41 protein-coding genes, 1 tRNA gene and 1 pseudogene (1 of these 43 only partly in view) are annotated in these 50,296 nt (G+C 65.2%); 21 read left to right on the top strand and 22 right to left on the bottom strand.

Annotated elements, in window-relative coordinates; genetic code table 11:
* Nucleotides 1-328: 328 nt before the first annotated feature.
* The 7 genes from DFR48_RS03875 to DFR48_RS03845 form a co-directional block, all read right to left on the bottom strand.
* Nucleotides 329-1,156 (bottom strand): MBL fold metallo-hydrolase, encoded by an 828-nt coding sequence (locus DFR48_RS03875; RefSeq protein ID WP_114361777.1) that lies wholly within the window; start codon nt 1,154-1,156, stop codon nt 329-331.
* 3 nt (nt 1,157-1,159) lie between these two features.
* Nucleotides 1,160-1,939 (bottom strand): TatD family hydrolase, encoded by a 780-nt coding sequence (locus DFR48_RS03870; protein ID WP_114361776.1) that lies wholly within the window; start codon nt 1,937-1,939, stop codon nt 1,160-1,162.
* Between the two features lie 4 nt (nt 1,940-1,943).
* On the bottom strand, nt 1,944-3,500 hold the full coding sequence (gene metG / locus DFR48_RS03865; protein ID WP_114361775.1) for a methionine--tRNA ligase: 1,557 nt from the start codon (nt 3,498-3,500) through the stop codon (nt 1,944-1,946).
* A gap of 106 nt (nt 3,501-3,606) precedes the next feature.
* Entirely contained in the window at nt 3,607-4,632 is a 1,026-nt protein-coding gene (locus DFR48_RS03860; RefSeq protein WP_114361774.1) for a DNA polymerase III subunit delta', read from the bottom strand.
* Nucleotides 4,629-5,312: a dTMP kinase gene (tmk, locus tag DFR48_RS03855; protein ID WP_170141786.1), complete on the bottom strand. Its 684-nt coding sequence runs from the start codon at nt 5,310-5,312 to the stop codon at nt 4,629-4,631. The genes DFR48_RS03860 and tmk overlap by 4 nt, the downstream gene beginning before the upstream one ends.
* A 104-nt stretch (nt 5,313-5,416) precedes the next feature.
* Nucleotides 5,417-6,565 (bottom strand): D-alanyl-D-alanine carboxypeptidase family protein, encoded by a 1,149-nt coding sequence (locus DFR48_RS03850; RefSeq protein WP_114361854.1) that lies wholly within the window; start codon nt 6,563-6,565, stop codon nt 5,417-5,419.
* 145 nt (nt 6,566-6,710) lie between these two features.
* On the bottom strand, nt 6,711-7,778 hold the full coding sequence (locus tag DFR48_RS03845; protein WP_114361772.1) for a septal ring lytic transglycosylase RlpA family protein: 1,068 nt from the start codon (nt 7,776-7,778) through the stop codon (nt 6,711-6,713).
* 340 nt (nt 7,779-8,118) lie between these two features.
* Here DFR48_RS03845 and DFR48_RS03840 point away from each other — a divergent pair.
* Together DFR48_RS03840 and DFR48_RS03835 are read left to right on the top strand one after the other, a co-directional pair.
* Nucleotides 8,119-8,208: transfer RNA gene (locus DFR48_RS03840), tRNA-Ser, on the top strand.
* A 249-nt stretch (nt 8,209-8,457) separates the two neighbouring features.
* Nucleotides 8,458-9,435: a prenyltransferase/squalene oxidase repeat-containing protein gene (locus DFR48_RS03835; protein WP_210205953.1), complete on the top strand. Its 978-nt coding sequence runs from the start codon at nt 8,458-8,460 to the stop codon at nt 9,433-9,435.
* A 171-nt stretch (nt 9,436-9,606) separates the two neighbouring features.
* Here the strand turns inward: DFR48_RS03835 and DFR48_RS03830 are convergent, their stop codons facing one another.
* Nucleotides 9,607-9,831, bottom strand: coding sequence for a DUF378 domain-containing protein (locus DFR48_RS03830; protein ID WP_114361771.1), 225 nt, complete (start codon nt 9,829-9,831; stop codon nt 9,607-9,609).
* Nucleotides 9,832-9,856: 25 nt separating this feature from the next.
* The gene (locus tag DFR48_RS03825) at nt 9,857-10,342 is read right to left on the bottom strand and encodes a fasciclin domain-containing protein (RefSeq protein ID WP_114361770.1); all 486 of its coding nucleotides are present in this window, start codon (nt 10,340-10,342) and stop codon (nt 9,857-9,859) included.
* Nucleotides 10,343-10,507: 165 nt separating this feature from the next.
* On the opposite strand from DFR48_RS03825, the gene DFR48_RS03820 reads away from it, so the two are divergent.
* Nucleotides 10,508-11,092, top strand: coding sequence for a helix-turn-helix domain-containing protein (locus DFR48_RS03820; protein ID WP_114361769.1), 585 nt, complete (start codon nt 10,508-10,510; stop codon nt 11,090-11,092).
* A 34-nt stretch (nt 11,093-11,126) separates the two neighbouring features.
* On the opposite strand, the gene DFR48_RS03815 is transcribed toward DFR48_RS03820, so the two are convergent.
* Nucleotides 11,127-11,570 carry a helix-turn-helix domain-containing protein gene (locus tag DFR48_RS03815; RefSeq protein ID WP_114361768.1) on the bottom strand — a complete coding sequence of 148 codons (444 nt, stop codon included), beginning with the start codon at nt 11,568-11,570 and terminating at the stop codon, nt 11,127-11,129.
* A 68-nt stretch (nt 11,571-11,638) separates the two neighbouring features.
* On the opposite strand from DFR48_RS03815, the pseudogene DFR48_RS03810 reads away from it, so the two are divergent.
* Nucleotides 11,639-12,746, top strand: a pseudogene (locus tag DFR48_RS03810) (MFS transporter).
* Between the two features lie 24 nt (nt 12,747-12,770).
* Here DFR48_RS03810 and DFR48_RS03805 read toward each other — a convergent pair.
* The gene (locus tag DFR48_RS03805; RefSeq protein ID WP_114361767.1) at nt 12,771-15,389 is read right to left on the bottom strand and encodes a DUF3131 domain-containing protein; all 2,619 of its coding nucleotides are present in this window, start codon (nt 15,387-15,389) and stop codon (nt 12,771-12,773) included.
* A gap of 150 nt (nt 15,390-15,539) precedes the next feature.
* On the opposite strand from DFR48_RS03805, the gene DFR48_RS03800 reads away from it, so the two are divergent.
* Together DFR48_RS03800 and DFR48_RS03795 are read left to right on the top strand one after the other, a co-directional pair.
* Complete coding sequence (locus DFR48_RS03800; protein WP_147273505.1) at nt 15,540-19,010, top strand: glycosyltransferase; 3,471 nt, start codon at nt 15,540-15,542, stop codon at nt 19,008-19,010.
* A gap of 378 nt (nt 19,011-19,388) precedes the next feature.
* On the top strand, nt 19,389-22,874 hold the full coding sequence (locus DFR48_RS03795; protein ID WP_147273504.1) for a glycosyltransferase: 3,486 nt from the start codon (nt 19,389-19,391) through the stop codon (nt 22,872-22,874).
* Here DFR48_RS03795 and DFR48_RS03790 read toward each other — a convergent pair.
* The 3 genes from DFR48_RS03790 to DFR48_RS03780 form a co-directional block, all read right to left on the bottom strand.
* Entirely contained in the window at nt 22,804-23,298 is a 495-nt protein-coding gene (locus DFR48_RS03790; protein WP_210205952.1) for a hypothetical protein, read from the bottom strand. The genes DFR48_RS03795 and DFR48_RS03790 overlap by 71 nt on opposite strands.
* 286 nt (nt 23,299-23,584) lie before the next feature.
* The gene (locus DFR48_RS03785; protein WP_170141785.1) at nt 23,585-25,627 is read right to left on the bottom strand and encodes an acyltransferase family protein; all 2,043 of its coding nucleotides are present in this window, start codon (nt 25,625-25,627) and stop codon (nt 23,585-23,587) included.
* A 248-nt stretch (nt 25,628-25,875) separates the two neighbouring features.
* A complete protein-coding gene (locus tag DFR48_RS03780) occupies nt 25,876-27,330 on the bottom strand; it encodes a cobyric acid synthase (protein ID WP_114361763.1) in 1,455 nt (484 codons plus the stop codon).
* 669 nt (nt 27,331-27,999) lie between these two features.
* Here DFR48_RS03780 and DFR48_RS03775 point away from each other — a divergent pair.
* The 5 genes from DFR48_RS03775 (at nt 28,000) to DFR48_RS03755 (ending at nt 32,633) form a co-directional block, all read left to right on the top strand.
* Nucleotides 28,000-28,998: an ABC transporter substrate-binding protein gene (locus tag DFR48_RS03775; protein WP_114361762.1), complete on the top strand. Its 999-nt coding sequence runs from the start codon at nt 28,000-28,002 to the stop codon at nt 28,996-28,998.
* Between the two features lie 105 nt (nt 28,999-29,103).
* Nucleotides 29,104-30,018: an ABC transporter permease gene (locus DFR48_RS03770; protein WP_114361761.1), complete on the top strand. Its 915-nt coding sequence runs from the start codon at nt 29,104-29,106 to the stop codon at nt 30,016-30,018.
* Complete coding sequence (locus tag DFR48_RS03765) at nt 30,011-31,054, top strand: quaternary amine ABC transporter ATP-binding protein (RefSeq protein WP_114361760.1); 1,044 nt, start codon at nt 30,011-30,013, stop codon at nt 31,052-31,054. Before DFR48_RS03770 ends, DFR48_RS03765 begins: the two co-directional genes overlap by 8 nt.
* 90 nt (nt 31,055-31,144) lie before the next feature.
* Nucleotides 31,145-32,164, top strand: coding sequence for a betaine--homocysteine S-methyltransferase (gene bmt / locus DFR48_RS03760; RefSeq protein ID WP_114361759.1), 1,020 nt, complete (start codon nt 31,145-31,147; stop codon nt 32,162-32,164).
* Between the two features lie 115 nt (nt 32,165-32,279).
* Nucleotides 32,280-32,633 (top strand): hypothetical protein, encoded by a 354-nt coding sequence (locus tag DFR48_RS03755; RefSeq protein ID WP_114361758.1) that lies wholly within the window; start codon nt 32,280-32,282, stop codon nt 32,631-32,633.
* A 12-nt stretch (nt 32,634-32,645) separates the two neighbouring features.
* On the opposite strand, the gene DFR48_RS03750 is transcribed toward DFR48_RS03755, so the two are convergent.
* From DFR48_RS03750 to DFR48_RS03740, 3 genes are all read right to left on the bottom strand, one after another.
* On the bottom strand, nt 32,646-33,440 hold the full coding sequence (locus DFR48_RS03750) for a phosphodiester glycosidase family protein (RefSeq protein ID WP_114361757.1): 795 nt from the start codon (nt 33,438-33,440) through the stop codon (nt 32,646-32,648).
* A gap of 84 nt (nt 33,441-33,524) precedes the next feature.
* Nucleotides 33,525-34,166 carry a 4Fe-4S dicluster domain-containing protein gene (locus DFR48_RS03745; protein WP_170141789.1) on the bottom strand — a complete coding sequence of 214 codons (642 nt, stop codon included), beginning with the start codon at nt 34,164-34,166 and terminating at the stop codon, nt 33,525-33,527.
* 146 nt (nt 34,167-34,312) lie between these two features.
* Complete coding sequence (locus DFR48_RS03740) at nt 34,313-35,884, bottom strand: trimethylamine methyltransferase family protein (RefSeq protein WP_114361755.1); 1,572 nt, start codon at nt 35,882-35,884, stop codon at nt 34,313-34,315.
* Between the two features lie 285 nt (nt 35,885-36,169).
* Here DFR48_RS03740 and DFR48_RS03735 point away from each other — a divergent pair, with 285 nt between their 5' ends.
* Complete coding sequence (locus tag DFR48_RS03735) at nt 36,170-36,871, top strand: corrinoid protein (protein WP_114361754.1); 702 nt, start codon at nt 36,170-36,172, stop codon at nt 36,869-36,871.
* Between the two features lie 49 nt (nt 36,872-36,920).
* Here the strand turns inward: DFR48_RS03735 and DFR48_RS21750 are convergent, their stop codons facing one another.
* On the bottom strand, nt 36,921-37,100 hold the full coding sequence (locus tag DFR48_RS21750) for a hypothetical protein (RefSeq protein WP_147273503.1): 180 nt from the start codon (nt 37,098-37,100) through the stop codon (nt 36,921-36,923).
* A 100-nt stretch (nt 37,101-37,200) separates the two neighbouring features.
* Between DFR48_RS21750 and DFR48_RS03730 the strand changes: the two genes are divergently transcribed.
* Nucleotides 37,201-37,872: a DUF1638 domain-containing protein gene (locus tag DFR48_RS03730; protein WP_425359233.1), complete on the top strand. Its 672-nt coding sequence runs from the start codon at nt 37,201-37,203 to the stop codon at nt 37,870-37,872.
* Between the two features lie 32 nt (nt 37,873-37,904).
* On the opposite strand, the gene DFR48_RS03725 is transcribed toward DFR48_RS03730, so the two are convergent.
* Nucleotides 37,905-38,048, bottom strand: a complete 144-nt coding sequence (locus DFR48_RS03725; RefSeq protein ID WP_483458454.1) for an entericidin domain-containing protein — start codon at nt 38,046-38,048, stop codon at nt 37,905-37,907.
* 178 nt (nt 38,049-38,226) lie between these two features.
* On the bottom strand, nt 38,227-39,597 hold the full coding sequence (locus tag DFR48_RS03720) for a TIGR03808 family TAT-translocated repetitive protein (RefSeq protein ID WP_114361752.1): 1,371 nt from the start codon (nt 39,595-39,597) through the stop codon (nt 38,227-38,229).
* Between the two features lie 229 nt (nt 39,598-39,826).
* On the opposite strand from DFR48_RS03720, the gene DFR48_RS03715 reads away from it, so the two are divergent.
* The 8 genes from DFR48_RS03715 to DFR48_RS03680 all read left to right on the top strand — a co-directional run bounded on the left by DFR48_RS03715 (nt 39,827) and on the right by DFR48_RS03680 (nt 47,334).
* Nucleotides 39,827-40,495: an exopolysaccharide biosynthesis protein gene (locus DFR48_RS03715; protein ID WP_245415511.1), complete on the top strand. Its 669-nt coding sequence runs from the start codon at nt 39,827-39,829 to the stop codon at nt 40,493-40,495.
* 34 nt (nt 40,496-40,529) lie between these two features.
* On the top strand, nt 40,530-41,321 hold the full coding sequence (locus tag DFR48_RS03710) for a formyl transferase (RefSeq protein ID WP_245415510.1): 792 nt from the start codon (nt 40,530-40,532) through the stop codon (nt 41,319-41,321).
* 132 nt (nt 41,322-41,453) lie between these two features.
* Nucleotides 41,454-41,756 carry a virulence factor gene (locus DFR48_RS03705; RefSeq protein ID WP_114361750.1) on the top strand — a complete coding sequence of 101 codons (303 nt, stop codon included), beginning with the start codon at nt 41,454-41,456 and terminating at the stop codon, nt 41,754-41,756.
* Nucleotides 41,749-42,333, top strand: a complete 585-nt coding sequence (locus tag DFR48_RS03700; RefSeq protein ID WP_112689398.1) for a methylenetetrahydrofolate reductase C-terminal domain-containing protein — start codon at nt 41,749-41,751, stop codon at nt 42,331-42,333. The genes DFR48_RS03705 and DFR48_RS03700 overlap by 8 nt, the downstream gene beginning before the upstream one ends.
* Nucleotides 42,330-43,421 carry a methylenetetrahydrofolate reductase gene (locus DFR48_RS03695; protein WP_114361749.1) on the top strand — a complete coding sequence of 364 codons (1,092 nt, stop codon included), beginning with the start codon at nt 42,330-42,332 and terminating at the stop codon, nt 43,419-43,421. Before DFR48_RS03700 ends, DFR48_RS03695 begins: the two co-directional genes overlap by 4 nt.
* Before the next feature lie 101 nt (nt 43,422-43,522).
* Nucleotides 43,523-44,491 (top strand): methyltetrahydrofolate cobalamin methyltransferase, encoded by a 969-nt coding sequence (locus DFR48_RS03690; protein ID WP_114361748.1) that lies wholly within the window; start codon nt 43,523-43,525, stop codon nt 44,489-44,491.
* 200 nt (nt 44,492-44,691) lie between these two features.
* Nucleotides 44,692-45,117, top strand: a complete 426-nt coding sequence (locus DFR48_RS03685) for a hypothetical protein (RefSeq protein ID WP_114361747.1) — start codon at nt 44,692-44,694, stop codon at nt 45,115-45,117.
* Between the two features lie 177 nt (nt 45,118-45,294).
* Nucleotides 45,295-47,334, top strand: coding sequence for an ASKHA domain-containing protein (locus DFR48_RS03680; protein ID WP_114361746.1), 2,040 nt, complete (start codon nt 45,295-45,297; stop codon nt 47,332-47,334).
* Between the two features lie 67 nt (nt 47,335-47,401).
* Here DFR48_RS03680 and DFR48_RS03675 read toward each other — a convergent pair whose 3' ends face one another.
* Together DFR48_RS03675 and pdxR are read right to left on the bottom strand one after the other, a co-directional pair.
* The gene (locus tag DFR48_RS03675; RefSeq protein ID WP_114361745.1) at nt 47,402-49,903 is read right to left on the bottom strand and encodes an autotransporter family protein; all 2,502 of its coding nucleotides are present in this window, start codon (nt 49,901-49,903) and stop codon (nt 47,402-47,404) included.
* Nucleotides 49,904-50,058: 155 nt separating this feature from the next.
* Nucleotides 50,059-50,296, bottom strand: the final stretch of a protein-coding gene (gene pdxR, locus DFR48_RS03670; protein WP_114361744.1) for a MocR-like pyridoxine biosynthesis transcription factor PdxR. It continues 1,172 nt past the right edge of the window; only the last 238 of its 1,410 coding nucleotides appear in the window; its start codon lies beyond the right edge, outside the window — the gene reads right to left on this strand; it ends in the stop codon at nt 50,059-50,061.

Below are 50,296 nucleotides of genomic sequence, written 5' to 3'. Positions count from 1 at the left end.
TCCATACTCAACTGCACAAAAGAGCGGGCCATTCCATCCTCCTGAAACTACGACCATTATTCTCTTCGTTGCATTTGAAAATGGAATCTGCCCCAACGCTGTTCGAAAATCGCATAAGGTAGATTATGGAACTACGAGATATGCCGGATAGCCGCGAAAGGCCTGAACGTCGAGACTTCATCGGCACCAGCCCTGCGATGATCAATGGCTACGAGTATGACCCGGGTCATTCGAGTTTCCGTCGGCGAACAATGATGCCTGCGTCAGAGAAAACGTCGAATATTCAATGCTATATGCAAGACGTTTCACACGGTGTGAAAACAAATCCTCACACCGCGTCCGCGGCGATCTCCGCCTCGAAAACCATCTGGTCGTAGGCCGGCTCGACATGCGGCGGCGTTTCGCCCATCACGTTTTCGTAATCGAGCGGCACATGCATATGGGTCAGGATCGAGCGCTTCGGCTTAAGCCGCTCGATCCAGCCGAGCGCCTGTTCGAGCGACAGATGGCTCGGATGATGGCGGTATTGCAGCGCGTCGATCACCAGCACGTCGAGCCCCTGGAGCTTCGCGACCGTCTCCTCGGGAAAGTCGCTGACGTCGCAGCAATAGGCAATGTCGCCGATCCTGAGACCCAGCGAAGGAATGTCGCCGTGGCGCTGCACGAGCGGCTGAAAGCGGATCGTGCCACCCTTGCCGGTGATCTCGACCGGTCTTTCGATATCCTCGATCAGCCGCGGCTCGACGATCGGCGGATAGTTGCTGCCGACCGGCGTTTCGAGGCAATAGCCGAAACCCTGGCGGATGCGCGCCATCGTCTCGGGGTCGGCATAGATCGGGATGCGCCGACTGCGGTCGATGAAGTAGCCACGCAGGTCGTCGATGCCATGCAGATGGTCGGCATGGCCGTGGGTGTAGATGACACCGTCGATGTGCTGGACGCCGGCGGCAATCATCTGCGCGCGAAAATCAGGACCGGTGTCGACGACCACCGTCGTCATTCCGCCGTCCGGCGCGATCTGCTGCACCATGAAGGCCGCACGGGTCCGCCGGTTGCGCGGGTTCGCCGGGTCGCAGGCCCCCCAGTCGCCGTTGATCCGCGGCACGCCCGGCGAGGACGCGCAGCCCAAGATGGTGAAGCGCCGGAGGAACGTCATCGGTCAGAGCCCCGGCATCTTCGAGAAGACGCGCAGTGCGTTCTCGGTGGTGATGCGGGCAATCTCCTCGAAGCTCACGCCCTTGGTTTCGGCGAGCACCTCCGCCGTGTTGACCACGTAGGACGGCTCGTTGCGCTTGCCCCGCCAGGGCTTCGGCGCGAGATACGGCGCGTCGGTCTCGACCAGCAGCCGGTCGAGCGGCACATCTTTCGCAATCTCGCGCAGTTCCGTCGACTTCGGGAAGGTCAGGATGCCGGAGAACGAGACATAGCCGCCGAGCTCGACGCCGGTCCGCGCCAGCGCTTCGCCGGAGGAAAAGCAGTGGAGGATGAAGGGGAAGGCCCCCTTCCCCGTTTCCTGCGTCAGGATCGCCGCCATGTCCTCGTCGGCGCTGCGGCTATGGATGATGAGCGGCAATTGCGTGCGCCGCGCCGCCTCGATGTGACACAGGAAACCGGTCTTCTGGTCTTCCGGCGTCTGCGTGTCGTAGAAATAGTCGAGCCCGCATTCGCCGATCGCGACGACCTTCGGATGCTCGGCAAGCCGCACGAGGTCATCGGCCGTCACGTCGAGTTCCTCGTTCGCATTGTTCGGATGCGTGCCGACCGAACAGAAGACGGAAGGATGACGGTCGGTGATCGCAAGCAGGGTGTCGAGCTTGCGCACCCTGGTCGAGATCGTCACCATCCGGCCGACGCCTGCGGCGTGCGCGCGCGCGACGAGCGCGTCGCGCTCCTCGTCGAAATCGGGGAAGTCGAGATGGCAATGGGTGTCGATCAGCATTCCGTCAGGCCTTTGCTGTCTCTTCCGGCGCGACATAACGCGGGAAGACCGGCTTCGGTGCCTCGAGCGGCGTGCCGGCGGCAAGCCGGCCGGCCGCGCCGAGGCGGGCGAAATCGCGCGCATCCTGCGGAACGGCGACGAGATCGAGCAGCTTTGCGGCCGAGTCCGGCACGATCGGCTGCAGGAGGATCGCGATCTGCCGGACGACTTCCGCCGTCACGTAGAGCACGGTCGCCATGCGCTTGGGATCGGTCTTCTTGAGCGCCCAGGGCTCCTGACCGGCGAAATAGCGGTCGGCCTCGGAGACGACGGCGATGATCGCCGTCACCGCCTTGTGGATCGCCTGGCGGTTCATCTCCTCGCGGCAGATCTCGATCAGCCCGTCGGCCGAAGCGAGCATTTCCCTGTCCGCATCGGTGAGTTCGCCGCATTCGGGGATCTTGCCATCGCAGTTCTTGACGATCATCGACAGCGAGCGGCTGGCGAGGTTGCCGATGCCGTTCGCCAGATCGGCATTGATGCGGGTCGCGATCGCCTCTTCTGAATAGCTGCCGTCGTGGCCGAAGGAGACTTCGCGCAGGAAGAAGTAGCGCACCTGATCAAGGCCGAAATGGTTCACCAGGTTGACCGGATCGACGACGTTGCCCAGCGACTTCGACATCTTCTCGCCCTTGTTGAGCAGGAAGCCGTGGGCATAGACCCGCTTCGGCAGCGGCAGCTTGGCCGACATCAGGAAAGCCGGCCAGTAGACGGCGTGGAAACGGATGATGTCCTTGCCGATGACATGGATGTCCGCCGGCCAGTATTTCGCCCGCGGCCCGTTCACGTCTTCGACATAGCCTGTGGCGGTGATGTAGTTGGTGAGCGCGTCGACCCAGACATACATCACGTGCTTCGGATCATCCGGCACCTTGATGCCCCAGTCGAAGGTCGTGCGCGAGATCGAGAGGTCCTTCAGGCCGGATTTTACGAAGGAAATCACCTCGTTGCGACGCTCCGCCGGGCCGATGAAGTCCGGGTTCTCCTCGTAGTGCCGGAGCAGCGGCTCGGCATAGGCGGAGAGGCGGAAGAAATAGCTCTCCTCCTCCACCCATTCGACCGGCGTGCCCTGCGGCCCGTAGCGCACGCCGTCGGCGCGCACTTCGGTCTCTTCTTCCTGGTAATAGGCCTCGTCCCGCACCGAGTACCAGCCGGCATAGCTGTCCTTGTAGATGTCGCCGTTCGCGGCCATGCGCCGCCAGACTTCCTGAACCGTCTCGTGGTGGCGCTTCTCGGTCGTGCGGATGAAGTCGTCGTTCGAGGCGTTGAGCAGCTTGCCCATGGCGCGGAATTCGTTCGAATTGCGCTCGGCGAGCGTTTCCGGGGTGATGCCTTCGGCGCGTGCCGTCTGCTGCATCTTCTGTCCGTGTTCGTCGGTGCCGGTCAGAAAGAACACGTCCCGCCCGTCGAGCCGCTGGAACCGCGCCATCGCGTCGGTGGCGATCAGTTCGTAGGCATGGCCGATATGCGGCTTGCCGTTCGGATAGGAAATGGCGGTAGTGATGTAGAATGTGTCTTTCATGATCGGCCCTGTTGCGGACTGCGTTCTTTTTGCCGTCCTGCTCTAGCGCATGTCATCGCCATGCGAAACAACAAGTTTCGCTCTTGCGAGATGTTGAACGGCGAACCTACCGGGTGATCTCGTCGAGGATGTCGAGGATGGTCTGCTTGCGGTCGAGATTGTAGGCGGCGCTGACGGCGAGCCGCTCCGTGACGGAGGAGGAAAGCCGCGCAAAATGGTCGGCCTCGCCGATCGCCCCGGAAAGGGCCGCCGCCCTCGCCTGTTCGTGAAGATGGTCGCCGAGGTGCTCGACGAAGAAGCCGAAGGCGACGTCGCTGTCCTTGGCGCTCAGCGCGTCGGCGATCCGGTGCATGATCTTGCGCGCCGCCGGCCCCTGTGCCGCCAGCAGTTCGTCGAAGGCGGCGATGATGTCGAGGCCGCCGTAATTGATGACCTTCAGCGCCCGCGCGACGCTGCCCTTGGCGAGCGCGAGCACCGTCTCCCGCTGCCCGCCGGCAAGCGTCACCCCGAGCTGTCCGAGCGCCCGTTCCATGTTCGCCGCGTCAAGCGGTTCGAGCTTCAGCGGCAGGCAGCGCGAGCGGATGGTGGGCAAAAGCTTGCCCGGCGCGTGGCTCAGCACCAGGAACATCGCCCGTTTCGGCGGCTCCTCGAGGATTTTCAGGATCGCGTTCGCGGCGTTGCGGTTGAGGTCGTCGGCCGGGTCGATGATGACGATCCGCCAGTTCCCCGTCCCCGATGTCTGCGAAAAGAAGTGGCCGGCCTTGCGCACCTCGTCGATGGTGATGGCGCTGCGCACCTTGCCGGTCTTTTCGTCGACGGGGCGGGTGAGATGGAGCAGGTTGTGGCTCGCACCCGAGGCAAGCTGGCGCACCAGCGCCGAGGCCGGATCGGGATCGGCAAGCACGGCCGGCGCCTGCGACGGCTCCGGATGCGAAAGCACATGCGCGGCGAAGCGGAAGGCGAGCGTCGCCTTGCCGATCCCTTCCGGTCCCTCGATCAGGATCGCATGGTGGCCCTTGCCGGAACGATAGCTTTCGGCGAGGAAGCGTTCCGCCGCCTCGTGGCCGAAAAGCTTGGCCGTGCCGAGCGGCGGTGCCGCGCCGTCGAGAAGTCCCTGGCGTTCGTCGCTCATTCGGCCGTCACCGGTCTTTCCGTCCTTCGCAGGTCGAGCGCCAGCGGCTCGACCAGTGCGAGTATCTCGGCGGCGATCGCCTCGACGGGCCGGCCGGCATCGACCACCCGACAGCGTTTCGGATCGGCGGCCGCGATGTCGAGAAAGCCCTGGCGCCGCTTCTCGTGCGTCTCCAGTTCCTCCTTTTCGAACCGGTCCGGCGCACCGTTCGCGCCCGGTTCGGCCCTGCCGCGCGCCCGTTCGAGCCCGCGCTCGGCCGGCAGGTCGAGGATGAGCGTGAGATCCGGCACCACGCCGTCCACCGCCACCCGCTCGAGCGTATCGATGAATTCCGATTCAAGATTGCCGGTGACACCCTGGTAGACGCGCGAGGAATCCATGAAGCGGTCGCAGAGCACCACCGCGCCCCTTTCGAGCGCCGGGCGGATCACCGTTTCGACATGGTCGTTGCGTGCGGCGGCGAAGAGCAGCGCCTCCATGCGCACACCGAAATCCTCCGCCGCGCCCGACAAGAGCACGTGCCGCAGCGCCTCGGCGCCCGGCGAACCGCCGGGCTCGCGGGTGACCAGCACTTCGAGGCCGCGGGCCTTCAACGCCTCGGCAAGCCGGCGAATCTGCGTCGATTTGCCGGCCCCCTCGCCGCCTTCGAAAGTTACGAACAATCCCCGTCCCGTCGCCAATCTCTGCTTCCCGTCATCCCGGCGCACGTGCCGGCCGCTTCCGTTTCTACCCCATATGCCCGTGCCGCGAAACCTCGGCAAGCCGTATCGGAGCCGGAAGCGCTCTACAGCCAGAAGAACAGGAGTTCGATCAGCGCGTCCGTCGCCTTTTGCCGCAGCGTACCCGGCCCGACCGCCGCCGCGGTCTTCAGCGGCACCTCGCGCAGCAGCCTGTCGCCGGCGGTGATTCTGAGCGTCCCCACATCCTGTCCCTGCGACACGGGTGCGTCGAGCGGCCAGCGATAGACGATCCGTGCCGAAAGCCGCTCCGGGTTCGTCACCGGAACGTAGATCTCGACCGGCGCTGCCGCGACGAGGTCGACCTTGCCGCGATCGCCGCCATAGACGCTCGCCTGCCCGATCGTTTCGCCTGCCTTGAAGAGCGTGCGCATCTCGAAATTCTCGAAACCCCATTTGAGGAGCCTGACCGCCTCCTCGCGCCGGTCCTTGTCGGTCGCAAGCCCGCCCATCACGAGGAAAAGCCGTCGGCCGTTCTGCTCCGCGGAGGTGAGGATCGAGAACCCCTCCCCCTCGGCAAAGCCGGTGGCGAGCCCGTCGGCGCCGATGCCGGCCGCCAGCATCGGATTGCGGTTGCGCTGGTAGATCTTGTTCCACTCGAAATCCGGCAGCGACAGCAGCCGGTAGTAATCCGGATAGGCCGTCTTGAGGTACCGCGCGAGCGTCACCATGTCCTTGACCGACGTGCGGTTGGCGGGATCGGGAAGCCCCGTCGGGTTGGCAAAATGCGTGTCGGTGAGCCCGATTGCGGCCGCGCGCGCATTCATGCGTTCGGCGAACTTTTCCTCGCTGCCGGCCATCCCCTCGGCGAGCACGATGCAGCCGTCGTTCGCCATCTGCACCGCGACGCCCTTCAGCAGGTCCTCGACCCGCACCAGCGAATTGAGCGCGGCGAACATCGTCGAGGTGCGCGACGGCGCCCCGCCGGTCCGCCAGGCATGCTCGGAAACCTTGTAGATCGTGTCGAGGCTCACCTCGCCGCGCTTCAGCGCGTCGAACACCACTTCGAGCGTCATCATCTTGGCGAGCGATGCGGGCGCGAGCGCCTTCGTCGGGTTCTTCGAAAGCAGGATGGTGCCGGTCGAGGCCTCGATCAGATAGGCTTGCGCCGCCTTGGTCTCGAAGGCGGGGGCAGCCTTCTGCTGCGCGGTCGCCGGCAGGCCGCTCACGAGGACGAGGAAAAGAACCGCGAACATGGCCGCGAGACGGCGAATGACGGGCGCATCGGCAAATTGCCGTGCCGGACGATGCCCGATGGGTCTTGCGAGGCTGTTTCCCGTCATCGTCTGCCTTCGGCCCGCTTTCCTCTTCCCGGGCGGACCGCCAGTCGCAGCCCGAACGTCACCGCGCCGGCTTGGCGCCGCCGGAAGAGGCCTTCCCTGCCGCCGCGCGCCGGGCCGAGGCCAGAATCGCGCCCTCGGTCAGGCCATCATTGCGCACCATAACCGCGTCGAAGGCAAGACGCACGGTGACGGTCGGCTCCTCGGCATAGGCCGATGCATAGCTCGCTCCGTCGCCGAGGCCGGGCTGCGGTCGGTCATAGGGCATAGGGCCGATGTCCGGCAGCAGCACGAAGCCGGTGAAGGAATCGAGCGCCGCCGGCATGATCTGCTGGCCGCCGAAGGCTTCCGAAGGTGTCGGCCCTGCAAGACTCGTCTGGATGGCCGGTGCCGGCGCCTCCGCTATCGCCACCGGAGAGGGGGCGGGCAACGGAACAGCCGCCGGATCGGCCGAGGCGACCATCACGCCGCTCGCGATCTGGCCGACGGGATCGACCAGCGGGAAGCGGTCGCCCTTCTTGATGTAGGAGGCCATCAGGTAGGGCATGTCGTGCCCGTCCATGCGGGCGGGGCCGACATACTGCACGCGCACCTTGCCGGTGCCGCTATGCGTCATGTCAAGGAGATCGGCCGTCTTGTTCGAAAGGTCGATGATGCGATTGGAATGGAACGGTCCGCGGTCGTTGACGCGCACGATCACCGAATTGCCGTTCTCGACATTCGTCACCCGCGCATAGCTCGGCAGCGGCAGCGTCGGATGGGCGGCGGAAAGATAGAACTGGTCGTAGACCTCGCCGTTGGCGGTCTTGCGGCCATGGAAGGCCGAGCCATACCAGGAGGCGATGCCCACCTTGTCGTAATTCGGGTTTTCCTTGGGTACGTAGACCTTGCCCTTGACGACGTAAGGGTTGCCGACGAGATAGCGTCCACCGCCCTTCGGGATATTGCCGCCATAGGCGACGCGCGGGCTCGCCTTCACACCGTATTCGGATTCGGAAAAGTATTCCTTGCCGTGGCGGGTCTTCTTCTTGCCCTCGGTGCTCGCGCACGATGCCACACCCACGCAAAGGACCGACAAGGCGAACCACCTTGCACCGCTCCTCACAGCTCCACCGCGATCGAAACCCATACGCCCCACTTGTTCGCTCACGCTGCGGTAAACAGCCCTGCCACGCGACCAGGAAACAAGGCCCCTCTTCCCGGTCACTTTGGCTATATCAGAAAGATAAACCTGTCGACAACATGGCAGAGGGGCGCAAACTGTCGCAAGTTTCCTTTATGATGCAAGAGTATTGGTTAACAGGCGGTAAATTATACCGACAAGGGTACCGCTTTCGCTTGTCGCATCCCCTTGCTGAAGGCATTTGACGTTACGCAACATTTGGCCCTGCCCGCCCGAGGTGAATTTCGCCCCGCCATCGGCGAACACTCTTGCCAAGTTTCGCGCCATTGCGCATAACGCACTCGCTGGATGGGTGGCCGAGCGGTTTAAGGCACCGGTCTTGAAAACCGGCGTAGGTGAGAGCCTACCGTGGGTTCGAATCCCACCCCATCCGCCATCATCCTTCTTGCGTACACGGACAGGCGCCCATTGCGGCGCGGAATTGTCGTGTTTCGAAGGGCTTTTCGAGACCCATCCGCCCCCCCTGAGACTGCGCGCGAGGCCCGTTCCGGGTTCTGGACGGCCCTCTGTCTCTATTCGGGCGAACCTCACCCGTTTCGGTTCGGTCGGATTTTTCCTCTTCTTTCCAATGGTCTGAGTTTCAACCCCGCCAAAGCTTCGCCCCCCTGCGTCCTGCAGCCGTTGGATGCGCTGGCCGATTGGCGCGTTCGGTGGTGGCGATTGTCGTGCGCAAGCGCCGGAAAGCATCTATGCAAGGCGACTGGCCGGCTTTACCCTCTGCAACATGGCAAGGCGACCGCGGACGGAGAACAGCAGCGATCAGAGTGCCGCGAACGACGGCGCGGCAGTGTCCGACGACGTGGCCAAGCTGCTCGCTCAGCGGCATGCCAACGGAGGTGATCTCTGGGCGACGGCGGATGGCCGCTGGAATGTCGGGACTCCCTTCTCGACGCTGGCTTGCGGCCTGATGCTGACCGAACTCGGACTCGATCCCTCGGACCCCGTCGCCCGGGGGATCGCGCAGACGCTTCTTGCTTGTCAGACCGAGGATGGCCGGATCCGGCCCGGGCCGCATCTCACCGTGCAGCCCTGTCATACAGCCGAAGCGGCGCGGCTGCTGTGCCGTCTGGGCTTGGCGGAGGATGCACGCCTCTCACCGACCGTCGAGCATCTTCTGTCCAACCAGGCGGCGGACGGGGGCTGGCGCTGCAAGGTGCTGAAGTTCGGGGCCGGCCCGGACACCGATGCCTCGAACCCCGGAACGACACTCGCGGCACTGGACGTCCTGCGGTTCCGGACGCCGCTGGTCACCTCCCCCGAAGCCGAACGGGCCGTAGACACCCTGCTCGACCACTGGTCGGTGCGCCGCCCCCTCGGGCCCTGCCGTTACGGGATCGGATCCCGGTTCATGAAGGTCGAGTTCCCGATGTTTCGCTACAACCTCTTCTTCTATGTCTATGTGCTGTCGTTCTATCCGCGCGCGCGCCGGCACGAGGCATTCCGCGCGGCTCTCGCCGCCCTGCAAGGAAAGCTGGTGGATGGGAAGGTGGTCGTCGAACACGGGAAACCGGCGCTGGACGTGCTGTCGCTCTGTCGGACAGGCATACCCAACTCCCGGGCGACGCACCGCTATGCCGAGATCGTCGCCAATCTCGAACGATAAGCGCCGTTCAGTCGCCCCCCACGCCGACCGCACCTAGCGCGGCAAGGACGCCACACCTGTGGTGTTCACCAGCGCCCTTCCCAGAAAGTGTACCCAAAGAGGACACCTCCATGAGCATGGAAAACGGAGGGAGCAGGCCGGCGGACCGGACCGGCCGCCCCCTCCAAAGGGCTAGCGCTTGCGCTCTGCGGCGAGTTCGCGAGAGCCCAGGGCAGACGTCAGCGGCATGATCTGCCAGGCGGCGGACAGTCCCACCAGCACGTAGACGGCTCTGGCAAGCAGCGAGCCCGCGCCGAAGATCGCGGCGACGAGATCGAAGCCGAAGAGGCCCACCAGCCCCCAGTTGAGCCCGCCCACGATGACGAGGGCGAGTGTCAGCACGTTCATGAAGGTCATGTCAGTTCTCCTCGTTTGGGTTGGATCAGCCTTCGGGCGGCATGATCACCTTGTCGATGACATGGATGACGCCGTTCGAGGCGGCGATGTCCGTCTTGATGACGCTGGCGTCGTTCACCTTGACCGACTGGCCGTCGACCGTGATGTCGATCGCCTTGCCGTTCACCGTCTTCGCCTCGTCGAGCCCCGCGACGTCCGCGGCCATCACCTTGCCGGGGACGACGTGGTAGGTCAGGATTTCGGTGAGCTTCTGCTTGTTCTCGGGTTTCAGGAGGCCCTCGACGGTGCCGGCCGGCAGCTTGGCGAATGCCTCGTCGGTCGGCGCAAAGACCGTGAAGGGACCGGCGCCCTTCAGGGTCGTCACAAGGCCGGCGGCGTCGAGCGCTGCGGCGAGCGTCTTGAACTGACCCGCTTCGACGGCCGTGTCGACGATGTCCTTTTCGGCGGCTGCGGCGCCCTGGAGACCCGCAAGACCGATCGTTGCGGCAAGAATGGCTGTCTTCAGTTTCATGGCATTGTTCCTCTCGATGACATGCCCGCTTGGCAGGGCACGAATTATCATCTGGTGACAATTCCTTTTCATGCCAATAACATATTCGTGATAATTAAGCAGAGTTTCATAAGCTGAAAAATTCGCTACAAAGGCATTCACGACACGAAAACAAGGTTTGCAGACGTGCTGTCCGAGACCCTGACCAACGAACTTCAGCGCTATGCGATCGGCCCCCGCATCAGGGCGCTGCGACTGAAAAAGAAGCTCGGCCTGGTGCAGCTCGGCGCCCATACGGGGCTGTCCCCCGCCATGCTGTCGAAGATCGAGCGTGGCCAGCTCTTCCCGACCCTGCCGACCCTGGTCCGCATCGCGATGGTCTTCGGCGTCGGCCTCGATCACTTCTTCGCGCCGGACAAGGACAGGCCTCTGGTCGCGGTGGTGCGCAAGGGAGAACGGATCAGGCTCCCGGTGCCGGCAAGCGACGGGCCGCCCGCCTGGCTGTTCGAAAGCCTGGACTATCCGGTCGCGGACCGACGGATGGAGGCGTTCTATGCAGAATTCCCCGCCGATGCGCCACCGTCGGAGCCGCACCGGCACGGCAGCGCGGAATTCATCTACGTGCTGAGCGGCCGCCTCGCGGTCGACGTCGACGGGGAGGAAAACGTGCTCCATGCCGGCGACGCGATGTATTTCGATTCCAGCGTGCCCCACAGCTACCGGCGCGAAGGCGCCGTCGCCTGCAAGGCCCTGGTGGTGACGGCCCCCTAGATCGGATCACATTCAGGGTAGATGCCTCGAGCCCTCACCCGCGTCCCGAACGCGCCTGTCCACCCTTCGACGCCGCCCGCCGCCGGCCGCGCTTTCCCGCCACATCCGCGAGCCGCCGGAAGGTCGGGCACTCCAGGTGCGAGGGTGCCGGGCAGTCGGCGACATGGCGCAACGTGTCGCGAAGCGCCGTCAGCTCCCGGATCTGCCGGTCGAGGTCGTCGGCCTTCTGATGAAGCACGTCGCGCGGCGCCTCCGGCAGGCCGTTGCGGCCGAACATTCCGGCGATCTCGTCGAGCGAGAATCCGGCGGAGCGTCCCATGGCAATCAGCTTCAGTTGCAGCAGCACCTCGGGCGGAAACTGCCGGCGCAGGCCGTGCCGTGACACCGATGTGATCAGCCCCACCTCCTCGTAGTAGCGCAGCGCCGAGGGCGCCATTCCGCTTGCTGCAGCGACCTCTCCGATATCCAGAAATTTCATGCTTGACCTCAAGTCGACTTGAAGTCGTAGCCTGCTCCTGAATGGCAAATCACACAAGGGGAAAGCCGATGAAACAGGAAGAAACAGGCCGATCTGAACGGACGGGGATGATCGCGACGACGCTTGCACTCGCAATGCTGCTCGCCTCGCTCGGCACCAGCATCGCCAACATCGCGCTGCCGGCGCTGGCCGGGGCGTTCTCCGCCTCCTTCGGCGCGGTTCAGGCGGTCGTCGTCGCCTATCTCGCGGGCCTGACGGCGGCGGTCGTCGTCGCCGGCCGCCTCGGCGACGTTCATGGTCTGAAGCGGATGCTCGTCGCCGGTCTCTGCCTCTTCGCCCTCGCCTCTCTGGTCTGCGGTCTCGCACCGGGTCTCCAGCTGCTGATCGCGGCGCGGGCCGTTCAGGGCATAGGCGCGGCATTCCTCATGACCCTTTCCATGGCGCTGATCCGCGAGACGGCGGGCGCGGCGCGCGTCGGCCGGGCTCGCGCTCATCCTCGCCATCGCCGTTCTGCCGGCCGACTCGGGTGGCAAGACGCCGGCGCCGAGCGCATGGATGACGTTCGACAGGAGCATCGTGCCCAATCTCCTCGTCAATCTCGCGGTCGCCGCCGTAATGATGACGACCCTGGTGGTCGGCCCCTTCTACCTGGGCGGCGGCCTCGGCCTGAAGGAAACCCTGATCGGTCTCGTGATGTCGGTCGGTCCGGTGATCTCGATCTTCAGCGGGGTTCCCTCCGGTCGACTGGTCGACACCTGGGGCACCAGCCGGGTGCTGGCGAGCGGCCTCCTCCTGCTGACGGCAGGCGCCTTCCTGCTGGCACTCCTGCCGGAGGCAATCGGCCTCGGCGGCTATGTGTTGGCCATCGTCGTCCTGACGCCGGGCTACCAGTTCTTCCAGGCCGCCAACAATGTCGCGACACTCTCCGGCGTGCCGAGTGATCGCCGCGGCACCGTCTCCGGGCTGCTTGGCCTGTCGCGCAATATCGGGCTCGTCGCCGGCGCGGCCGTCATGGGCGCTGTCTTCGCGCTCGGCACCGGGACGGAGGATCTCGCCCATGCCGCACCTTCGGCCATCGCCGCCGGGATGCGGCTCACCTTTCTCGCCGCCGGTGGCCTGATGATCGCGGCGATCGTCCTTGTGGGGCTCGCCCGACGGACCGCAGCCGCCGCCTGACGGCGCGCCGCCCGGCCGCCACCCTCACAACAGCGCCGTGCGCCCCTTCAGCGTATAGGCGATGGCTTCGAGGATGACGCCGTTGGTGTTGACGTCGCTGTAGTTCGTCGTCTGCCGGCCGGTCGCGGCATAGATGCCGGAGGCGAATCCGAGTCCGGGGACGCGGCCCCTTTCGCGCACATGTTCGACGAGGCGGGCCGAATAGGCGTGCGGACGCACCGCATTCCAGAGATAGGCGCCCTTGCAGTTCACCACGTCGAGCGCCCGGCGCATCTCCGGCGTTCCGTAGCGCGCCCGGTCGACCATGGTCTCCAGCGCCCACGGGTCTTCTTCCGCGTCGACCTCGAGCCCCTGGTAGACGAACCAGGGCGCGCGGTCGATCGAGCTTTCCGAGACGCAGACGAACCGGCCCGTCCTGCGATATTCGTCGACCTGGGCGGCAAAGAGGACGTCGGAGATCACCTGCGCGGCCTCGGAGGCGCCGAACTCCATCGCCTCCAGCGTGTGCGGCTCCGTCCCGACCGCGCCGATGTCGGCGACCTTGCCGAGGATGCGCATGCGCCGGTCGGTCGCGACATCCTCCGGCTCCGGCGCGTAAGGTGTGTCGACCTCCATGCCCCAGAGCGCGAAGCCGCGGGCGGCGTAGTGGGCGTAATTGGAGCGGAAATAGGTCTTCCACCTGCCGTCGTCGATGTCGTGCATCCGGCGCTGCGAGATCGTGGCCGCAAGGTCCCAGCGGGCCAGCACGGCGGCGACGTCCTTGTCCAATCCCCGGCCTGCGAGCAGCTTCAGGGCCACCAGCAGCCGGCCGGTGTCGGAGGCGTTGTAACTGTTTTCCACCGCACCGCCACGCCTCGTCGACACGTTCGCCTGCGGCAGTCGGAGCTTGCCGATGCGCGTTGCCGGCAGGCTTTTCAGGATCTTTCCCGCCGCCTCGGCGAATTCATCGTCCGTCGCAAGCCCGAGCGCGTGGGCGGCGACCAGTCCGAATATCTGGCTCGCGATGTCCCACATGGTGACGAAGGGATAGGGAACGACGCTCGAGCCGGAGGCTTCGGCGCTCGCTGGCGCAAGGCCGGTCCACTTGTCCGAAAGGCGCGTGAAGTACCGCCACGCGAGTTCGGCATCCGCCTCGAGCCGCGCCTTCTCGGCAGCGTCGATCACCGCCTCGCCGGCGCTGGTCTCGGCAAAGCGCATCTGCTGCGACCGCTGAAGCCGCCCGAAGATCGGGTCGCGGCCGGTCACCGCCGCACCAAAGGCCCCGAGCCCCGTCACGCGGTTACCCTTGCGGACTGCAAGGCCGCCCAGGACGCCGGCGATCACCTCACCCGCCCCGCCCTCGGCGAGCGCCGCACCGCCGACCATCACCAGCGCATCGCGCTCGTGGCCGAGCCGGGTATTCAGCGTTTCCGCCAGTTCGCGGCCGTTGCCGATCCGCAGCCCACCGTCGATCCGGAAAGCGACCGGCACGTTGAGGAGCCCGTTCTCGTCCAGTCCTCCGTTCCCCTCGCCTCCGTCAAGCACGGCGGTCACCGTGATCCCGGCCGACGACAGCAGCGCCGCATCCGGCCCCTCCTTCGCCGTCACTGCACAGGTCACGGGTGCGGCCTCACCCTCAGGCTTGTCGAGATCGAAGGCGACGCCCGCCGCGGCCCGCACCGCCTGCCAGTCCGGCATCTGCGGGTCCGTGCCGAGCATCGGGCAACCCGCCCCGTCGGTCACATCCGCTCCGCCCGAGCGGGTAAACGCGATCCCGGCCGCCGTCAGCGCCTTGACGAAGGCCGTCTCGGCATCCGTCGGGGCAGCGCCGGAGCCCAGATCGAGATGAAGCGCGATGTCGCGCGAAAAGGCCTCCGAACGCAGGTAGAATTCCGAGGGCAGGATCGTCGCGATCTTTCCCTCGTCCTCCGCCTCCGCGATGAAATCGGCGAGTGCGGCCGCCAGCGCGGCGAGGCGATCGTCGTCGAAGCGGGTGATGTCGGCGAGCGAGACGTAGAGCACGGCCGGCTCGTCGCTTGCCATGCGCTGGGTGATCTTTCCCCGCCGCTCATCGAGTTCGGCGAGTGAGCCGAGGCGCAGTCCGCCCGCCACATGCATGATGCCGTTCTCGGTCTCGGAATAGCTGGTCGGCGCATCCTCCTTCGGCATCACCAGAACGGTACGGAAACCGCCGGCCCTGACGCCGGAAAGCGTCGGCACCTCCGTCTCGCCCTGCCGGCAGAGCATTGTGACGCAGGCAGCGTGCTGCAGCGCGCCGTCCTCCGACCTTGTCGCGAGCGCCGCCAGCCGCGCCTGCGCGATGCCGGCGCGGCGCATCTGGAAGTAGACCCGCTCCGTCTCCATGCCGGGCAGGAAGACGACAGGCTCGAACATCCCCCCATAGGCCGCCCGTAGCGCGAGCGCCGCGCTGAACGCCTCGTCTCCGGCGTCCGCCGGCAGCGCAAGACCGAGCGGCACGTTGCGACGGATAATCGCCTCGGAAAGGAGGCGCATCTTGTCCCGCGCCGGCGCACCGTCAGTTCCATCGAGGACCAGCATGAAAGGCGTATAGGCCTGCGCGCGGGCCATCCCGCCGGCAAGAAAAGGCGCCCCGACGACACCTATGCACAACGATTGTAGGACTTCACGGCGGGTCAGACGCATGGATTGCCTCTTTCGGGTTCACATTGGAGACGGCCGACATGGCCAGTTTTGGTCACAAATCACGGATGTCTTTGACGCAGATCAGTTTCATAACATTCGAATATCAGGTAAGAATAATGGAAAGGTTTACGGCAGGAACGGGTGCTGACCTTGTCATTGAAACCAAGCCCGCCAGAACCCGGCTCGAAGAACGGACGCCGGAAGAAGAAGCAAAGTCCGATATTTTACGATCCTACAGCCAGAAGGGGCATCGCCCTCGAGGTCGTCGGCTCTCTTTTGGTGCTCGGCGCCATCGCGTGGTTCGTCAGCTTCGGTCTCGGGATCTATCTGCTTGGTAAGCTGCCCGCGCCCGAAATCGCCGGCGGCGGGATGGCGTTTGCCGACCAGAGAACGCCGCCGGCTCCAAGATCCCGTCCCGCGGCCGTTGGCGTGCCGCAGCCCTCCCCGGACGCAGGCCCCGCTGCCCCGAGGAAGGCGCCCGTCCCGGAGGAGGTTTACGGCTATCTGCCCTACTGGTCGGAATGGGGCGACCAGGCTCTCGAAGAGCACCTCGCCACCCTCGATGGCCTGATGCCCGAATGGTATCAGATCGCCTTGCCTGCGGGTGAACTCATGCCGCTCGGGTTTTCCGCCACCCACCAGGTGCGTATTGCCGATGTCGTCGCACCCCGCCGCTGGGCACTCACCTTGCTGCCGGTCGTCGATCTTTTCGATCCCGCCGAGATCGCACGCGCGCTCGCCTCCCCGGAGAAGGTGGAGCAGATCCGCTCGGCGCTTGTACGCGAGGTCGCGGCGAGGGCCTATGACGGGATATGCCTCAACATCGCAAGCGTGCCCGATACCTCCTACGAGGATCTCGGACGGCTGCTCGCAGGGCTCCGGCAGTCCTTTGCCGCGATCGATCGCCAGACCTGCGTCGTCGTCGCAAGCTATCAGACGCCATGGACGGACGCGACCATTGCAGCGTCGGTCGATCGCTATGTCGTGCTCGCCTTCGACGAGCCCGCCAACAGCGCCCGTCCGGTGCCGCTCGCGCCCCAGGCATGGTTCACCGACCTGGCCGCCTCGGTCGCCGCGCAGGTTCCGCCGGAAAAGCTCGTCATCGCCCTCGGCAATCTCAGCTACGACTGGGTGAGCGGCGACAATGTTCCGCGAGAGATGAGCTTTCCCGAGGCTTCCCGGCTTGCCGGCCTTTACAGGAGCGGCATCCGGGTGGATCCGGTTTCGCTCAATTCCACGACCCGCTTCATCGACCGCGACGGCAACCGGCACCGCATCTGGCTGCTCGACGCCATCTCGTTCCACAATCAGTTGGTCGCACTCTCGGCCTCCGGGCAGATGCCCGCCGTCGCCATCTGGCCGTTGACCGATGCCGACCCGGGCGTCTGGCGCCTGCTCGACGGCCCGTCGGCTCGAAAGCCGGTTCAGTCGCTTCTGAAGAACGTGCCGCTCGCCGGCTACATCGGCTACGACGGCAAGGGCGCTTTCCACAAACTGGTCCGGGCGCCGGAAACCGGCCTCCGTGACGTCGTGCTCGATCCAGTCACGGGCCTCATCACCGAAGAGAACTACGAACGCGCGGCAGAACCCTTCAGCGTGCTGCGTTACGGCGCCGGCAAGCCGGGAATGGTGGCGCTCAGCTTCGACGACGGACCGGACCCGCGCTTTACCGATGCGATCCTGAACGAGCTGTCCGCCCTCGATGCGCCGGGCGCGTTCTTCGTCATCGGCCGGCAGGCGCTGGAAAACACCGACATCGTCCGCCGGATCGTCGAAAGGGGCTATGAGATCGGCGTCCACACCTACTCCCATCCGATGCTCGAGCAATCGTCCGAATGGCGCTCACGCTTCGAGCTCAACATCACCGAGCGGTTGATCGCGAGCCTCACCGGGCGCCAGACGCTGCTCTTCCGTTCGCCCTACGGCCGCAGCGAAGGCCCTCTGACGGGCGCCGAGGCGGAACCGATGCGCCTCCTCGACCAGCAGGGCTACATCGTCACCGGTGCCGACATCGTGCCGCCCGACTGGCAGCGGATCTCCCCGGACGAGATCGTCGCTTCGGTTCTGCGGCAACTGAAGACCGGACGCGGCAATGTCATCGTCTTGCACGACGGCGGAGGCGACAGGGAAGCGACCATAAAGGCGATCCCGATCCTTGTCAGCACGCTCCGCCGGGAAGGTTACCGCTTCGTCTCGCTCGCCGACATGCTCGGCCTGCCCGAGGAGGTGATCATGCCGCAGGACCGACGTGCCGACGCCATGTTCGACGCAATCTCCTTCGACATCATCCGTTACCAGTCCCGGGCGTTCTATTGGCTCTTCTGGATATCCATCGTCGCTGGCATCACACGTGCGGTCTTCGTCATTGTCGCCTCCCAGCTTCGCACCCCCCATCCGTTGCGCGTCGCGGACTATGCCCCGCCGGTCACCGTGCTCATACCCGCCTATTGCGAGGAGGAAACCGTCCTCGACACCATCGCCGCCGTTCTCGCATCGGACTATCCCGACCTGAAGGTCGTCGTCATCGACGACGGGTCGACCGATGACACCTGCGTCCGGCTTCTGGAAACCTACAGCCGCAATTCACGCGTCCTGATCACGCGGCAAGCCAATCATGGCAAATACGCCGCCCTCAACCATGCCTACACGCATGTCGACACCGATATCGTCGTGGCGATCGATGCCGACACCCAGATCGCGCCGGATGCGATACGCAAGATCGTCCGTCACTTCCGCGACCCCTCTATCGGGGCGGTGGCCGGTAACGTCAAGGTTCGCAACCGCGACCATTTGCTGACACGCATGCAGGCGCTCGAATACCTGACGAGCCAGAACGTCGACCGGCGGGCTTCCGAGGTCATCAACGGGATGCTGGTCGTTCCCGGCGCCCTCGGCGCCTGGCGTCGCAAGGCCGTAGAGGATGCCGGCTACTATTCCTCGGAAACCTTCGCAGAGGATGCCGATCTGACGGTTTCCGTCATCCGGGCCGGCTACAGGGTCGTCTACGAGGAGGACGCGATCGCCCGCACCGCAGCGCCGACCAGCCTCGACCGCTTCCTGCACCAGCGCCTGCGCTGGCTGTTCGGCATGATGCAGACCGGCTGGAAGCATCGTGGTGCCGTCTTCGAGATGAAGGGCATCGGGCTGATCTCGATTACCGATCTCCTGCTGTTCGGCGTGCTGACGACCACCATGGCACCGCTCATCGATGCCGGACTCGTCTGGGTCGTCGCCGACCGCGTCGTGACCCTCTATTTCGACCCTTCGGCACCCTGGTCGGAAGCATCACTCTATGTGATCGCGGCATATACCATTTTCGCGATGTCCGACCTCATGGTCGGGCTCATGCCCTTCTATTTCGAAGCGAAGGAAGACAAGCGCCTCATCCTGCTGCTTCCCCTGCAGCGTGTGTTCTACCGGCAACTGCTCTACTTCTCGACATACCGGGCGATCGCGCTGGCGCTGACGGGCCGCCTCATGCGCTGGCGCAAGGCGACCGACACGGCCACCGCTGGCTCCGCGGCCAGGCGCAGACGCCTCGCGCCGCGCGTCGTCGCGGCCACGAAAGCCGGCGATCGACCGCCATCCGGCCGCCGCCGCACGCCGGACAATCGTGGTTGAAGGTCCGGCGCCGTCTGCCTGATCCGCGTGACGGCGCTCTCCACCCGCATGCCTGACGAGAAAGCCTTGTCACCTCCGCCGCCTCTTCGCCGGCGCCCCCCGGCGCGCGGGACGAGACGTTCGCCTCCCCTTCCATAGATACTAACCCATTGAGGTTATTTGCGATATCGCCCGTTTTTCACCCGAAAAGGCGAGGCGACGAAATGTACGGATGGGCGTAAGAAACTACAGAGGAAGACCGCGTCCACAGGGAGCGGCGGCGATAAATACCCTAAATTAGTCAGGAATAATGCATTCCTTTGATATTCGTCAATTTCACTATCTTCGCATATACACTAAATACCAGTAGATATTAATGGGTAATTGAGAGTACCTACCGTGCAGCCAGGATCCATGCTGCCGGCGGTCCGTCACGCGCGCGGACGCCGGGCCAGAAAAGATGCGCCCATTTTCTACGATCCCGGATCGAGACGCGGGACGATCGTCAAGATCGGTGCCGCAATTGTGCTTGTCTTCTTCGCCCTCTGGTTCGGAGCCTTCGGTGCCAGCCTCTATCTCCTCGGAAAACTGCCGTCACCCGGCATCGTCCACGACGGTGCCGGTGCACAACAGCCCATCGATGCTCCCTCTCCTCGCGCGCCCGCTCCGGCTGGGGCCTCAGACCCGACCACGCAGTCGCCAATGAGCCCCGCGATCCCGTCGCAGGTCTTCGGCTATCTCCCCTATTGGCCGGAATGGAGCGACCTTTCGCTGCAGAAGGACCTGCCGGCATTGGACGGCCTGATGCCGGAATGGTACCAGATCGCCCTGCCGGAGGGCGATCTCGTCCCCTTCGGCTTCTCCGCCCCCCACCAGCAACGAGTCGTCGAGATCATCGCACGCCGGCGTTCGACACTCACCCTGCTGCCGGTCGTGGACCTCTCCACCGCCAACGACCCCGCAAAGACGGCTGCGGCCCTCGCCTCCCCTACGACGTCGACGCGGATCGCCGAAGGTCTGGCACGCGAGGTTCGGGCAAAGGGCTATGACGGCATCTGCCTCGATGTCGCATCCGTGCCGGGGACGGCCTATCGCGACCTGGCGCGCCTGCTCGCGTCGCTGAAGCAATCCTTCGCCGCCGCCGGCAAGCAGACCTGCATCATCAATCCGATCACAGAGGCTCCCTGGAGCGAACCGACAGTTGACGCCGTGGTCGACCGCTACGTCGTTCTCGCCTTTCAGGATCCGGGCGAGAGCCCGCGGCCGACGCCGCTGGCGCCTCAGGACTGGCTGACGACCGCCCTGACCTCCGTCCTGGCCACGGTACCGGCCAACAAGCTGATCGTCGCGCTCGGCACCGGCGGCTACGACTGGGTCAGCAATGCCGGCGAGCCGCAGCCCATATCCTTCCCGGAAACCGCACGCCTTTCGGCGCTCCACGGCGGGAGTATCCGGCTTGACCCTGTATCGCTCAATCCGACGACACGGTTCGTCGACAGCGACGGCAACCGCCACCGCATCTGGATGCTCGATGCGGTCTCCTTCCACAACCAGCTGATCGCCCTCTCGCGCAGCGCAACGATGCCCGCCGTCGCCGTATGGCCGTCAACGGATGCCGACCCCGGCATCTGGCCCCTGCTCGACCGCAACGCGGCGCCCCGGTCCGTGCAGTCCCTGCTCGAGGAAGTCCCGATCGGCGATTACGTCGGCTACGACGGCAAGGGCGCCTTCCACAGGCTGGTCCGCGCACCGGAAACCGGCATCCGCAACGTCACCGTCGATCCCTCGACCGGCCTCATCGTCGCCGAAAACTACGCCCGCGCGGCCGAACCGTTCACGGTCCTGCGCTATGGCGCCGGCGAACCCAGAATGGTGGCGCTCACCTTCGATGACGGGCCGGACCGCGTCTACACCACTGCGATCCTGGACGAACTCGCCGCCCGCGGCGCGCCCGCAACCTTCTTCGTCATCGGCAAGGAGGCGCTCGACAATCCCGACATCATCCGCCGGATCGTCGACGATGGTCACGAGATCGGCGTCCACACCTTCACCCACCCGACGCTCGAGAATGCCTCAGGCTGGCGTGCGCGCATGGAGCTCAACACCACCGAGCGGCTGATCGGGAGCCTCACCGGCCGCCAGACCCTGCTGTTTCGCTCGCCCTACGGACGTAGCGAGGGGCCGTTGACCGGCGCCGAGGCCGGGCCGATGCAACTCCTGGACCAGCAGGGCTACATCGTCGCCGGTGCCGACATTGTGCCGCCGGACTGGCGGCGCATCTCCGCGGATGAAATCGTTGCTTCGGTCCTGCGCGACCTGAAGGCCGGCAGAGGCAACGTCATCGTGCTGCATGACGGCGGCGGCAATCGCGAGGCGACCGTCGAAGCGACGGCCCATCTCGTCGACACGCTGCGCACCGAGGGCTATCGCTTCGTGACGCTTGCCGACATGCTCGGCCTGCCCGCCGAAAAGGTCATGCCTCCGGCCGAAGGCCCCGGCACCACCTTCGATGCCGTTTCCTTCACCGCCCTGAGCCACTTTTCCGTAGCGATCAACGCGCTCTTCTGGGTTTCGGTGGTCGCCGGCGTGGCCCGCGTGCTCTTCGTCACGGTCGTCTCCCATCTCCGTCGCCGCCATCCCCTGCGGGATCCGGACTATGCCCCGCCGGTCACCGTGCTCATCCCCGCCTATTGCGAGGAGGACACCATCGTCGGCACCGTCGCCTCCGTGCTGGTGTCGGACTATCACGATCTCAGGGTGATCGTCATGGACGACGGGTCGACCGACAAGACCTGCAGCCGGCTCGTGCGGGAATACGGCGACGATCCCCGCGTCCGGATCATCCGGCAGAGCAACCACGGCAAATATGCCGCCCTCAATCATGCCTACACGCATGTCGACACCGACATCGTCGTGGCGATCGACGCCGACACCACGATCGCGTCCGACGCGATCGGCCGGCTCGTCCGCCATTTCCGCGACCCGGCCGTCGGTGCGGTCGCCGGCAACGTCAAGGTCAGCAACCGCGACCGTCTGCTGACGCGCATGCAGGCGCTCGAATACATCACGGCCCAGAACATGGACCGCCGTGCCGCAGAGAGAATAAACGGCATGCTCGTGGTCCCCGGCGCCATCGGCGCCTGGCGCCGCAAGGCCGTCGAGGATGCCGGCTACTATTCCGGCCAGACCTTCGCCGAGGATGCCGATCTCACCGTCTCGGTGATCCGCGCCGGCTACAGGGTCGTTTACGAGGAAGATGCGATCGCATTGACCAAGGCGCCGGCGGGCCTCGACCGCTTCCTGCACCAGCGCCTGCGCTGGCTGTTCGGCATGATGCAGACCGGCTGGAAGCACCGCGGGGCCGTGACCGAGATGAAGGGCCTCGGCCTCGTCTCGATCATTGACCTCCTGCTCGTCGGCGTGGTGATGACGGCGCTGGCGCCCCTCGTCGACATCATCTTCCTCTGGACGCTCGTCGACCACGCCATCGCGCTCTATTTCGACCCCTCGACGCCGTGGTCGCAGAGTTCGCCCTATATCGCGGCTGCCTACGGTGCCTTCATCCTGTCGGACCTCGCCTTCGGGCTGATGGCGTTCCGTTTCGAGAAGGGAGAAGACAAGCGCCTGCTTCTCCTGCTGCCGCTGCAACGGCTCTTCTATCGCCAGTTGCTCTGCATCTCGACCTACCGCGCGATCGCGCTTGCGCTCACCGGCCAGCTCATGCGTTGGCGCAAGACAGGCCGGGCCGGGCTGTCGACGACCGGGGAAGCGGTCCGCGTCGAGACCCACATCCCCCGGCCGACGTCAGGCCCGGTCAGAAGACCCGGCAACCGCTTTCCGTCAACGCACCGGCGACCACCGGCAGGTCCTTCCTTGGATGGATGATGACGGTCTGCAGGGCCGTGATCCTGTTCGCGCATGACTGCGCCTTGCTCGCGGTGCTGCTGCCGCCGCCGACATAGATGTCGAACCACGGATGGCCGCGGTGGCCGGTGTGGCAGGGCCCGTTCTGCGGGCGTGGACCGTCGCCGCAGACGTCCTCGACAATCGCATACTTCTTCAGCCGCTTGAGGTAGATCCGTGTCCCGGCAGGGATGTCGAGCGTCTGGCGGCCGTTGGCGATCGAGTGGCCGACGGCCAGCGTGATCGGATCGCTGTAGCTGCCCTTGCCGCCGGCGAGGCGATGGACGACTGGACGGGCGATTTCCGCCGAGCCCGGAGGTGTGTTGTCCCAGTAGCTGTAGCCGGTGATGTAGGCTGTCAGCTGGACCGTTTTGCTTTGGGCTACGGACAATTTGACATTTGTCAATTGCGCCGCCTCCTGAGCAAAGACGGGATTCGCAGATATACTTGCGCCCCCAAGAAACGCCGCGAGAGCGATTCCTGAAAACAACCTAAACGAGAAAGAAGGAGATTTTTGCCGCATGTTAGTTCCACCGTGAGAATTAGCAGGAGACCTGCCGGGGCAGGATGGATACTTCGGATTACGTCTTCATTGTGTTTGTAGATCAAATTTTAGGCATATAAAATTTTGGGTATTGCCGCAGCGTGCGAGCGTTCCTATCGGCGAGCATCCCGCTGGAATTGCAGGCGCATCAAGGTTCCGCAGCCGCCTTCGCGAACGCTCGATCCCCGTCCACACCTGGAATGAAGCGAGCGAATGCGGAAAGGGTCAGCGCGGCCCCCGGTAGAGACGGATGATTGCCATCGGTGAAAAGCGGAACGCCGCCCTGCATCACCAGGCACCGGACGGAATCGCAGAAGACCGGAGCCGGATCGACGAAATAGGCTCTGCCGGGAGCGCTCTCACCCGCACCGACCGCCTCGCGGAGCATGGAGCGCCCCTCCTCTGCCTGCTCCCCGAAGATGCCGACGGGATAGCCGACGTCTGCGGGCAGATTCTCTCCCCGCCATGCGCGATCCGCGATGTAGAACGGGATGTCGATGTCGGGCCGCGGCAGAGATCCCACCACGACGACGGTCTTGCCGGCGGACGTCAGGCTGCGGATCGCCTTCGCCAGCGCATCGACGATCGCCGCCTTCCTTTGCCGATCGCCTTGGGTGGGTTCGCCGTCGACCGGGTAGGAATAGAATTCGTCCGGGGCGAGCCGGTCCAGCATGTTGCGGGTCGGTCTGCGCTGGAAGTAGTTGTCCCAGGTCGCAAACAGGACCACCGTCTCGATGCCCGGCTTCCCCGACAGATAGGCCAGGACCTTTTCGTTGAATTCCGGACAGCGGACCGCCTTTTGCTGTCCCCGATTGAGAAGACCGGGAATCGGCTGACAGCTGGAAAGCGTCAATTGTTTGAGGGCGAGTCCGGACTTGCCGAGCAGGACACCGAGCGGCTCGGCAATCCGCCCAGCATGGCTGTCACCCCATATCGCGACCGTCGGCTCCACCCTCGCGCCGTGTATACAGGCGCGCTCCAGATCGATACCCTCGACATCGTCACGGCCGTAGAGGCACTTGCGGAAGCTCTGGCTGTAGGAACCGGAATAGGCAAGGATGTCGAGCACCTCCGCCGGCATGCGGAAGGGATAACCTTTGGTGAAGTGGCCTCCGATCGCCGTTGCGGCGATTACGGCTGTCGCGACACCGAACGCACGCAACTGTAGCCGCACGGGCACGGTTCGGTTCCTGAACGGCAGTTCGACGTACTTCCAGGAGAGGTGCGAAACGGCGAAGACCAGGGCTGTCAGAGCAAGCGCAGCGGCCAGGCTCTGTGGCTGATGGTTCGTCATCTTGGCGAAGCTGAAGATCGGCTGATGCCACAGATAGGCAGAGTACGAAATCAATCCGAGCCACGTGACTATCGGCAACGTCAGCACGCGCCGCGCAACCGAAGGCGCTTCACCGAATAGAAGCACCATTACGGTCCCGAGGACCGGCAGAAGCGTCCAGAAGCCCGGCCAGGCCGTATAGCTCGGGGTCAGGACGACGCCGGCCAGCAACAGCATTAGCCCGACATTGCCGATAAGAGCGCCGAAGGCATCCTTCCTTGCGACCCGGGCGTAGTAGAGAGCCGCCAGAACGCCGGCCAGAAGCTCCCACGCCCGCGTATGGATCAGGTAGAACGCCGCCATCGGGTGAGTTTCGTTGGTCGATACAGCAAGGGCGAAACTGGTGATGGCGACAACGGCCAGTACGATGGTCAGCCGTCTCCGCCCGAGCGGCCACAGGAGCGAAAAGAGCAGCGGGACGAAGAGGTAGAATTGTTCCTCGACCGCAAGGCTCCACGTATGGACCAGCGGATCGTGCGCGGCCTCCGGATTGAAATAGTCAATCCGCTTCCAGAACCACAGATTGGAGACGAAGAACACCGCGCTCACCGCGGCACCACCGAAGTAGCGCAGCGTGTGCGGCATCATCGTGAACCAGCCGACCACCAGCGAACAGAGGATAACGAAGAACAGCGCCGGCAGGATGCGACGCGCCCTTCTCCCATAGAAGTCCCGGTAGCTGAAGCTTCCCTCGGCCTTGGCGGATGCGATCTGGCCACCGATCAGGAAACCGGAGATGACGAAGAAGACGTCGACCCCGGCATAGCCGCCGCTGATCTGCGTTATGCCTGCATGATACAGTATGACGCTCGACACCGCGATGGCGCGAAGGCCGTCGATCTCTTTCCGGTAATTCATCTCTGTCCCGCCGCGCCCACACTCCCCCGCGCGGGCAACGGCAAAGTAACTATGGCAGCGCCTGCGGCCTGTCAACGCGTGCTGCCGACAACGGACGCGAACCGTATCCGGCAAGGAAGCGCCGTCGCGGGGATTTCGCACCGCATCCGTCGCAGGACATGAAGTCGAACTGCTGTCGCGCACGGCCACAGAGACTTGTCGCGGCGCCGGCCGCGACGAAGGGGCAGAAATTATGACGCTGCCGCCATTTACCCGAGCAGGCGGTCCAGCCATTCCCGCGAAAGCACGCGCTCGAGCTCGGCGGCGACCTCGTCGAGCGCCGTCTCGACGCCCGCCCGGTAGTTCTCGCCGCCGCCCTCGATCCCGAAGCTGGCGAGCAGCCGCTTGCGATAGGCGTCGCTGCCGAACAGCCCATGCAGGTAGGTGCCGATGACACGCCCGTCCGGCGAGCTTGCGCCGTCGGCGCGTCCGTCGATCGTGACCGGCGGGCGGGCGCAATCCGGCCCCTCGGTGCGGCCCATGTGAATTTCGTAGCCGGAGAGCGGGACGTCGTAGTCCACAGAATGCGCGGTGCTGTTGCGGACGGTCTTTTCCTGCGCCATCACCGTCTCGACGTCGAGGAGGCCGAGCCCGTTGATCCGCTCCTTTGCTCCCTCGATCCCCAAGGGATCGGCGACACTCGTCCCAAGCATCTGGTAGCCGCCGCAAATGCCGATCACGCGGCCGCCGCGGCGCACATGCGCGGCGATGTCGTTATCCCAGCCTTGGCGCCGCAGATCCTCGAGATCGCCGATCGTCGACTTCGATCCGGGCAGCACGACGAGACCGGCATCGACGGGAATGCGCTCGCCGGCACGCACGAAGACCAGTTCCACTTGCGGCTCGGCGGCAAGCGGGTCGAGATCGTCGAAATTGGCGATACGCGAGAGCATCGGCACCGCGACCTTGAGCGCCGCCCGGCTGCCGCCGGCGAGCCGCTCCAGAACAACAGAATCCTCGGCCGGTAGCCGCGAGGCCGCCTTGAGGAAAGGCACGACGCCGAAGCAGGGCCAGCCGGTAAAGCCTGCGACGGCTGTGATCCCGTCGGCAAACAGCGAAACGTCGCCGCGGAACTTGTTGATGATGTAGCCGGTGATCATCGCCCGGTCCTCGGGCGGCAGGATGGTGTGGGTGCCGACCAGCGAGGCGATGACGCCGCCGCGGTCGATGTCGCCGACGAGCACGACCGGGACGTTGGCCCGCGTCGCAAAGCCCATGTTGGCGATGTCGCCGGCGCGCAGGTTGATCTCCGCCGGCGAGCCCGCGCCCTCGACGATCACCAGGTCCGCACCGTCGCGCACCTTTTCATAGCTTTCGAGCACGGCCGAGAGCAGTTGCGGCTTCAGCCGCTGGTAGTCCCTGCCCTTCGCCTGCCCGAACACCCGCCCCTGCAGGATGATCTGGCTGCCGGTGTCGGATTGCGGCTTCAGCAGCACCGGGTTCATGTGCACCGAGGACGGCGTGCGCGCGGCGAGCGCCTGCAGCCATTGCGCCCGGCCGATCTCGCCACCGTCGTCGGCGACCGCCGCATTGTTCGACATGTTCTGCGGCTTGAAGGGCCGCACCTTGAGGCCGCGATTGGCGGCGAGCCGGCAGAGGCCTGCGACCAGCACGGTCTTGCCGACGTCGGAGCCGGTTCCCTGCAACATTACCGCCTTCGCCATTGCCCGTTCTCCCGACTTCGCACCCGCGCTGCAGCCCGCGGGCCGATCGCCGCTTCTCTCCTGCCGAAATCTCGCCTGCGCCGCAAGGCCTCTCGACCCGGACGGACGTTCGTCTTCGCTTTCGTTCGAAAAGAAGAGCCGCCCTGACGGCGGCAAGATTGGTGCGTCCCGTCGGATCACCTAGAAGTCCGCCCATGGGAGCCCGGGGCTTTCGGCGTCTCCGGTACGCAAAACACCTGAGCCGGAGACGCTGACGGCGAAAGACCGCGCCGACAGCCATAGCCGGACATTATTACCGGATGGTTTACCTGCGCCGGCTTGTCCACCTTTTTCGCGCCGGTGGTCCCTGCGGCGTAAACGCGAATTCAAACATAGTAAAAAGCTTTTACTTTCAGTCGCGTGAAATCATCTGTTAACGCAACCTGAAAGTTCGAAGGTTGATTTCTCCAGTGGACAGGATACCTTTTTCATCGAGGCCTCGGAGGGATAGGTCCCGCATCTGTGCCGATGCCGAGCGTCTCCTCGCATCGCGCGTCCCGTCGTCGGGCGCGCCCTCACCATGGCGCGGCAAATCTGTCGTATGGGCGAACGCGACTAAACGCATTGCAGGCGGCCGAAGCCGTCGAAAGAAGAAGACAAGGGAACCATAAGACCAGGAGGTCCGAAGACATGATGAAATTTCTCGCTGCCGCGCTCCTTGCCGGCGGGCTTTTGTCCGTCGCAGGGACCGCCGGCGCCGCCGAATGCGGCGATGTCTCGATTGCCGAAATGAATTGGGCCTCGGCCGGCGTCGCCGCTCATGTCGACGGGATCATCCTCGAGAAAGGCTACGGCTGCAACGTGACACTCGTCACCGGCGACACCGTTCCGACATTCGCCTCGATGAACGAGAAGGGCGAGCCGGACATGGCGCCGGAGCTCTGGGTGAACTCCGTGCGTGCCGCGCTCGACACCGCCGTCAAGGAGGGCCGCCTGATCCAGGCCGCTCCGATCCTCAGCGACGGCGGCGTCGAAGGCTGGTGGATCCCGAAATTCCTCGCCGACGCCAATCCCGACATCAAGACGGTCGAGGCGGCCCTCGCCCGTCCCGACCTCTTCCCCGCGCCGGAGGATCCGTCGAAGGGCGCGGTCTACAACTGCCCCTCGGGCTGGAGCTGCCAGATTTCCACCGCCAACCTCTTCAAGGCGGTCGGCGCCAAGGACAAGGGCTTCGAGCTCATCGACACCGGCTCGGCCGCGGGCCTCGACGGATCGATCGCCAACGCCTTCGAGAAGAAGACAGGCTGGCTCGGCTATTACTGGGCGCCGACGGCGATCCTCGGCAAATACGAGATGGTGAAGCTGAGCTTCGGCGTCGAGCACGACAAGGCGGAGTGGGACCGCTGCACCGGCGTCGCCGACTGCCCGGACCCGAAGGTCAACTCCTATCCCGTCGCCGGCGTCTTCACCGTCGTCACCAAGGCCTTCGCCGAAAAGGCGGGTGTGGCGATGGACTATGTGAAGGCCCGCACGTGGGACAACCAGACGGTCGGCGCCGTGCTCGCCTGGATGGACGAGAACCAGGCGGACAACGAAGAGGCGGCCGAGCACTTCCTCAAGGAATATCCCGACCTCTGGACCACCTGGGTTCCTGCCGACGTCGCGGCAAAGGTCAGGGAATCGCTCTGAGCCACCGCGAACGGCCGCGCCGTTCGACGCGCGGCCGGCCCCGCCGGCCTCCGTTCGCCCCCGGTGCAGAGCTTTCTCGCCGGCATCCCGAAAGGAACCCGAGACATGGCCTCTGGCATCTGCGCCTTCCTGCCCGAACTCGCCTGCCGTTTCCCCGCCCTCGACGAGGCCCTGTTGCGGGATGTCCGCAAGGCGGTCGACGCAGCCTTCAAGACCTTCGTGCGCACCTATGGCGACGCGATCGACCGGGCGACTGATCCCCTGCAATGGTTCCTGAACGGCCTGGAAAAGCTCTTCGTCGACGCACCGTGGCCGCTCGTGCTCCTCCTCGTCGCGGCGGTCGTGCAGGCCGTCGGCCGGGATCTGCGGATCACCCTCGGCACCCTTGCCGCGCTCATCGCGATCGGCCTCGTCGGGCTCTGGGAGGATACCATGGTGACGCTCGCCATGGTCACCGTCTGCACGGCCGTCTCGGTCGCCGTCGGCATTCCGCTCGGTATCGCGCTTTCCCGCTCCGACCGGCTGCAGGCGGCGGCGATCCCCGTCCTCGACGTCATGCAGACGCTGCCGAGCTTCGTCTATCTCATCCCCGTGGTGATGATCTTCGGCATCGGCAAGGTGCCGGGTCTGATCGCCGTCGTCGTCTACGCGGTGCCGCCGATGATCCGCCTCACCAATCTCGGCATCCGCCTCGTCGATCGCGAGGTCATCGAGGCGGCCGACGCCTTCGGCTCCTCCGCCCGCCACAAGCTCTTCGACGTCCAGCTGCCGCTTGCGCTCCCGACCATCATGGCGGGCATCAACCAGACGATCATGATGGCGCTCGCCATGGTCGTCGTCGCCTCGATGATCGGCGTCGGCGGGCTCGGCCGCAACGTGCTACAGGCGATCACCAACCAGTTCTTCACCATCGGTTTCCTGAACGGCTTCGCGCTGGTGGCGATCGCCGTCGTTTTCGACCGGGCGAGCCAGTCCTACGGCAAGCGCCTGCAGCGGCATCTGGAGGTCGTCCATGGCTGAGGGGCGGATCGAGATCCGCGGCCTTTACAAGATCTTCGGTCCGCATGGCGAGCGCTATGTCGACGAGGTGAAGGCCGGCCTCTCCAAAGTCGACCTCAACGCCCGCTACGGCCATGTCCTCGGCCTCAAGGATATCGACATGACGATTCCGGCCGGAAGGGTGACCGTCGTCATGGGCCTTTCCGGCTCGGGCAAGTCGACGCTGATCCGCCACATCAACCGGCTGATCGAACCGACCGCCGGCGAGGTCCTCTGCGACGGCGTCGACGTCTGCCGCATGAGCCCCGCCGAGCTTCGCCACTTCCGCCGCCACCGCACCGCAATGGTCTTCCAGAACTTTGCGCTGCTGCCCCACCGCACCGTCCTCGAAAACACGCTCTACGGCCTGAAGGTCCAGGGCGTTCCCCACCGGGAAGGCATACGGCGCGCCGCCCGCTGGATCGCCCGTGTCGGCCTTTCCGGATACGAGGACCACTACCCGAACCAGCTCTCCGGCGGCATGCAGCAGCGCGTCGGCATTGCCCGCGCGCTCGCCACCGACGCCGATATCCTGCTGATGGACGAGGCCTTCTCCGCCCTCGACCCGCTGATCCGCGTCGACATGCGCTCGATGCTCCTCGACCTGCAGGCAGAGCTGAAGAAGACCATCGTCTTCATCACCCACGACCTCGACGAGGCGCTGGCGCTCGGCGACCGGATCGTCATCCTCCGTGACGGCGAGATCGTGCAGCAGGGCAGCGGTCAGCAGATCGTGCTCGCCCCCGCGGACGACTATGTCGCCGCCTTCGTGCGGCAGGTGAACCGCGGACGGGTCATCGAACTCGGCGCTGTCATGCGGCCCGTGGACGGCACCGCACGGGATCTCGCCCTGCCCGCCTCGACCCGGCTCGAAGACGCCGCGCGTGCGATGACCGGCGCGGGACGATCCACGGCAGCAGTCGTCGATGCGAATGGCGCCATCGTCGGCTGCGTCGACATCGCAACGATCCTCGCCGCCATCGTGACGCCGGCCGCCGCACCGCCCGCCGCGGATTGAGCCGCGCGAGACGCAGGCGGCAAATCCCGTTGCGGCGCAGGCCGGCATTCTCTATGGGTTGACCGACAGATTTCTTAGAGGGGACGACCCATGGCCACCGCTTCCGATCCGCTTTCCAGACTGCTTGCCGAGAAGGGCGTCCTGCTCGCCGACGGCGCGACCGGCACGAACCTGTTCGCCATGGGGCTCGAAGCCGGCGAGGCGCCCGAGCTCTGGAACGAGAGCCACCCGGAGCGGATCGTCAAGCTCCACCAGGACTTCGTCGATGCCGGCGCCGACATCATCCTCACCAATTCGTTCGGCGGCACCCGTCACCGGCTGAAGCTCCACAAGGCGGACGATCGCGTCTTCGACCTCAACCGGAAGGCCGCCGAAATCGCCCGCTCCGTCGCCGACAAGGCGCCGCGCAAGGTCATCGTCGCCGGTTCCGTCGGCCCGACGGGTGAACTCCTGCAGCCGCTCGGCGCGCTCACCTACGAGGATGCCGTCGCTGCCTTCGTCGAGCAGATGGAGGGCCTGAAGGCCGGCGGCGTCGACATCGCCTGGATCGAGACCATGTCCTCGCCCGAGGAAATCCGTGCCGCGGCCGAAGCCGCCGTCAAGGTCGGCCTGCCCTACACCTATACCGGCTCCTTCGATACCGCCGGCAAGACGATGATGGGGCTTGCGCCGAAGGACATCCACGGCGTTGCGAAGGACATCGGCGCGGGCCCGGTCGCCGTCGGCGCCAATTGCGGCGTCGGCGCTTCGGACATCCTGGCGAGCCTGCTCGACATGACGTCGGCCGATCCCGCCGCCACCGTCATCGTCAAGGGCAATTGCGGCATTCCCGAATATCGCGGCGCCGAGATCCACTATTCCGGCACGCCGCCGCTGATGGCCGAATATGCCAAGCTCGCCCGCGACGCCGGTGCGAAGATCATCGGCGGATGCTGCGGCACCTCCTGCGGCCACCTCGCCGCCATGCGGCAGGCGCTCGACAACTATACGCCGGGCCCCCGCCCGACGATCGAGGCCATCGTCGAGCACATCGGCCCGCTGCGCAACAAGACCGCCGAGGAATCCTCGGGCGATGCCGGCCGCGAGCGTCGCGGCCGCCGCCGCGGCTGACCACATCGGCTGTCCGGTCATTCGCCGGGCAGCCGTCTCCCGCGCTTGCGTCACCGGCCCGGCTGTCCTATCCGGATGAAAAGACAGCCGAATCGAAAAGACGAGGGAACACGTCATGTCCGCGCAATCGCTCCCCTTCCCCGACCGCGAAACCGTCGCCGACAAGCTCGCGACGCTTGCCGATGCCGACCAGGCCTTCCTGAAGCTCCTCTTCGAAAACCCCGCCCAGGACGAAAACCTGCTCGAAGGCCTGCATCTCTATATCGATCGCGCCGCGGCCGCGCCCTTCCTCAATTCCCTGAAACTCGAACGCTGCGGCGAATGGCTCGGCAACACCGCACCCGCCCGGCTGCAGATCCGGCTTTCGGAAGCCGCGAAATCCGGCCAGCATCCCGCCTACAGGGCCTTCCGCACCGGCCTCGATCGCTCCGGCGGCCTCGAGCGCGCCTATCCGAAGTCGTCCGTCTGAGGGGGAAGGCTCTCAGGGCGTCCGCCCGCTGCTGGAGCTCAATTGCGGCACGGTGCCGATCACCGCGATGATGGGGCCGAGCGGAAACAGGCGGTCACGCCGCCCGCGCTCGGGGATGTAGGCGCTCGAAATCGTCCCGTCGAGATAGAGCGCGTTCGGGCAGCCGAGCGTGTCACGGAAGAGGCGGGCGAAATCGTAAAGGCGCACCGGCGTGTTCGAGATGACGAAATGGACCTTGCCGTCCCGGTCCACGCCGACGCCGTTGCGGATCTTGAAGCTGTCACTGTCGGGCAGGAATTTCGGGTGCATCGTGCCGCCGATCACCAGCATCGGCCCCGACTGGGTCGCATAGTCGGCGGCGCCGTGGCGGCGGGCATAGCACCGGCTTTCGGTGATCGCCGCCTTACCGTCCGTTAGCGAAAACACCCCGTTCGGCAGCAGGTGGAAATTGCCCCATCCGGCCTTCGTGCTGATCGGCCGGCGCTCGACGCCGTATTCGACGAACAGCCCGACCGGCGACAGGTCGGCGTGATACATGCCGCCATTGGTCGCGAAGACGAGATAGTGTCGCTCCTCCCAGAGCTGCCGCACCAGCGCATCGAAGCCGGAGAACGGCTTTCCTTCGGGATCGCTGTGATAGACGCGGATCTCTTCCGTCTTCGGATCGAAGCTGCACACCGTGTAGCCGGCACTCTGGACGACGAGGTCGCGGCAGGCGGCCGTGGCCGGGCCGGATAGGCACGCGGTCGCGATCACCAGCATGATTGCGGCGACGAGGCGCCTTGCGAAAACCCGCTGAATTCTCATCGATATCCTGTCTGCGCAAGCCGCCTGACGTGAACAGTCCGGTCTCGAGACTTATGCCGCACTTGCCCTCGCGTTGAAAGCCGCTCAGCCGACGGGAAGCGAAAGTGCCGCCATGTGGAAGCGGATTTCCTCCGCCGGATAGGTGTAGTCCCGCCCGACCGGGCAGGTTGCGCGGGCCCGGCAGCCCTCGTCGAGGCAGATCCGCCCCTCCTCCGAGGCGAGAAGGCGTCTGCAGGCGGCGACGTCGAAACGCGCCGCCGTCACAGCGTCCGCGGGACAGGCCGTCAGGCACGGCTTCTCGCAGCAGCTTTCACAGACCGGCACCCGTCCGCCCTCTTCCGTCTCGATGTCCGAGAAGTCCTCCGCGAAGCCGAGCGCGGCCCGATAGCCGTGCCAGAGGCCGTAGCGGGGATGGGCGAGGATGCCGAGCGGCGAGGCCGCAAGTCCTTCGGCGGCGATCGCCCAGCGCTGGAACGGCTGATACGGAGGATCGGAGGGATAGTAGGGAAAGGCGCCGAAGGCCGCGGCAATCGGGTCGATTACCGCCTTCGACCAAGTGTCGAGCGGGTCGGCAAGGTCGGCCGGCATTGTCGCCCGCCAGTCGCAGAAAGCCTGCCACATCGCGCCGCCGGCATGGCCGACGAGCACGACGGTTCTGGCGGTCCTACCACCGGGAAGGCGTGGTCCGCCCTCCCCCTCCGGAAAATGCACGCTGCCGCGTAGCATGAGCCCGTGCGGCCGGAGCGCCGCGCGCAAACTCTTAGGGCCGCTCACCGCGGCCCCTCGAACTTGTAATGCGGACGCCAGACCTCCTCCTGGATCATGTCGGCCACCGCGATTGCTCCGCCTTGCTCCCTGGCTTCGGGATGCCTTCAAGAGAAGGCGTCGGGCATCTCGTCCTTGCGCTTGGCGATATAGGCCAGGAGCGCCTCGTCGATCGCCGGATCGAGCGACGGCGCCTCGTAGGCGTCGAGCCACGAACGGCAGAGCGCGTTGGCGCGGTCCTCGATCCGCTTCTTGCCTTCGATCTCCCACTGCTCGAACGAGTTGTTGTCGGCGAGTGCAGAGCGATAGAAAGCCGTCTGGAAGTTCGCCTGGGTGTGGGCGCAGCCGAGATAGTGCGCGCCGGGGCCGACTTCGCGGATCGCGTCCATCGCTTGGCCGCTTTCGGAAAGATCGACGCCGGCGGCCATCTTCTGCATCATGCCGAGCTGGTCCTGGTCGATCATGAACTTCTCGTAGCAGGCGGCAAGCCCGCCTTCGAGCCAGCCGGCGGCGTGCAGCACGAAGTTGGTGCCGGCGAGCAGCGTCATGTTCAGCGTGTTGGCGCTTTCATGCGCGGCCTGGGCGTCCGGCACCTTGGAGGCGCAGAGCGAGCCGCCGGTCCGGAACGGCAGTCCGAGACGGCGGGCGAGCTGGGCGGCGCCATAGGAGACGAGCGCCGGTTCCGGCGTGCCGAAGGTGGGCGCGCCCGACTGCATCGAGATCGACGCGGCGAAGGTGCCGAAAAGCACCGGTGCGCCGGGACGCACGAGCTGGGTGAAGGAAGCGCCGGCGAGAACTTCCGCGAGGATCTGCGTCAGCGTGCCGGCAACGGTGACCGGGCTCATCGCGCCGGACAGGATGAACGGCGACAAGACGCAGGCCTGGTTGTGACGGGCATAGACCTTGGCGGCGCCGAGCATCGTCTCGTCGAAGACCATCGGCGAGTTGGCGTTGATGAGGTTCAGCATCACGCAGTTGTTCTCGACGAACTCGTCACCGAACACCAGCTTCGCCATGGCGACCGAATCTTCCGCGCGTTCCGGCGCGGTCACCGAGCCCATGAACGGCTTGTCGGAATATTTGATGTGGCTGTAGACCATGTCTAGGTGACGCTTGTTCACCGGAATGTCGACCGGCTCGCAGACCGTGCCGCCGGACGAATGGATCGACGGCGCCATATAGGCGAGCTTCACGAGATTGCGGAAGTCTTCGAGCGTCGCATAGCGGCGGTTGCCGTCGAGGTCGCGCACGAAGGGCGAGCCGTAGACGGGCGCGAAGACGGTCGCCTTGCCGCCGATCTGCACGCTGCGTTCCGGGTTGCGGGCGTGCCAGGTGAATTCCGAGGGCGCGGTCTTCAGGAGTTCGCGGCAGAGCCCCTTCGGGAAATGCACGCGCTCGCCCTTCACGTCGGCGCCGGCCTGTCGCCACATGTCGAGCGCCTCGGCGTCGTCGCGGAACTCGATGCCGATTTCCTCGAGCACCGTGTCGGCATTGCGCTCGATGATCGAGAGACCTTCCTCGTCCAGCACCTCGTAGACCGCGATCTTGCGGGTGATGTAGGGCATCTGCGGGCCGGCGCCCGCTCCGCCGCGCGATGCCCGGCGTGCAGCCGCCCCGCGGCCCTCACCCCGAGAACGCCGTCCGGCTGCGGCGCCCGTCTGCTCTGTCGTCTCGTCCATGGTCTTTTCCTCACTCACGCGCCCGAACGGCGCTCGTTATCGCGGCTATGCTATTCGTTTTGAGGCGTGAAACCTTTCTTAATGCGCCAACCACTTGCATGAGACAGACATCGGAGCACACGGGGCGGGCACCCGACCGGCGTCGACCTTGCCACCGCCGTCGCTTTTCGCGGCATGTGACGTCGCATTCGAAAGGGGGTTTCTGCTATATTGCGGTTTAACTGCATCACAGGCAGTCTCGAACTGCAATCGGAATCGCGTTTCAGGCAAGCGGGAACCAATACAATGTCAGATGACGAAATCATTCTTGAAGATCTGTCCGACGACGAGCTCGTGCAGCAGATGCACGACGACCTTTATGACGGCCTCAAGGAGGAAATCGAGGAAGCCACCCGCATCCTGCTCGATCGCGGCTGGGCTCCCTACGATGTCCTGACCAAGGCGCTGGTCGAAGGCATGCGCATCGTCGGCGTCGACTTCCGCGACGGCATCCTCTTCGTGCCGGAAGTGCTGCTCTCGGCGAACGCCATGAAGGCCGGCATGACCATTCTTCGCCCGCTGCTCGCCGCCACCGGCGCGCCGAAGCAGGGCAAGATGGTCATCGGCACGGTCAAGGGCGACATCCACGACATCGGCAAGAACCTCGTCGGCATGATGATGGAGGGTGCGGGCTTCGACGTCGTCGACCTCGGCATCAACAACCCGGTCGAGAACTATCTCGAAGCGCTGGAACGCGAAAAGCCCGACATCCTCGGCATGTCGGCGCTTCTGACCACCACCATGCCCTACATGAAGGTCGTCATCGACACGATGAAGGAAAAGGGCATCCGCGACGATTACGTCGTGCTCGTCGGCGGTGCGCCGCTCAACGAGGAGTTCGGCAAGGCGGTCGGTGCGGACGCCTATTGCCGCGACGCGGCGGTGGCGGTCGAAACCGCCAAGGAATTCGTCGCCCGTCGCCACAACAGCCTCGGTGCCCGCGCCTGATCGCGACGGCGGTCCGCGGACAGGCTCGAAAACCCGTGCGCCGGCCGCCTCAGCGGCCGGTGTCCATTTCTCCGGCGACCGTCCCGGCCGGCGGCCCCGTCCGCTGGCCGAGGTGCGGCCAGACGGACGACAGGCTTGCCGCCACGACAGCGGCAGCCATATGGTAGTGTTGAGCCTCGCGAACGTCTCGCATGCGACTGCGCGGCGACCCGAATTGCGTAGACGGCATTGGCCGTATCCTCGCCCATGTCCGTCTGGTGTTGCTGCAGCCGACGCGAGTGATGCCCGATGCGAGAAGAACCTTGGCGATTGCGAGTTTCCTGAAGATCATGACCGCAAACTCCGTGAACGACGGCGATCAAGTGTTCGGCTCCGCCTCCCTCCGACGCGGGGCGGCCGGAAAAGTTCATGTCATCGCCTGCGGCGCGATCGCGCGGGAGATCCTTGCGGTGAAGGCCCTGAACGGGCTCGATCATCTGACGCTCGAATGTCTGCCTGCGATCTGGCATGTCTGGCCGGACAGGATCGCGCCGTCCCTGCGCCAAAAAATTGCCGAGGCGCGTGCCGAAGGACATGAGAAAATCTTCATCGGTTACGCCGAATGCGGCACGCAAGGCGAGATCGACCGGATCTGTCGCGAGGAAGGTATCGAGCGGCTCTCCGGCCCGCATTGCTACGCCTTCTTCACCGGCACGGAAAAGTTCCTCGCCGAATGCGAGAGCGAATTCACAGCATTCTACCTGACGGACCTGATCACCCGCCAGTTCGAGGCCTTCGTCATCGAACCCCTGAAACTCGACCGCCACCCCGAAATCCGCGACATGGTCTTCGGCAACTACACGAAGATCGTCTACCTTGCCCAGACGGAAGACGCGGAGCTGCAGGCCAAGGCAAAGTGGGCGGCCGACTACCTGAAGCTCGCCTACGAATACCGCTTCACCGGCTATGGCGACCTGGAGCACGAGCTGAAGGCCGTCGCCGCCCCTAGGAACGGCGGCTGACGGCCTTTCTCCGGCGCGATCTCGAAGACGGATCAGTTGACCGAGTGGGCGACGCTGCGGCCGGCGTCCTGGGTCGCATCGACGGCATTGCCAACGTCGCGGCCGATGCCGCGGATGGTGTTGCCGCAGCCGGCGAGCGAAAGAAGTGCGAGGCCGATGAGGGCGGCCGCGGAAATGCGGGTGAAGGACACGGGGTAACCTCTCCTCTTGTTCCAAAGGGAATCTGCGACAGCGTCCATGGCACCGGCTTTGGGTAAAAACAAGGCGGAGCGCCACCTGAAAATTATGGGGCTTCATCCAGTCCGGAGGCGGGTTTCCCCGCCCCCGGAGGCCGATGATACGGGTATCTCGGCCTCAATAGCCGCGATTGTTCCCGACATAGACATTGCCGATCTGGCTGTCGGCGGTGTTGGCGACATCCGTCGACCCGACACGGTAGAAGCTCACGCCGTTGAACGCCGCCGGAACGATGGACCCGTTCGTCGCGCCGCTCACCACATTGCCGACGATCGAGATCCGGCCGGCCGAACCGTTGTTCGAATAGCCGATGCCGGTAACGGAGGCGTGGATGAGGTTGCCGGTCGCCAGCAGGTCGTAGGTCGCCTCGTTGGTGCCGAGCAAAATCCCGAATCCGGCCGCATCCTCGATCATGTTGCCGGTCAGCACGCAGAGCCCCTCGACCTGGATACCGCAGGCGTTCGAGACGGTCGGCGAGTAGCCCGGATCGTTGATCGTGTTCTTGGTCATGCCGCGAATGTGGTTCGACGAGATCGCGATCCGCCGGGCGATGCCGTCGCTGTAGAGCCCGAGGTTGACGACCTTGATACCGTCGCCCGCCTGCTCGATGATGTTGTCGGAGACCACCGCACCGTCGAGGTTCAGGCCCGGAGCGGTCGCCTCGACGAACACCGAGCATTCGCGCGCCGAGATGCAGTGATTGCCGGTGATCTGCGCGGCGCCGGACGCATTGAAGCGGATGCACGAATACTGCACGTTCGAGATCGTATTGCCCGAAACCTTCACGCCCACCGCCCGGTAGACGACGATGCCGTTGCCGTTCTGACCCGTGCCGCCGCCTGCCGTGTCGATGTCGTCGATGCGGTTGTCGATGATCGTCGAGCCATCATACTCGACCCCGCCGCCGGCCGGCTCACGCCAGACATAGACGCCGTTGTTCGAGCAGGTGGTGATGCGGTTGCGCACCACGTCGACGCGGCTGTTGTAGACGAGCACGCCGACCGAGCAGGTGTCGATCGCGCAGTCGGCGATCATGCCTTGCGCACCGGTGAGCGCCACCACGCCGGTCTTGGTGCTGGCGGTCACCCTGCAGCCGGCAAACTGGAAGCCCGTACAGTTCTGGAAGCGCACCAGGCCTGCCTGGTTCGAGCCGTCGCTGATGGCGGCATTCTGGCCGTCGAACACCACGCCCGACACCGAGACATCATTGATCCCGTTGACCTGAAAGAGATAGCTGCCGCCGGTGAAGCGCAGCGTCGCCGCGCCGGCAACTGCCGCCCGCATTGTGAACTTCTGCCCGCCGCCCGTTGCCGTGTCGACGGTGAGCGCGCCGGTCGAGAAGATGCCGCTCAAAAGCACAAGCGTCAGTCCGTTCGTGCGGGCATAGTTCATCGCGTTCTGCACGGTCGTCGACACCCAGCCCGTCCCCGGTGAGCTTGTTGCCGCACTGAGAACCAGGACTTCGCTTTCACGCTTGTAATAGGGCATGTGACGTCTCCTTGTGTTCGCCCGGCCATTCCCGCCGGAGCCGTTTTCTCGCCTTCGGAGTGCTTCTCAGCATCGAAGGAATATAATCCTATTCGTGATTCTGGTTGTTTCTATGACCGCAATGGCAGCCACAAGGTTGCAGGAAAGCCCGCAAATGCGGCCTTGTCCGCACTGCGCTGCCCGGTTCGCCTTAATGTCGCCGCAACATTTTCCGTGCACGATGGTCTTCATGGAGAATGAAACGGAGCGGATGACGGACGGAGTGGAACCGGTGGCGGCAGCGTTCGACCAGAACGGAGAAGGCCGGCCGGGTGAACATCTCTCGCGGCTGCTGGAGCGTCTGGCGCGGACGCCCCATGAACGCACCACCGTCCGCGACATCGCCATTGCGCTGCAGGACCGCTCCTTCGGCGCCTTTCTCCTGATCTTCGCCCTTCCCAATCTCGTGCCGGCGCCACCTGGCGCCACACTCGTCCTCGGCCTGCCGCTCGCGATCGTCGCCTGGCAGATGATCGCCTCGCCCCAGGGCCGCGTGGTTCTCCCACACTGGCTCGGCGACTACGGTTTCAGCCGCTCCACCTTCGAAAAGATTGTCGATAAGCTGGTGCCTTCGCTCCGCGTCGCCGAACAGCTGTTCAGACCGCGACGCTGGTTTCTCGGCAGCCGCTTCTCCGAACGCATCCTGGGACTTTACGTCCTTCTTCTTTCCGTGGTGGTGATCCTGCCGATCCCGCTCGGCAACTGGCCGCCCGCCTTTGCACTGGCGATCATCGGTTTCGCCCATTCCGAGCGCGACGGCCTCGGCGTGATGATCGGCTGCCTGGTCGGCGTCGTCGCCCTGCTGCTCGCCGGCTTTGTCGTCCTCACGGCGGGTGCTATACTCGCTCTCGTCTTCTGAGCCAGCCCGTGCGGCCCCGTCCTGCCAGTCCCGAATGACGCTAAATCCGCCGGAGAGAACCGAAGACGCCCGCGTGGTGGTGATGACCGCCGGCGGCCCCAATCCCGCCGTCGTCATCAATGCGCTTGCCGCGCGCTGGCGAAATCTCCACGTCATCCTCGAAGAGCCGGAATCGAAATTCGGGATTACCCGTCGCCGCGCCCGCCGCTTCGGCTGGCCGAATGCGCTCGGCCAGCTCGCGACCATGGTGGCCGGCCGCCTTCTCCGTCCGCTCTCCGCCCGCCGCACCGCCGAGATCTGCCGCAGCCGCAATGCCGATCCCGTCATGCCGCAACACGTCCCGGTCAGCCGGGTCGCCTCGATCAACGACGCGCAATGCGCCGACCTCGTCCGGGAGCTTCGACCCGCCGTGATCCTGCTTGTCAGCACCCGGTTGATGACGCGTCCGTCGCTGGAAAAGCTCCCCTGCCCGGTCCTCAACCTCCACGCCGGCATAAACCCCGCCTATCGTGGTCAGATGGGCGGCTACTGGTCTCTGGTTCTCGGAGACGCCGGCAATTTCGGCGCCACCGTGCACCTGGTCGACGCCGGCACCGACACCGGCGGCACGCTCTATGAGGTCCGCACCCGTCCGGAACCCGGCGATTTCATCGCCACCTATCCGCTGACGCTCACCATCGCCTCGCTGGAGATCGTAGGGCAGGCGGTCGAGGATGCCGTGCACGGCCGCCTGCGGCCGAAGCCCGTCGAAGGGCCGTCGCATTTGCGTTTTCCGCCACCGCTCTGGACCTGGTTGCTTTACGGCCTCACCCGCGGCATCTGGTAGGTTCCCGGTCGACCGGGAGCACAAATGCAGGAATTCTCTGCGACGTCGCTTTTTGCTCTGTGCGACGTCGTCGCAAGCGCAGTCCGCCGCACGGGGCCCGTGCAATGTGGCGGCAAAGGAGACCGAAAAGGCATGGCAGACTGCATCATCGTCTATTGGCGCGACATCCCCGCCCAGGTGATCGTCAAGCAAGGCAGGAAGACGGCAAAACGTGAGCTGTCACTGCGCTTCACCGAGGCGATCGACATGTGCGCGATGCGCACCGGCGCCGCCGAAACCGACGATTATCTCGCCGAGTGGCGCAAGGGCGATCCCGTGCCGGTCTCCGACGATCTCGAAGCCGAGGCCGACAAGGCTGCGGCCGCGATCGAAGAGGCATATGACAAGGCGCGGCTTGCCGCGCTCGTCCAGAAGGGAGGACGCGAGAATGGTTGACGGCAAACCCGGCCCCGGCAATGCGGCGCCGGCCAAGAAGGCGGCGACGGGGGCCTATACGCCCGCGGCGGTGTCGCCAAACCGCCGCGCGCGCCGTTCCTACACCATCCGTCTGTGGTCGGTGCGCCACTCTCGCTTCCTCGAATGGTTCTACGGCCGCTTCGCCAATGCCTTCCTGTGGCTGCATCCGGTCTGGAACCGCATCGGCTACGGCCGCGTCGAGCGTCCGGTGACGTTCGTCGAGCGCAACGTCAAGGGGCTTCTCTTCGACTGTCGCATGTGCGGCCAGTGCGTGCTCTCCTCGACCGGCATGTCCTGCCCGATGAACTGCCCGAAGCAGCTCCGGAACGGCCCTTGCGGCGGCGTTCGCGCCAACGGCCATTGCGAGGTCGAGCCCGACATGCCCTGCGTCTGGGTGCAGGCTTGGGCCGGCTCCCGCAACATGGTCAACGGCGACGCGATCCTCAAGGTCCAGAAGCCGGTGAACCAGTCGCTGCGCGAAACCTCGTCCTGGCTGCGCGTGACCGCCGAAGCCGCCGCCGCCCGCGAAAACGCCAAGAAGGGGGAAAGCGCATGAGCCCCGACATCAATCCCATCGATCCCGGCCTGCCGCTCGATCCGCTGCCCGGCCATTCCTCCCGCGGCCGCCTCGAGCGCGTCCTGCGGCGCGGCGAATTTGCCGTCACCGCCGAACTGAACCCGCCCGACAGCGCCAATCCGCACGACGTCTACGAGCGCGCCGCGATCTTCGACGGCTGGGTCGACGGCATCAACGCCGTCGATGCGTCGGGCGCCAACTGCCACATGTCGTCCGTCGGCATCTGCGCACTGCTGACGCGCATGGGCTATGCACCGATCATGCAGATCGCCTGCCGCGACAAGAACCGCATCGCCATCCAGGGCGACGTTCTCGGTGCCTCCGCCATGGGCGTGCAGAACATCATGTGTCTCACCGGCGACGGCGTGCAGGCCGGCGACCAGCCGGGCGCCAAGCCCGTCTTCGATCTCGACTCGATGTCGCTCCTGGAAACCGTGCGCACCATGCGCGACGAGGCGAAGTTCCTCTCCGGCCGCAAGCTGACGACGCCCCCGCAGGTCTTCCTCGGCGCCGCGATCAATCCGTTCGCGCCGCCTTACGACTTCCGCCCGCACCGGCTGGCGAAGAAGATCGCCGCCGGCGCCCAGTTCGTGCAGAGCCAGTACTGCTACGACGTGCCGATGCTGAAGACCTACATGCAGAAGGTCCGCGATCTCGGCCTGGATGAAAAATGCTTCATCCTCGTCGGCGTCGGCCCGCTGGCATCGGCCAGGACCGCCAAGTGGATCCGCTCCAACGTGCCGGGCGTCCACATCCCGGACGCGGTCATCGCCCGCCTCGAAGGGGCTCAGGACCAGAAGAAGGAAGGCAAGCAGCTCTGCATCGACATCATCAACGAGGTCAAGGAGGTCGCAGGCGTCTCCGGCATCCACGTGATGGCCTACCGCCAGGAGGAATATGTCGCCGAGATCGTCCACGAATCCGGCGTGCTGAAGGGTCGCAGGCCCTGGAAGCGCGAACCGAACCCGGTCGACGCGCTCGTCGCCGAGCGGCTGGAGGCGATCCGCGAGGAAAAGGTCGAGGACCAGCAGCAGCTCGCCGGCATCGCCGCCCAGCATCCCCATTGACCAGATCGAAGGCCGGCGCGCCGTTCGCGCCGGCAAATGTCTTTTGAACCCATTGCCCGCGCGCTAGACTGCTCTCCCGCGCATCCGACCGGAGGAATGAAATGACCCGCACCATCGTCGCGTCCGCCACCCGCGAAATCATCATCGGCTTCGACCAGCCGTTCTGCGTCATCGGCGAACGCATCAACCCCACCGGCCGCAAGAAGCTCGCCGCCGAGATGATGGAAGGCAACTTCGACACCGTCATCAAGGACGCGCTGGAACAGGTCGCCGCCGGCGCCACCATGCTCGACGTCAATGCCGGCGTCACCTCGGTCAACCCGAACGAGACGGAGCCGGGCCTCCTCGTCAAGACCATGGAGATCGTCCAGGGCCTCGTCGACGTGCCGCTCTCGATCGACAGCTCCGTGACCGCCGCCATCGAGGCCGCCCTCAAGGTCGCCAAGGGCCGGCCGCTCATCAATTCCGTCACCGGCGAGGAAGAAAAGCTCGAAGCGATCCTGCCGCTCTGCGCCAAGTACAACGTGCCGGTCGTCGCGATCTCCAACGACGAGACCGGCATTTCCCAGGACCCCGACGTCCGCTTCGCCGTCGCCAAGAAGATCGTCGAGCGCGCCGCCGACTACGGCATCAAGCCCTGCGACATTGTCGTCGACCCGCTCGTCATGCCGATCGGCGCCGTCGGCTCGGCCGGCCTCCAGGTCTTCGCCCTCGTCCGGCGTCTGCGCGAAGAGCTGAAGGTCAACACCACCTGCGGCCTCTCCAACATTTCCTTCGGCCTGCCGCACCGCCACGGCATCAATGCCGGCTTCATCCCGATGGTCATCGGCGCCGGCATGACGTCGGCGATCATGAACCCCTGCCGCCCGCAGGAAATGGAGGCCGTGCGCGCCGCCAACGTGCTGAACGGCACCGACGAGAACTGCTACAACTGGATCAAGACCTACCGCGACTATAAGCCGGCCGAAGGCGGCGCAGCCGCCGCTCCGGCTCCGGCTGCGGCCTCTGCCGGCGGCGGACGCCGCGGCGGCCGTGCCGCCCGCGTCGGCGCAGGTGCCGCGACGGAGTGATCCGGCACGACTGACGGCCTCTTCTCCGCGGCAGGAAGGGGAAGTCGTCCTGACGGACAGGAGACAAAGCGGCGTCCCCTCGCCCCGCGCGCGGGGAGAGGGCTAGGGTGAGGGGCAATATTGCGCCTCGACACACGCCCCCTTGACGGAACGGTTCGCCGCAGCAACATGCGGCGAACCGTTTTTCATCAGGCCTTTTCATGCTCGACACCATCGCACGCTTCTCGCGCAGATCCCGCGTCCTCGCCCACGGCGACTACCAGGACGCCAAGCACCTTGCCGACTACGTGGCGCTGATCTCGCGGGTGATCTTCATCTCCGCGCTTTCGGCGATCATCCTCCGCCACGCCAGCGGCGCAACCGCCCGCGCCTTCCTCTACTATCCGCTCGCCCTCGGCATGGCGGTCCTCGTGCTGCACCTGATGAAGCACATCTACTGGATGACCTACGACTATGTGAGCTCGTGGTTCGGCTCGCCGGAGAGCGATCTGCGCGAGGTGCTCGTCTTCGTCGTCTCGGTCATCGCGACCATGGTGGTCATCCTCGGCATCACCGGGCTCTACATCGACATCCTGACGAGCACGATCAATATCGGCGCCTGGATCACCACCACCGACCAGCCCTGACATTTCGGCCCCGGCACACCTTCGGCGCTTGCGTCCCGGCGCTTGCGCGGGCAAAAGTCCGGCGGACGCATCTCCATGTCGGAAATTGACGCACGTCAGCCGCCGGACCCGTGCAGTCTATCGAGAATGGCCGGCCCGCGCCGGCAATGACGTTCGCACAGGAAAGACGAGTTCGACATGAGCGAAGGCCAGTCCAGGGATCCTCTCATCCTCTTCATGCCGTCCGGCAAGCGCGGCCGCTTCCCCGTCGGTACGCCGGTGCTGGAGGCCGCCCGCCAGCTCGGAGTCTACGTCGAGAGCGTCTGCGGCGGGCGTGCCACCTGCGGCCGCTGCCAGGTCGAGGTGCAAGAGGGCAGTTTCGCCAAGCACGGCATCGTCTCGTCGAACGATCATATCTCGCCCGTCGGCCCGAAGGAGAAGCGCTACGCCGAAGTGCGGACGCTCCCCGAAGGCCGCCGCCTCTCCTGCTCCGCGACGATCGAGGGCGACCTCGTCATCGACGTGCCGCAGGATGCCGTCGTCAATGCCCAGGTGGTGCGCAAGGCGGCGAGCGACCGTGTCATCGAGCGCAATCCGGCCGTCCATCTCTGCTATGTCGAGGTCGACGAACCCGACATGCACAAACCGCTCGGCGATCTCGACCGCATGAAGGTCATGCTGGAGAAAGACTGGAACTATAAAGACTTACAGGTTGAACCTCATCTTCTTCCCGAAGTCCAGAAGATCCTCCGCAAGGGTAACTGGTCCGTCACCGCGGCGATCCACCGCGACAGCCCGACCTCGCGCCCGACCATCATCGCCCTCTGGCCGGGCCTGCACAACGAGGCCTACGGCCTTGCCTGCGACATCGGCTCGACCACCATTGCCATGCACCTCGTCTCGCTGCTGTCGGGCCGCGTCGTCGCTTCGTCGGGCACGTCCAACCCGCAGATCCGCTTCGGCGAAGACCTGATGAGCCGCGTCTCCTACGTGATGATGAACCCGGACGGGCGCGAGGCGATGACGAAAGCCGTCCGCCAGGCGGTGTCCGAACTCGTCGACAAGGTTTGCGCCGAAGGTGGAGTCTCGCGCTCCGACATTCTGGACAGCGTCTTCGTCGCCAATCCGATCATGCACCACCTCTTCCTCGGCATCGACCCGACCGAACTCGGCCAGGCGCCGTTCGCGCTCGCCGTTTCCGGCGCCGTCGCTTGCGAGGCGAAGGACATCGAGCTTGCGCTGAACCCCGGCGCCCGCACCTACCTTCTCCCCTGCATCGCCGGCCATGTCGGCGCGGATGCCGCCGGCGCCACGCTGTCGGAAGGCCCGCACCGCCAGGACCGCATGATGCTGCTCGTCGATGTCGGCACCAATGCCGAGATCGTGCTCGGTAACCGAGAGCGAACGGTCGCCGCCTCCTCGCCCACTGGCCCGGCCTTCGAGGGCGCGGAAATCTCCTGCGGCCAGCGCGCCGCCCCCGGCGCCATCGAGCGCGTGCGCATCGACGCACAAACGCTCGAACCCCGCTTCAAGGTGATCGGCGTGGACCAGTGGTCGGACGAGGAAGGCTTTGCCGAAGACGCGGAAAAGACCGGAATCACCGGCATCTGCGGTTCGGCGATCATCGAGGTCGTCGCCGAAATGTATCTTTCCGGCGTCATCTCCGCCGACGGCGTCGTCGACGGATCGCTTGCCGCGAGAAGCCCGCGCATCCTCGAAAACGGCCGCACCTTCTCCTACCTGCTGCACGAAGGTGCGCAGAAGATCACCGTCACCCAGAACGATGTCCGCGCCATCCAGCTCGCCAAGGCGGCACTCTACGCCGGCATCAAGCTGCTCATGGAAAAGCAGGGCGTCGAAACCGTCGACACCATCCGCTTTGCCGGCGCCTTCGGCTCCTTCATCGATCCGAAATACGCCATGGTGCTGGGCCTCATCCCCGACTGCGACCTTTCCGAAGTCAAGGCGGTCGGCAATGCCGCGGGTACCGGCGCGCTGATGGCGCTCCTGAACCGCGACCACCGCCGCGAAATCGAGGAAACGGTGAGGCGCATCGAGAAGATCGAGACGGCGCTCGAACCCCACTTCCAGCAGCTCTTCATCGACGCCATGGCGCTGCCGAACAAGGTCGATCCCTTCCCGAAACTCGCCGCCGCCGTCACGCTGCCAGAGCGCAAGCTGCTCGCCGAGGGCGACGGCGAAGGCGGCGGACGCAGGAGAAGACGCAGCCGGGAGTGACGGTCGCGGCCGTAGATTGCCCGCAGAAGCAGGCAGTCGCCAGACGATGCCATCCGGCGACGTTCGGTCAGAAGGCTGCCTTGAGGCCGAGACGGCCGGTATAGGCCACGGATTCGTCGGTATAGATCGTGCCCTCGATGCCCCCGTACACGCTCATAGCGTCCTTAATCTGGACATCGAACGAAGCGCCGAGACGGAGGCCTGCAACATTGCGGGCGGTCGTGTCGTTGAGCGTGAACTCCGTCCCGTCGAGGCTCGCTGCGTAACCGTCGTCTCCGAGGTGTTGTGTGTCGACGACGGCCCCCGTCAGCGTGAACGCGGCTGCTCGGCCGGATCCCAGTACGGCCCTGCGGGTCAGATCCATCTGCAGACGACCTTCGAGTGCGTGGGTGTCGCGGGCATCGTAGCTGATGTTCTGTGATGAACCGCTTTCCGTGTAGCCCTCGTAGAACGAGCCGACATAGCGCAGCTGCGCGCTTGGCGTGAGTGCCCATCCGGAGGCCACATCATAGCGCTTCGAGACAGAAACTTCCGGCGAGACGTACCAGCCCCAGAAATTGCCTTCTGCCCATTCGCCACCGTTGACCGCGCGGCGCGCGTCACTCTCGATGGCGCCGACGGTCAAGGACGCACTGACGACGAAACCGTTGACCGGAACGGCGCCATAGAGACCGGCGAATCCGGTCTGTCCATCGATCGAGTTGCTGACGTTGCTGAGATCGGCATTGACGGCGCCGCCACCGGCGAAAGCGCCGACGCGCACCTCACCCGACTGGCGGTCCACGCCTGCCATCAGCCCGTAGTGATAGATGGCACTCTCGAAACTGTCGGACGTGTCCGGTTGGTGCCGGCCACCGCCGAAGGCGCGGGTCCAGAACAGGTTGCCGGATCGGTCGAGGGCAACGCCCTCGCCGATACGCGCGATGGCCTGCTGTGCGGGACTGGCCTGCTTCAGCTCGCCATAGGCAAGCGGCTCCAGGCCGGGCACGCTGCCGCCGATTTCATCCGGCCGCTGCAGGTCGAGCGAGAGAATGGTCCCGATCACGCCAGAAACGGAATTGGTATACTGGCTGGCGATGTTGGCGACCGGCGTGGAGGACACGACATTGATGGTCCCGGTCGTGTCCGCGTTGCTCAACACCACGACCTGCGACGGGTTGTCGAGAATGATGCTGTTCTCCGCGGCGAGGTAATCAGCGACGGGGATCCGGTAGCTGCCGGCGCCGAAGGTGGTCGTGTTGCCTGTACTGTCGTTGTAGTCCACCACCCCCTCGAACACTGCGTTCGGCAGGATATTGAGCGTATTTCCGCCGCCATCGTAGACGAAGAGAATGGAGGCTTCGCCACCGCTGATCGTCCCCGATGTGGTGATGGTGTTGCCGGAACCCGCGAGAAAAACGCCGGCCAAAGCCCCGGAAATCGTTCCGCTGTTGGTCAGCCGTCCGCTGGACCACAAGTCGACCCCCACGTCTTCGACGGCTTCAATGGTGCCGCTGTTTTCGACGTCGATCCGCCCGCCGGCGGTCGTGGCTTCGATGCCGCCCCAGCCCGTGATATTGCCGCTGTTGACAATCGAGATGTCCCCGAGGTCGCTCACGGCTGAAATAGCGACCTCCCAAGGGGCTAAGAGCGTGCCGGTATTCGTGATCGATATGTCGCCGGAGGCTCCTGCTCTTGCCGCAATGGCGGGCGATCCGTCATCGTTGCCTGCCCAGCCGTTGTTGATGATCGTGATATTGCCAGCTGCGCTGTAGGCCACTATTGCAGTGTTGTAACCGGTTTTTACCGTTCCGGAGTTGTAGATCGATACGTCTCCCCACTCAGAGTCGGCCAAAAGCCCCACCCCGTCGGAGCTTGCGATGGTCCCGGTATTCGTTATGGTTACGACGCCTTCATAGGTCTTGGCGTCGATGCCCGTCGAAAGGGCGTCGATCACGCCATTGTTGACGATCGACGTCGCTGCGCCAGGCCTGCCGAAATCGTCGCCAAAGGCTTTGATCCCGCTGCCCGTCGCCGAAGTCACGTAACCATTGTTGACGACCGACGTTTTGCCGCCGTACGTCTTAACGAGGATGCCCGGACCGTCCGGCGCCGCCGTAACTGCCCCGTCGTTTACGACCGAAATATCGCCGCTATCATCTTGGACCAGCGAAATCGTACCGTATCCGCCGGATGACGTAATGGAGACGTCCTCTCCGATGTAGACGTCAAGTGTGTGATTAGGAGCGAACGTGTCGAAGTACACCGCGCTGTCGTCGGGATTATAGATCGTGGTGTTGCCGGTGATCGTCAGCGTCTGCGTCGCCGGCGTCTCCGATGACGTGACCACTCCCAGCTCGACGCGGACCGTGCTTTCATCCGTGATCGTCAGTGAAGATGTGCCGGCGTACGCAAATCCGCCAATGAGGTCGGCGTCGCAACGGGTACTGGCAAAGGGTCCGGAAAAGCTGCAGCTCGCCAGCGCTTGCCCCTGCCCGACCGGCACCAAGGCCGTGGTTGTCGAAAGGGAAAGGAGGAAGCCGGATCTTTTGAAGAGGGTGCGAACCGTCGGGTAAAAGGCGAAAAACATCTTCTTGAGTCTCGAAATGACAACAGTTTCTCAACGCCTTAGCTGCCCGCATCGCGGCACGCAACGACATCACCGCAACAATCAACAGTTGCGTCATTTTTGCATCAGATATGATGACACTGATTTGAACCAGCACCGGAACGAGGCAGTCCGAGCTATCCCTCACGCAGCACCCCAACCCACCGCGCGGCCGCGGTGGCGAGCACCTCTGCGGGAAAGCCGGAGAAGCCGATCACGAGCCCCTGCCGGCCTGCGCCGCCCTGATACAGCGGCGAGAGTGCGCGCAGCCCGAAGCCGTGCGCGGTGGCGAGGAGCACATGTTCGGCATCGCTGCGGCCGGGCGGCGCCTCCACCACCATGTGCAGGCCCTGCTCGGGCGTCGTGACCGCCATG

The sequence above is a fragment of the Ciceribacter lividus genome (assembly GCF_003337715.1).
Lineage (GTDB): Bacteria > Pseudomonadota > Alphaproteobacteria > Rhizobiales > Rhizobiaceae > Allorhizobium > Allorhizobium lividum.
This window is presented reverse-complemented; position numbering and strand designations above follow the sequence as displayed.

Excerpts from the sequence above, each read along its gene's own strand:
- DFR48_RS21750 (WP_147273503.1), bottom strand. The coding sequence starts at position 37,100 with ATGCCGTCTACGCAATTCGGGTCGCCGCGCAGTCGCATGCGAGACGTT.
- DFR48_RS03740 (WP_114361755.1), bottom strand. The coding sequence starts at position 35,884 with ATGGACGAGACGACAGAGCAGACGGGCGCCGCAGCCGGACGGCGTTCT.
- DFR48_RS03715 (WP_245415511.1), top strand. The coding sequence starts at position 39,827 with ATGGAGAATGAAACGGAGCGGATGACGGACGGAGTGGAACCGGTGGCG.
- DFR48_RS03685 (WP_114361747.1), top strand. The coding sequence starts at position 44,692 with ATGCTCGACACCATCGCACGCTTCTCGCGCAGATCCCGCGTCCTCGCC.
- DFR48_RS03775 (WP_114361762.1), top strand. The coding sequence starts at position 28,000 with ATGATGAAATTTCTCGCTGCCGCGCTCCTTGCCGGCGGGCTTTTGTCC.
- DFR48_RS03705 (WP_114361750.1), top strand. The coding sequence starts at position 41,454 with ATGGCAGACTGCATCATCGTCTATTGGCGCGACATCCCCGCCCAGGTG.
- DFR48_RS03770 (WP_114361761.1), top strand. The coding sequence starts at position 29,104 with ATGGCCTCTGGCATCTGCGCCTTCCTGCCCGAACTCGCCTGCCGTTTC.
- metG (WP_114361775.1), bottom strand. The coding sequence starts at position 3,500 with ATGAAAGACACATTCTACATCACTACCGCCATTTCCTATCCGAACGGC.
- DFR48_RS03730 (WP_425359233.1), top strand. The coding sequence starts at position 37,201 with ATGACCGCAAACTCCGTGAACGACGGCGATCAAGTGTTCGGCTCCGCC.
- DFR48_RS03700 (WP_112689398.1), top strand. The coding sequence starts at position 41,749 with ATGGTTGACGGCAAACCCGGCCCCGGCAATGCGGCGCCGGCCAAGAAG.
- DFR48_RS03835 (WP_210205953.1), top strand. The coding sequence starts at position 8,458 with ATGCGCTGGCCGATTGGCGCGTTCGGTGGTGGCGATTGTCGTGCGCAA.
- DFR48_RS03695 (WP_114361749.1), top strand. The coding sequence starts at position 42,330 with ATGAGCCCCGACATCAATCCCATCGATCCCGGCCTGCCGCTCGATCCG.
- DFR48_RS03860 (WP_114361774.1), bottom strand. The coding sequence starts at position 4,632 with ATGAGCGACGAACGCCAGGGACTTCTCGACGGCGCGGCACCGCCGCTC.
- DFR48_RS03875 (WP_114361777.1), bottom strand. The coding sequence starts at position 1,156 with ATGACGTTCCTCCGGCGCTTCACCATCTTGGGCTGCGCGTCCTCGCCG.
- DFR48_RS03690 (WP_114361748.1), top strand. The coding sequence starts at position 43,523 with ATGACCCGCACCATCGTCGCGTCCGCCACCCGCGAAATCATCATCGGC.
- DFR48_RS03750 (WP_114361757.1), bottom strand. The coding sequence starts at position 33,440 with ATGAGAATTCAGCGGGTTTTCGCAAGGCGCCTCGTCGCCGCAATCATG.
- DFR48_RS03755 (WP_114361758.1), top strand. The coding sequence starts at position 32,280 with ATGTCCGCGCAATCGCTCCCCTTCCCCGACCGCGAAACCGTCGCCGAC.
- DFR48_RS03675 (WP_114361745.1), bottom strand. The coding sequence starts at position 49,903 with ATGTTTTTCGCCTTTTACCCGACGGTTCGCACCCTCTTCAAAAGATCC.
- DFR48_RS03745 (WP_170141789.1), bottom strand. The coding sequence starts at position 34,166 with ATGCTACGCGGCAGCGTGCATTTTCCGGAGGGGGAGGGCGGACCACGC.
- DFR48_RS03870 (WP_114361776.1), bottom strand. The coding sequence starts at position 1,939 with ATGCTGATCGACACCCATTGCCATCTCGACTTCCCCGATTTCGACGAG.
- DFR48_RS03830 (WP_114361771.1), bottom strand. The coding sequence starts at position 9,831 with ATGACCTTCATGAACGTGCTGACACTCGCCCTCGTCATCGTGGGCGGG.
- DFR48_RS03710 (WP_245415510.1), top strand. The coding sequence starts at position 40,530 with ATGACGCTAAATCCGCCGGAGAGAACCGAAGACGCCCGCGTGGTGGTG.
- DFR48_RS03765 (WP_114361760.1), top strand. The coding sequence starts at position 30,011 with ATGGCTGAGGGGCGGATCGAGATCCGCGGCCTTTACAAGATCTTCGGT.
- DFR48_RS03815 (WP_114361768.1), bottom strand. The coding sequence starts at position 11,570 with ATGAAATTTCTGGATATCGGAGAGGTCGCTGCAGCAAGCGGAATGGCG.
- DFR48_RS03780 (WP_114361763.1), bottom strand. The coding sequence starts at position 27,330 with ATGGCGAAGGCGGTAATGTTGCAGGGAACCGGCTCCGACGTCGGCAAG.
- bmt (WP_114361759.1), top strand. The coding sequence starts at position 31,145 with ATGGCCACCGCTTCCGATCCGCTTTCCAGACTGCTTGCCGAGAAGGGC.
- DFR48_RS03785 (WP_170141785.1), bottom strand. The coding sequence starts at position 25,627 with ATGAATTACCGGAAAGAGATCGACGGCCTTCGCGCCATCGCGGTGTCG.
- DFR48_RS03720 (WP_114361752.1), bottom strand. The coding sequence starts at position 39,597 with ATGCCCTATTACAAGCGTGAAAGCGAAGTCCTGGTTCTCAGTGCGGCA.
- DFR48_RS03850 (WP_114361854.1), bottom strand. The coding sequence starts at position 6,565 with ATGTTCGCGGTTCTTTTCCTCGTCCTCGTGAGCGGCCTGCCGGCGACC.
- DFR48_RS03680 (WP_114361746.1), top strand. The coding sequence starts at position 45,295 with ATGAGCGAAGGCCAGTCCAGGGATCCTCTCATCCTCTTCATGCCGTCC.
- DFR48_RS03735 (WP_114361754.1), top strand. The coding sequence starts at position 36,170 with ATGTCAGATGACGAAATCATTCTTGAAGATCTGTCCGACGACGAGCTC.
- DFR48_RS03805 (WP_114361767.1), bottom strand. The coding sequence starts at position 15,389 with ATGCGTCTGACCCGCCGTGAAGTCCTACAATCGTTGTGCATAGGTGTC.
- DFR48_RS03825 (WP_114361770.1), bottom strand. The coding sequence starts at position 10,342 with ATGAAACTGAAGACAGCCATTCTTGCCGCAACGATCGGTCTTGCGGGT.
- DFR48_RS03845 (WP_114361772.1), bottom strand. The coding sequence starts at position 7,778 with ATGGGTTTCGATCGCGGTGGAGCTGTGAGGAGCGGTGCAAGGTGGTTC.